This window comes from Streptomyces sp. NPDC090083, assembly GCF_044747445.1.
Taxonomy (GTDB): domain Bacteria; phylum Actinomycetota; class Actinomycetes; order Streptomycetales; family Streptomycetaceae; genus Streptomyces.
On record NZ_JBIVED010000012.1, the window covers coordinates 57672 to 114694 of the forward strand.

Annotated in this window: 51 protein-coding genes and 1 pseudogene (1 of these 52 only partly in view); 30 read left to right on the forward strand and 22 right to left on the reverse strand. The window is 70.4% G+C overall.

What is annotated here, in order from left to right; all coding sequences use genetic code 11:
• Window positions 1–109: 109 nt before the first annotated feature.
• From ACIPTO_RS33765 to ACIPTO_RS33820, 12 genes and pseudogenes are all read right to left on the reverse strand, one after another.
• Complete coding sequence (locus tag ACIPTO_RS33765) at window positions 110–385, reverse strand: hypothetical protein (protein ID WP_401198487.1); 276 nt, start codon at window positions 383–385, stop codon at window positions 110–112.
• A gap of 293 nt (window positions 386–678) precedes the next feature.
• Entirely contained in the window at window positions 679–1845 is a 1167-nt protein-coding gene (locus ACIPTO_RS33770; protein WP_401198489.1) for a pyridoxal phosphate-dependent aminotransferase, read from the reverse strand.
• Between the two features lie 53 nt (window positions 1846–1898).
• Window positions 1899–3176, reverse strand: coding sequence for a hypothetical protein (locus tag ACIPTO_RS33775; protein ID WP_401198491.1), 1278 nt, complete (start codon window positions 3174–3176; stop codon window positions 1899–1901).
• Window positions 3176–4675 carry an N-6 DNA methylase gene (locus ACIPTO_RS33780; RefSeq protein ID WP_401198705.1) on the reverse strand — a complete coding sequence of 500 codons (1500 nt, stop codon included), beginning with the start codon at window positions 4673–4675 and terminating at the stop codon, window positions 3176–3178. The genes ACIPTO_RS33775 and ACIPTO_RS33780 overlap by 1 nt, the downstream gene beginning before the upstream one ends.
• Before the next feature lie 5 nt (window positions 4676–4680).
• On the reverse strand, window positions 4681–4872 hold the full coding sequence (locus ACIPTO_RS33785; protein ID WP_383738798.1) for a hypothetical protein: 192 nt from the start codon (window positions 4870–4872) through the stop codon (window positions 4681–4683).
• Between the two features lie 230 nt (window positions 4873–5102).
• Window positions 5103–5720, reverse strand: a complete 618-nt coding sequence (locus ACIPTO_RS33790) for a hypothetical protein (protein ID WP_401198493.1) — start codon at window positions 5718–5720, stop codon at window positions 5103–5105.
• A gap of 19 nt (window positions 5721–5739) precedes the next feature.
• Window positions 5740–6042, reverse strand: a complete 303-nt coding sequence (locus ACIPTO_RS33795) for a hypothetical protein (protein ID WP_401198495.1) — start codon at window positions 6040–6042, stop codon at window positions 5740–5742.
• A 143-nt stretch (window positions 6043–6185) separates the two neighbouring features.
• Window positions 6186–7211 carry a hypothetical protein gene (locus ACIPTO_RS33800; protein ID WP_401198497.1) on the reverse strand — a complete coding sequence of 342 codons (1026 nt, stop codon included), beginning with the start codon at window positions 7209–7211 and terminating at the stop codon, window positions 6186–6188.
• Between the two features lie 149 nt (window positions 7212–7360).
• Window positions 7361–8392 carry an ImmA/IrrE family metallo-endopeptidase gene (locus tag ACIPTO_RS33805; RefSeq protein WP_401198499.1) on the reverse strand — a complete coding sequence of 344 codons (1032 nt, stop codon included), beginning with the start codon at window positions 8390–8392 and terminating at the stop codon, window positions 7361–7363.
• Complete coding sequence (locus ACIPTO_RS33810) at window positions 8392–9351, reverse strand: hypothetical protein (protein WP_401198501.1); 960 nt, start codon at window positions 9349–9351, stop codon at window positions 8392–8394. Before ACIPTO_RS33810 ends, ACIPTO_RS33805 begins: the two co-directional genes overlap by 1 nt.
• 81 nt (window positions 9352–9432) lie before the next feature.
• Window positions 9433–10329: a hypothetical protein gene (locus tag ACIPTO_RS33815; RefSeq protein WP_401198503.1), complete on the reverse strand. Its 897-nt coding sequence runs from the start codon at window positions 10327–10329 to the stop codon at window positions 9433–9435.
• Between the two features lie 252 nt (window positions 10330–10581).
• Window positions 10582–11352 (reverse strand): annotated as a pseudogene (locus ACIPTO_RS33820) (aminotransferase class I/II-fold pyridoxal phosphate-dependent enzyme); the annotation flags it as partial.
• 129 nt (window positions 11353–11481) lie between these two features.
• Here ACIPTO_RS33820 and ACIPTO_RS33825 point away from each other — a divergent pair.
• The 15 genes from ACIPTO_RS33825 to ACIPTO_RS33895 all read left to right on the forward strand — a co-directional run bounded on the left by ACIPTO_RS33825 (window position 11482) and on the right by ACIPTO_RS33895 (window position 26757).
• Window positions 11482–11793 (forward strand): hypothetical protein, encoded by a 312-nt coding sequence (locus tag ACIPTO_RS33825; protein ID WP_401198505.1) that lies wholly within the window; start codon window positions 11482–11484, stop codon window positions 11791–11793.
• A 376-nt stretch (window positions 11794–12169) separates the two neighbouring features.
• Window positions 12170–12724 (forward strand): DUF2617 family protein, encoded by a 555-nt coding sequence (locus ACIPTO_RS33830; RefSeq protein WP_366322519.1) that lies wholly within the window; start codon window positions 12170–12172, stop codon window positions 12722–12724.
• 95 nt (window positions 12725–12819) lie between these two features.
• Entirely contained in the window at window positions 12820–14415 is a 1596-nt protein-coding gene (locus ACIPTO_RS33835; protein WP_401198507.1) for a polyamine aminopropyltransferase, read from the forward strand.
• Window positions 14416–14502: 87 nt separating this feature from the next.
• Window positions 14503–15420: an SRPBCC family protein gene (locus ACIPTO_RS33840; RefSeq protein ID WP_401198509.1), complete on the forward strand. Its 918-nt coding sequence runs from the start codon at window positions 14503–14505 to the stop codon at window positions 15418–15420.
• 44 nt (window positions 15421–15464) lie between these two features.
• Window positions 15465–16253, forward strand: coding sequence for an aldose 1-epimerase (locus ACIPTO_RS33845; RefSeq protein WP_401198511.1), 789 nt, complete (start codon window positions 15465–15467; stop codon window positions 16251–16253).
• Window positions 16254–16263: 10 nt separating this feature from the next.
• Window positions 16264–16812 (forward strand): orotate phosphoribosyltransferase, encoded by a 549-nt coding sequence (gene pyrE / locus ACIPTO_RS33850; protein WP_352183887.1) that lies wholly within the window; start codon window positions 16264–16266, stop codon window positions 16810–16812.
• A gap of 175 nt (window positions 16813–16987) precedes the next feature.
• The gene (gene fbaA, locus ACIPTO_RS33855) at window positions 16988–18019 is read left to right on the forward strand and encodes a class II fructose-bisphosphate aldolase (protein WP_366322511.1); all 1032 of its coding nucleotides are present in this window, start codon (window positions 16988–16990) and stop codon (window positions 18017–18019) included.
• Window positions 18020–18085: 66 nt separating this feature from the next.
• Window positions 18086–19555: an MFS transporter gene (locus tag ACIPTO_RS33860; RefSeq protein WP_401198513.1), complete on the forward strand. Its 1470-nt coding sequence runs from the start codon at window positions 18086–18088 to the stop codon at window positions 19553–19555.
• A 95-nt stretch (window positions 19556–19650) separates the two neighbouring features.
• A complete protein-coding gene (locus ACIPTO_RS33865) occupies window positions 19651–20064 on the forward strand; it encodes a DUF3151 domain-containing protein (protein ID WP_366322507.1) in 414 nt (137 codons plus the stop codon).
• Window positions 20065–20217: 153 nt separating this feature from the next.
• The gene (locus ACIPTO_RS33870; protein WP_401198516.1) at window positions 20218–21057 is read left to right on the forward strand and encodes a tryptophan 2,3-dioxygenase family protein; all 840 of its coding nucleotides are present in this window, start codon (window positions 20218–20220) and stop codon (window positions 21055–21057) included.
• The gene (kynU, locus tag ACIPTO_RS33875; protein ID WP_401198518.1) at window positions 21050–22240 is read left to right on the forward strand and encodes a kynureninase; all 1191 of its coding nucleotides are present in this window, start codon (window positions 21050–21052) and stop codon (window positions 22238–22240) included. The genes ACIPTO_RS33870 and kynU overlap by 8 nt, the downstream gene beginning before the upstream one ends.
• Window positions 22241–22437: 197 nt before the next feature.
• Window positions 22438–23355, forward strand: coding sequence for an alpha/beta hydrolase (locus ACIPTO_RS33880; RefSeq protein ID WP_401198520.1), 918 nt, complete (start codon window positions 22438–22440; stop codon window positions 23353–23355).
• 100 nt (window positions 23356–23455) lie between these two features.
• Window positions 23456–24814 (forward strand): histidine kinase, encoded by a 1359-nt coding sequence (locus tag ACIPTO_RS33885; protein WP_366322499.1) that lies wholly within the window; start codon window positions 23456–23458, stop codon window positions 24812–24814.
• Entirely contained in the window at window positions 24811–25479 is a 669-nt protein-coding gene (locus ACIPTO_RS33890; protein WP_401198522.1) for a response regulator, read from the forward strand. Before ACIPTO_RS33885 ends, ACIPTO_RS33890 begins: the two co-directional genes overlap by 4 nt.
• Window positions 25480–25533: 54 nt before the next feature.
• On the forward strand, window positions 25534–26757 hold the full coding sequence (locus ACIPTO_RS33895; protein ID WP_401198524.1) for a cytochrome P450: 1224 nt from the start codon (window positions 25534–25536) through the stop codon (window positions 26755–26757).
• Window positions 26758–26759: 2 nt separating this feature from the next.
• On the opposite strand, the gene ACIPTO_RS33900 is transcribed toward ACIPTO_RS33895, so the two are convergent.
• Together ACIPTO_RS33900 and ACIPTO_RS33905 are read right to left on the reverse strand one after the other, a co-directional pair.
• Window positions 26760–28370, reverse strand: a complete 1611-nt coding sequence (locus tag ACIPTO_RS33900) for an ABC transporter permease (protein ID WP_401198526.1) — start codon at window positions 28368–28370, stop codon at window positions 26760–26762.
• Window positions 28367–29263 carry an ATP-binding cassette domain-containing protein gene (locus ACIPTO_RS33905; RefSeq protein ID WP_401198528.1) on the reverse strand — a complete coding sequence of 299 codons (897 nt, stop codon included), beginning with the start codon at window positions 29261–29263 and terminating at the stop codon, window positions 28367–28369. Before ACIPTO_RS33905 ends, ACIPTO_RS33900 begins: the two co-directional genes overlap by 4 nt.
• A 74-nt stretch (window positions 29264–29337) precedes the next feature.
• Here ACIPTO_RS33905 and ACIPTO_RS33910 point away from each other — a divergent pair, with 74 nt between their 5' ends.
• Window positions 29338–29832, forward strand: a complete 495-nt coding sequence (locus tag ACIPTO_RS33910; protein ID WP_401198530.1) for a GbsR/MarR family transcriptional regulator — start codon at window positions 29338–29340, stop codon at window positions 29830–29832.
• A gap of 32 nt (window positions 29833–29864) precedes the next feature.
• Here the strand turns inward: ACIPTO_RS33910 and ACIPTO_RS33915 are convergent, their stop codons facing one another.
• Window positions 29865–31376 carry an APC family permease gene (locus tag ACIPTO_RS33915; RefSeq protein ID WP_401198532.1) on the reverse strand — a complete coding sequence of 504 codons (1512 nt, stop codon included), beginning with the start codon at window positions 31374–31376 and terminating at the stop codon, window positions 29865–29867.
• Window positions 31377–31526: 150 nt separating this feature from the next.
• Here ACIPTO_RS33915 and ACIPTO_RS33920 point away from each other — a divergent pair, with 150 nt between their 5' ends.
• The 3 genes from ACIPTO_RS33920 (at window position 31527) to ACIPTO_RS33930 (ending at window position 34546) form a co-directional block, all read left to right on the forward strand.
• Window positions 31527–32915, forward strand: a complete 1389-nt coding sequence (locus tag ACIPTO_RS33920) for an ethanolamine ammonia-lyase subunit EutB (RefSeq protein WP_401198534.1) — start codon at window positions 31527–31529, stop codon at window positions 32913–32915.
• On the forward strand, window positions 32912–33682 hold the full coding sequence (gene eutC / locus ACIPTO_RS33925; protein WP_401198536.1) for an ethanolamine ammonia-lyase subunit EutC: 771 nt from the start codon (window positions 32912–32914) through the stop codon (window positions 33680–33682). Before ACIPTO_RS33920 ends, eutC begins: the two co-directional genes overlap by 4 nt.
• A 222-nt stretch (window positions 33683–33904) precedes the next feature.
• Window positions 33905–34546: a DUF4232 domain-containing protein gene (locus ACIPTO_RS33930; RefSeq protein WP_401198538.1), complete on the forward strand. Its 642-nt coding sequence runs from the start codon at window positions 33905–33907 to the stop codon at window positions 34544–34546.
• Window positions 34547–34745: 199 nt separating this feature from the next.
• On the opposite strand, the gene ACIPTO_RS33935 is transcribed toward ACIPTO_RS33930, so the two are convergent.
• A complete protein-coding gene (locus ACIPTO_RS33935; protein WP_401198540.1) occupies window positions 34746–35603 on the reverse strand; it encodes a diacylglycerol kinase in 858 nt (285 codons plus the stop codon).
• Between the two features lie 186 nt (window positions 35604–35789).
• Here ACIPTO_RS33935 and ACIPTO_RS33940 point away from each other — a divergent pair, with 186 nt between their 5' ends.
• From ACIPTO_RS33940 to ACIPTO_RS33950, 3 genes are all read left to right on the forward strand, one after another.
• Window positions 35790–37073: an adenylosuccinate synthase gene (locus tag ACIPTO_RS33940; RefSeq protein WP_366322478.1), complete on the forward strand. Its 1284-nt coding sequence runs from the start codon at window positions 35790–35792 to the stop codon at window positions 37071–37073.
• A 190-nt stretch (window positions 37074–37263) separates the two neighbouring features.
• The gene (locus ACIPTO_RS33945) at window positions 37264–39090 is read left to right on the forward strand and encodes a bifunctional metallophosphatase/5'-nucleotidase (protein ID WP_401198542.1); all 1827 of its coding nucleotides are present in this window, start codon (window positions 37264–37266) and stop codon (window positions 39088–39090) included.
• Between the two features lie 199 nt (window positions 39091–39289).
• Window positions 39290–40618 (forward strand): MFS transporter, encoded by a 1329-nt coding sequence (locus tag ACIPTO_RS33950; RefSeq protein WP_366322474.1) that lies wholly within the window; start codon window positions 39290–39292, stop codon window positions 40616–40618.
• 97 nt (window positions 40619–40715) lie between these two features.
• On the opposite strand, the gene ACIPTO_RS33955 is transcribed toward ACIPTO_RS33950, so the two are convergent.
• From ACIPTO_RS33955 to ACIPTO_RS33970, 4 genes are all read right to left on the reverse strand, one after another.
• Complete coding sequence (locus tag ACIPTO_RS33955; protein WP_366322472.1) at window positions 40716–41366, reverse strand: hypothetical protein; 651 nt, start codon at window positions 41364–41366, stop codon at window positions 40716–40718.
• A 57-nt stretch (window positions 41367–41423) separates the two neighbouring features.
• Window positions 41424–43829, reverse strand: coding sequence for a glycosyltransferase (locus ACIPTO_RS33960; protein WP_401198544.1), 2406 nt, complete (start codon window positions 43827–43829; stop codon window positions 41424–41426).
• 41 nt (window positions 43830–43870) lie between these two features.
• The gene (locus ACIPTO_RS33965) at window positions 43871–44572 is read right to left on the reverse strand and encodes a GntR family transcriptional regulator (protein ID WP_366322576.1); all 702 of its coding nucleotides are present in this window, start codon (window positions 44570–44572) and stop codon (window positions 43871–43873) included.
• A 197-nt stretch (window positions 44573–44769) separates the two neighbouring features.
• A complete protein-coding gene (locus ACIPTO_RS33970; RefSeq protein ID WP_401198546.1) occupies window positions 44770–46125 on the reverse strand; it encodes an aspartate aminotransferase family protein in 1356 nt (451 codons plus the stop codon).
• 259 nt (window positions 46126–46384) lie between these two features.
• Here ACIPTO_RS33970 and ACIPTO_RS33975 point away from each other — a divergent pair, with 259 nt between their 5' ends.
• Window positions 46385–48586 carry a protein kinase gene (locus ACIPTO_RS33975; protein ID WP_401198548.1) on the forward strand — a complete coding sequence of 734 codons (2202 nt, stop codon included), beginning with the start codon at window positions 46385–46387 and terminating at the stop codon, window positions 48584–48586.
• A gap of 146 nt (window positions 48587–48732) precedes the next feature.
• A complete protein-coding gene (locus ACIPTO_RS33980; protein ID WP_401198550.1) occupies window positions 48733–50259 on the forward strand; it encodes a substrate-binding domain-containing protein in 1527 nt (508 codons plus the stop codon).
• Window positions 50260–50299: 40 nt separating this feature from the next.
• Here ACIPTO_RS33980 and ACIPTO_RS33985 read toward each other — a convergent pair whose 3' ends face one another.
• On the reverse strand, window positions 50300–51004 hold the full coding sequence (locus ACIPTO_RS33985; protein WP_366322462.1) for an SLATT domain-containing protein: 705 nt from the start codon (window positions 51002–51004) through the stop codon (window positions 50300–50302).
• Between the two features lie 261 nt (window positions 51005–51265).
• Here ACIPTO_RS33985 and ACIPTO_RS33990 point away from each other — a divergent pair, with 261 nt between their 5' ends.
• The 3 genes from ACIPTO_RS33990 to ACIPTO_RS34000 all read left to right on the forward strand — a co-directional run bounded on the left by ACIPTO_RS33990 (window position 51266) and on the right by ACIPTO_RS34000 (window position 52934).
• Entirely contained in the window at window positions 51266–51613 is a 348-nt protein-coding gene (locus ACIPTO_RS33990) for a YbaB/EbfC family nucleoid-associated protein (protein ID WP_266770021.1), read from the forward strand.
• Window positions 51614–51682: 69 nt separating this feature from the next.
• Window positions 51683–52282, forward strand: coding sequence for a recombination mediator RecR (gene recR / locus ACIPTO_RS33995; protein ID WP_328830640.1), 600 nt, complete (start codon window positions 51683–51685; stop codon window positions 52280–52282).
• On the forward strand, window positions 52275–52934 hold the full coding sequence (locus ACIPTO_RS34000; RefSeq protein WP_366322460.1) for a DUF5063 domain-containing protein: 660 nt from the start codon (window positions 52275–52277) through the stop codon (window positions 52932–52934). Before recR ends, ACIPTO_RS34000 begins: the two co-directional genes overlap by 8 nt.
• A gap of 37 nt (window positions 52935–52971) precedes the next feature.
• Here ACIPTO_RS34000 and ACIPTO_RS34005 read toward each other — a convergent pair whose 3' ends face one another.
• Entirely contained in the window at window positions 52972–53691 is a 720-nt protein-coding gene (locus tag ACIPTO_RS34005) for a TSUP family transporter (RefSeq protein ID WP_401198554.1), read from the reverse strand.
• 216 nt (window positions 53692–53907) lie between these two features.
• Here ACIPTO_RS34005 and ACIPTO_RS34010 point away from each other — a divergent pair, with 216 nt between their 5' ends.
• From ACIPTO_RS34010 to ACIPTO_RS34020, 3 genes are all read left to right on the forward strand, one after another.
• Window positions 53908–55179 carry an aspartate kinase gene (locus tag ACIPTO_RS34010; protein ID WP_352183923.1) on the forward strand — a complete coding sequence of 424 codons (1272 nt, stop codon included), beginning with the start codon at window positions 53908–53910 and terminating at the stop codon, window positions 55177–55179.
• On the forward strand, window positions 55179–56246 hold the full coding sequence (locus ACIPTO_RS34015; protein ID WP_401198556.1) for an aspartate-semialdehyde dehydrogenase: 1068 nt from the start codon (window positions 55179–55181) through the stop codon (window positions 56244–56246). The genes ACIPTO_RS34010 and ACIPTO_RS34015 overlap by 1 nt, the downstream gene beginning before the upstream one ends.
• A gap of 445 nt (window positions 56247–56691) precedes the next feature.
• On the forward strand, window positions 56692–57023 hold the 5' portion of the coding sequence (locus ACIPTO_RS34020; protein ID WP_366322454.1) for a SigE family RNA polymerase sigma factor. 319 nt of this gene lie beyond the right edge of the window; 332 of the gene's 651 nt are visible here — the first part of the coding sequence; its start codon is at window positions 56692–56694; the stop codon falls past the right edge of the window.

Consider the following 57023-nt stretch of genomic DNA (forward strand, 5'->3'; position numbering starts at 1 on the left):
GGGAGCCAACTCGCTCCCCGGACCCCTTCGGAACCACCCGAGAGCAAGACAGAGAAACGCCCTGAACAGGGAAAACGCCATCAGGATTGGCAGGATCAGTATTCGAACCTCATCCACTGACGAGAGGTTCAAAGGCCACGATCACGGAGGGGTTGAGACCGCACTCCGCGCAGCGCTCCTTGTCGGTAACCCCTCCGTCCGGCCGTTCGTGCCTGCGCAATCGAGTGACCTCGCAGATGTGCCCGCAGTACAGGCGCACGCGCCAGTGCATGAACTCCTCGGGAGGAGCGGGCGGACACAGCAGCTTCTGCACTTCCTCGAACTGTTCATCAGACCATGGCGGTGCCTTGGCCAGTTGGCGCTGTACCCAGTCCGCGATGGCCACCGCCTCCTCCTGCCGCCGGTGATCTGCACGGGTCAGTCGATAGTCCTCAAGCGGTACGCCCCGGGCTGTATATCCGTACTCCACCGTTGAGACGCTATGGGGGTACTGGCTACCGCCGAGTTCGATCGGCCGGTCTGTACTCGTTCGAGTGCAAACCGGCTGCGAAGTCGCTGCTTCTCTCAGCCTCCCGCCATACCCTGTCCGGACAGCCTGGCCGAAGTTGCCGAAGAATGCGGATGTCCACCACCAGTGACGATCTCTCCGCGGTCATACCGAGACGCGTGGGCGTGAGTTCAGGACGCCAAGCTCCGCAGTCGGTCGACAGCCTCGTGAAGAACGTCGTCCTTCTTGCAGAAGGTGAACCGAACCTGGCTACGACCGGCGTCCGGGTCGTCGTAGAACACGGAGTTGGGGATGGCGACGACTCCGCACCGTTCGGGAAGCATGCGGCAGAAGGCATAGGCGTCCTTCTCCCCGAAGGGCGTGATGTCGGTGGTGATGAAGTACGTGCCCTGGGGCTGGTAGACCTCGAACCCGGCCGCGCGCAGGCCGTCGCCGAGCAGGTCGCGCTTGCGGCGGAGGTCGGCGCGGAAGTCTTCAAAGTATGAGTCCGGCAGGCGCAGCGCCTCGGCGATCGCGTACTGGAACGGGCCCGCGCTGACGTACGTCAGGTACTGCTTGGCTGTCCGCACGGCGGAGACGAGCGCACCGTTCGCCGTGACCCATCCAACCTTCCATCCGGTGAAGGAGAAGGTCTTGCCGGCCGAGCCGATGGTGACTGTGCGCTCGCGCATGCCGGGCAGGGCCGCGATGGGGCGGTGGGTGCCCGCGAAGACGAGGTGCTCGTACACCTCGTCGGTGACGACGAGCAGGTCGTGCTCGATGGCGAGTGCGGCGATGGCGCTCTGCTCGTCGGCGGTGAGAACCATCCCGGTCGGGTTGTGCGGGGTGTTGAGGAGAAGGAGACGGGTGCGCGGGGTGATCTTGGCGCGCAGCTCGTCCAGGTCCGGTCGGAAGGACGGTGCCCGCAGGGTGAGCGGTACGCGCTTCGCGCCGGCCATCGCGATGCAGGCGGCATAGGAATCGTAGAAGGGCTCGAAGGCGATGACCTCGTCGTCCGGCTCGAGCAGCGCCAGCATGGTGGCGGCGATGGCCTCGGTGGCGCCGGCGGTGACCAGGACCTCGGTGTCGGGGTCGAAGGCGAGGTCGTAGAAGCGCTGCTGGTGGTCCGCGATCGCGGCGCGCAGTTCCGGGATGCCCGGGCCGGGCGGGTACTGGTTGCCCTTGCCCTCCCGCAGGGCGCGGACGGCGGCCTCGCGGATCTCCTCGGGGCCGTCGGTGTCCGGGAAGCCCTGGCCCAGGTTGATCGAGCCCGTCGCGGTCGCCAGCGCCGACATCTCCGCGAAGATCGTCGTCCCGAGCCCGTCCAGCCTGCGATTCAGCAGCGGCCTGCCGTTCATGTCTCCACCGTTCTCACGCGGATGCTTGTCGGTTCTTCGGGGACCATCCTGACTCATTGCCGGTCATACCCCCGTGGTGAGGGGGCCCCAGTGGGGCGAGGAGCAGGAGCGCCCAGCTCTTCCGGCTCGGTTGTCGGTTCTCGGAGGACGCCGGCCTTCGCTGAGATGTCCCGCAGTAGTGCGTCCCGCAGAGTGTGCAGCGTCGTGATCTTGGCGACCAGGAGTCGCGCCGCGGCGTGCAGGGGCTCGGCCGTCGCGTGGAAGTCGGTGCGCGTGAACCGGTCCGGCCAGGTGACCTCCAGGCGCTTGAGGGCGCCGGCGGAGATTTCCCGGCCGTTCTGGCCCTGTGCAAGCTGTGCGATGTCGCTGCTCCTGCTCCTGAGTTCGTGGAGCAGCCACCAACCGTCTTCTTCGTCAATAGGTCGTACGGCAACGACGCCTCTGAGAGGTGTTGCTGGTCGGCTCGGCACGGCGATGTGTGCGCCGTCGGAACGGGTGCTCAGCATCAAGGTGCCGGGCGGATGCGCCTCGCCGTCGTTCGCAGGACTGCTCAGGCGGAACCTCTGGACGTGGGGCACGGGGAGGTCGTAGAGATCTTTAGGGGCTACTACATCGGTTACATCGGTGGTGGGTTCTGCGCGCAACGGGGGAAGCGAGCGTTCTGAACCTTTGCCCGTCTTCGGTTTGGCGACCTTCGCAAGCGATCGTGTCTCCCAGGGCGGAATCGTCGACGCCCAGTCGTCATGGAGGGCGTCGGCCAGTTCCACCGCCTTGCGGGCGGTCTCCTGGTAGAGGGTGGTCATCTCCTCGATGAGGCCGAATGTCTGGTGGTATGCATTGATTACGTCTGCCGGAGGAAGCGGAAACGGCATGCGGTGGAGGGTGCCGAGGCTGACGGTGGGCTCGACGTGTGCCGTCACGTCCTCGTCGATGCGAGCCTTCGCCGTGGGTGTCTGTAGCCAGATACGCAGCCATCGCGCTATGTGCGGTTCAGCACGGATGATGCCGATCGACCTGGTCGCTGTACATCCTGCGTGCTCGGCGGTGACCAGTGCGGAATCGCCCACCCGTCGGACGAGTACGACGGCCAGGTCGCCCTCCTTGAGGGTTGCCCGGCTGGGCGGGGAATCACCCGGCCGACACTCGTTGGCCCTGGGCGCGAGGATTCTGCCGTTCTGGACGAACGTCGAGCTGACGACTCCTGCAGTCTGCTCGGCAGCCGCGTCGTCGAGGAATCCGGAGGTGGTGTAGATGCGAGGCCGCTCGATCTTGATGGAGGTCGTCTTCCAAGCCGCCCCATCCGAGGCGCCCTGGTCCGCATTGGCTTCCATCAGATCTCCTCCATGACGTCCAGCAGCCGGAGTTCCAGGACACGCATCTGGTCGAGCTGATCGGCCAGTTCGAGCTTGAGTTGCTCGACCCGGCTTCGCGTGTCCCGTTCGGGGCTGGGGGGCTCCACGGCGTACGAGGTCGGCATCAGGCTGGACTCGTGGTCGGCGATCTCCTTGGTGGAGCAGCTTCGGGACCAGCCGACTGTGTCGTTGTACGGCGAGGCCGTGGCACCGTTCTCGGAGAGGCCACGCCAGGCCGCCAGAGTGGTCAGGATCAATGCCGTGTTCTTGTCGCCCAGCCTTCGCGCTCTCGAATCCGGGACCGGTTCGAAAGCTCGCCGCGCATTGATGAACAGCACCTGCTGGCGACGGTCCTGGGTACCCCAGCCGGGGCGCGCGCTCTTGTCCCTGTTGAGCACCCACAGACAGGCGGGGGCTTTGGACTGACCGAACACGCGAGGCGGCAGAGCGATCACGCACTCGACAAGGTCGTCACGCAGGAGACGTTGGCGGAGCCTTCGGGTGACGGGCTGCCTGCTGTTGGCCATCGTGTCGGCCATCAGGAAGACGGCACGTCCGGAAGGAGCAAGCGCGTGCGCGATGTGCTGAATCCATGCAGGGTTGGCGGACCCTAGGGACGGCGGTTCCTCCGGCCAGCGGGGATCGACAGGGACTGCGAGGCCCGACCGGCGAGTTTGCTCTGCCTCGCCCTCCAGCGCCCAGTTGCGCTGGTTGAAGGGAAGGTTGGCCAGGACGATGTCGTACGGCTCCGGTTCGGGCTCCGCGAGGCTGTCTCCGGGCGGGAAGACATGAGCCGTGATCCCCCGCACCGCGAAGTTCATGCGGGCCACCTGTGAGGTGTGGGCGTGCTGCTCCTTCCCCTGCAAGGACATGGTCGGGTCCAGCCCGACGCGTTCGCGGACGTAGCGGTGACTCTCGACAAGCAGTCCCCCTGAACCGCAGACCGGGTCCAGCACTCTGTGCCCGTCGCGAGGGACGGCCGCACCGACCATGAGGCGGGCCATGTCGTCCGGCGTGAAGTAGTGGCTGCCGTCAGCCTGGGCCTGGTCCGCCGAGAGGTCGCGTAGACAGTGGTCGAGCAGGGGCCTGACCAGCTGGGTGGAGCCGATGGCTTGGATGAGAGCGTGCAGTGATCCTTCGGAACCGGAGGGCGGAACGGGCATCAGGCTCCTCGTGCCCACGTCTGGGTCCTGCTCGTCGGCTGCGGGAAGCCAGTGGCTCAGACACTTGCTCACGGCAGCGCGGATTCCCGAACCGCGCTCTGCCGACTGCCCCAGCAACCACGACCATGTCGGTACGCCGGCGCCGGGATTGGCGTGCGCTTTTCGACTCAGGTACAGCAGTCCGAGGACGAGGCGAGTCGCGTCGTGGGCGTTCATCAGCCGCGAGAGGTGCGTGCGGTGCTGGTGCACTTTCGCGAGCACCTCGTCGAGCGAGGAGGCACTCTCGGCCTGCACGTGTCCTCCAAGGGCAACCATGTCGCTCACGAACCCACCACACCCAGGGCGCCCATGACCACGATGAGGAGCGTCAGGGAGCCGGCGAAGGTCAATGCTCCAGTCTTGAAGGCGGCAGTGGGACGCCCTCCCTCGACGACGGTCACGACGCTGCCGGTCAGAGCGGCGACAAGCGCCGCGAGGACCGCGATGATCACGTACATCAGCCTCAGCTGCACGACGTGGTTCCTTCCTGAGGTCGGGGGATCTCCCAGCGGACGAGTGAGCCGGTGATCCCTGGCTTCAGGAAGGACAGTAGAAGACGTAGGCTGCGCGCCGCTGGGTGCACGCCGTTTGGGATTTCTCTAGGCGCGCGCCCGCAATTCAGGCACTGTTAGCGAGTGCACGTCGTTTGGGATTCGAGACGGTGATCCACCGGATCTCACCACGCGTGGAAGCCTCATGGGCGTCAGGAGCGCAGGCGTTTCCACCACGGCAGGAGTTCGTGCAGGTGGACGCGAACGGCATCGAGGTATGCGGTCTCGTATTGGACGAGTTCGCTGAGGTCGATGACGGTCGGCGGGATGTTCATCTGAGTGTCGCTGGTGATGGCGGGCGCTTCCCATGCCTCGTGCATTGCAGCGCCAGCCGTCCGGCGGAGGTGTTGAACGAGGTTCTTGTAGGCATCGCCGACGGCGGGTGACTCCAGGGCGGTCCAGGCGAGATGGTAAGCGAGTTGGGCTTGGGTCTCCCGGAGGATTTCCGAGAGACGGACGCGTTCTTCTGCGGCTTGATCAGCGTGGCGGCGACGGATTGCGTACGGCATCTCCTTGTAGGTGGTGTAGGCGACGAAGGCTTCTGCGAAGGCCGCGCGGAGGCGTCCGCGCTCTTCTTCACGGGACCTACTCCGGGCCAGCCACAGGTTGATGGTTGCGCCGATGGCGGCTGCGAGGACGGCCCCGGAGACTAGGGCCGACGTCAGTGCCTCGGGTCCAGGCGTCGAGGATGTGGAAGCTGGAGTCGGGGTGGACGGTGTCGTCGCCGTGATCATGCTGGGTGAGGGAAGGGCTGGCGGTGGCGTGGTCATGCTGCCCTCCCTGATTCGGCTAGCTTCGGGCCTCGGGTGTGTGGTGGGGAGCCTCTTGTCCGGGCCATTCGCCGGTGAGGCGCCACCACTCTTCCTTGAGCAGGTGCGCGACGATCAACCCGAGCAGGATCGCCGGTCCGTCACGGCGTGTCCACTGCTGCTCGGCCGGGTCGTACGGGTACCAGATGCACAGGGCCCCCTCGGCGTAGCGGTGCGGTGATTCGCTTGGGCCGTCACTGTAGATGTGTGGTGTATAGGGGGAGCCGTGGCCGAAGACGATAGTGACGGTCTGCTCGGGGATGTCGGGCAGGTCGAAGTGCACGGCCAGCGCGAAGCCGCCCGGGTACCGGCGGGGAGGTCTTACGATCCTTGCCGTCGGGCCGCAGGCTTCGATGCCACGCTGGAAGGCGAAGCGAAGAGCCGGTCTGGTGAACCAGGCCGGCTCTCGCCACGCCACGGGCCGACTCACCGGTTGTCGGCCGGGGCGCCGTACGAGCGGACTGCGGGGATCGCTACGGGTGGACCGCCCAGCCCCAGGAGGGCGCTTGAGACCGGGCCCGATTGCCGCAGCGCCCCGATCTTCTGCGCGAGACCGCGAGAAGACGGGTCGTCGATGTACTTGTAGAAGACCCGAGACAGTGCCGAGAGGACGGCGTCACGATCGTCATCGTGAGCGAGTGCTTCATCCAGCCCAGCGGCCGCCGTATGCAGCCTGCGGGACGCGGTGTCGCGCGGGACGAGCAGCCGCACGTTCGGCGATACCCCGGCCGGGTCAACCGTGGCGTTTCCGGAGTCGACCCGTCGGGCCGCCTTCGTCAGTACGGTGCTCAGCGCGGTCGCCATTCCCATGCCGGGCTCGATGAACTCCCAAGCCCAGACGGTCAGGTTGTGGGAGGAGAAGCCCGGGACGCTGTACTGCTTGTTCCACGCCTTCAACAGGCGTACGACCCGACGCCGGGTGCGCTGCAAGGAAAGACTCCCGGAGGTGAACAACTCGACGTGGCGCTCGGGGTCGGAAGCCTCCCATGTGTCGTTCTTGAGGTTGGGAATCCACAGGCCCGAGGCGTCCTTGCGGGTCAACGCGACGACCAGGTCCACGGTGGGGTCCTGGCCGTCCGTCGGCTGGCCGAACGTCAGTTTCGGGCCGCGCTTGGAGGTCCCGCAACGGGCGTTCGGGTACACCTCGCGAACCGCGGGCCCCAACAACCCGCAGAGTTCTGCCGCGATGTCGGCAGGAGTCTCACCGCCACCGTCGGGTCCGAGCCGAGGGTAGACGCGGCGGTCGAGGACCAGGCCGCCGTCTCCGTCGCCGACCGGGTGAATGAAGGTGTGCTGGGCCAGTGATCCACTCGCGTAGGTTCGCAGGGATCCGGGGAATGCCGTGGCTGCGGAGCGGACCAAGGCCAACCGGTTGCGGGCCTCTGCCAACGGCTCGGCGTGGGCGTCGATCTGGGAGCGGATGTCGTCCAAGACGTCGTGGGTGTATCCCATCTGTTTCTCGATTCCTCTTGTGGGGCGTCAGAGCCCGGCTGTCAGGCCCGCCACAGCGGGCCGAGCAGCCCTGTAGCTGCTCACCACTACCTGACGTCACACCGCAGGAATCGTCCGGCCGAGGGGGCACCGGCATCCCGAGAGAGTGCTCAAGCGCAGTCGCGGCAGATGCGACTGGTGCCGTCGAACCGGCTCGGCGCCAGTACCAGGAAGCACCGGTCGCAGGCTCGATCCCGGCTCATGCGGGCGCTTGTGCAGGCACAATGCCCTTCGGGGCATGTAGCGTCGCCGCACTGCTCACATGGTGGGGCACTGACCTCGAACGCCTCGCCACATGTCTCGCAGACTGACTGGCTGCCGTACCAGGTACCACCGGTCCCCGGTCGTGGTACCGAGTACTTGAGCCAGGGGGCATTGTCCGGGACGAGGACCGCGACCACGTACTGCTCGTCGCACCAAGCTGCCTGCCCGTACACGACATCCCCCGCCCTGCCAGAGCGGTACTCGACGTACGTCTTGTCGTGCTGTGCCATGGCTCCGGTTCGCAGTGCCCTCTCGATCAAGGGGGTTCTGGACTGGTCGGAACCACGCGCCGGCGGGATCAGGCTTCGGGAGGAACTAAAGACTGTGGTGCCAGCACGGTCGAGTAGGACGACCGCGCCGCCTGAAAGGTATTCCGCTGCCCGGACACAGCAGGCTTCGCGCGACGCCTGGGAGCGCTGGAACAGCTCGACCACGTCCGTAGCGGATGGTCCCCGTAGGCGCACGTTCTCGGGAATCTCCCCTTCTGGAAGCAACACCCGGGCGGCGAAAGCGTCGCATGCCGCGTCCTCGAAGGCTTCCGAGTCCTGCGTAGCAAAAAGTGCCTGACCCAGGCCAGGATCCGTCTGCTGCAAGTGATGCCCCAGCTCGTGCAGGCCAGTGAACCCGCGGCGACGGTACGACCGGGAAGCGCCAACCACAAGCGTTGGCGGATCGGTCCTGTCCCTGTAACTTCCGGCGACAGAACACCGTCCTTCCCCGACCTCGGGTTCCGTCACCACCTGAACGTCCGGCCAGCGGCCCAGCTCACCCAGGGGGTCATCGCGGAGCGCAGCGAGACAACCCGGGTGAATCCGTTCGATGACGCCGAGCATGGCCTGCGCCTGCCGAGGCGCTTCCTCCACGAAACGCCGCCGCATCACGCATCCGATCCGGCGAGGTCCTCACCACGCAGAAACTGCCGGAGTCGCCCTTCCCAGTCCGGTTCCGCACCGCCGGTTTCGCGTGCAGCAAGGGCGAGCGTCCCATAACCGCCCGAAAGGCGAGCTTCTCCTTCGCTGACTCCCAACCGCTTCGCTCTACGAATCCACGTCTCTCGCCAACGGGGATGCTCTGCCGCTGTCACCAGAGCAGCGGGAAGGGGGCGCACGGTCTTGGCAACGGCATCAACGGAAAGTCCCGTCGCGCTCGCGACCGCTTCCACCTGTCCCGGCTTCAGAGGAACTGAGCCCCGCAAGATCCTCATCACCTCCGGCTGAGGGACCCCCAACGCTGCTCCCAGCGCCGGCAGATCGGGGAGACCGTTCAACAGTGCTCCCAGCGAGACGACCTTTTCCGTTCCTTTCGCTTCAGGCAGGCCAGGCGCTGCCCGCAGGGCGTCGAGGTCGTCTTCGAGCTCGGCTCGCACCTCTTCGGAAGGGTCGAAAACCGACGCGGGCACGGTGCCCTGTCGAGCCCCTGCTGGTACGGACGGCGCCCCCCCATCCGCCATCTCGGCAGCCCAAGCGACGAGGTCAGGCTCCCAAAGGTCCACCACGCGGTCGAGGACACGCAGAGGGACTGGGCCAGCAAGTCCCGCCCACACAGTCGACTCCACGCCGAAGGCGGTCCGGATGCCGTCCACCACCAGGCTGGCTGCGTCTTCCCCTGGAGGATCGATCGTCACGGGGACAGCGTTCACTTCGCGGTCGGCAATTCCCAGGACCAGTACAAGGAGACTGGTCTCCTCCCATCGTGCACGCCACACCTGGCCAACCGCGAGACGTACCTCTGCCGGGTCGCCGAACCTTGCTCGCAAGCCTTCAGCCGACAGCTCCTTCGGAGCCCGGACCGCAGCAGCCAGATCAAGGAAACGCTGGGGCACCACTGGTTCACTCATGGAGTCCTCCCGGGTGACATGGATGAACGGGTCCATCCATGTCTGACGTCACAACTGCCGTGGCGTCCGACCGCCCACGCGTCACTCCTCCTGCTGAGTTTCGCTGCACAGCCTGATCACCTCCAGCCCTACACCGTGAACGTCGTGATCTCCGATCAGCTGTCTCAGCCGCTCTCGGAGGCGCTTCACCTTCAAGAACGCTTGGCTCCGGCCGCATCCCAACAGCTCACGGACCTTAGCCTGCTGGTCCGCGATAGGCACGATGCTGCGCTCCTCAGGGGAGAGCATCCCCACGATCTCCGCGGCGGTCACGGCTGCATCGAGCTCCTCCTCGGCGGCCACTACGACCTCCTCGGGTGTCAACGCTGTGTCTCGGTAGGTACCGTCGGAACCCTCGTCCCTGCTCACGATCACCGGGTCCAGCACGATCGGGAACCGCGTAACGAAGACCTCGACCAACTGTGCGATCTCCAGGGAGCCACCAGCTGCGCTCAGGACTGCGCTGGCCACGGCAACGATCGACGCCCGGTCCGCAATCGGCGCCCGACGCGTGGTGCTGGACCACTTCGGGATCCGCACAGCCGAGACGGCCTGAGCGGCCTCCACCAGCTTGGCAGTGTCACCGGACCATGGAGCCCAGCCGCTGCCCGGCACCCTCCATCGCTTGGCGCCGGGCTGCCCTTCCGGGATCTGCTCGAACTCTGGCTCGGCGGAGAGCACCTCCTCCAAGCGTCGCCGCAACGCGCCCGGGCCTGTTTCACGTGCTCTGTCGATCAACCAGTTCCGAATCGACCTGCGCAGGATCCGCCCCATGGACGCGTCATCGGTCGCAAGGCTCTGCAGGTTGGAAGTGACAGCCTCGGCCCGTTCCTCGAGGAAATCACCGAACAGATCCTCCCAGTCTGCCAGCTGCCAACCCGCTGCAGGGGCGAGCACGGGGAACCGTCGCGCCTCCTCTTTCAGAAGCTTGTAAACCAAGCTCAGTCCTTCACGCCCCAGGTAGCCCAGGTCATGAAGCTCTTCGAACTCGGAGATGGCTGGCCTCCCTCCACGGCTGACGGAAACCGTACGCCCGAAATGATCCCCCTGTCCGGCTAGTAAGTGATCTGGGGAGGAACGATCTCGCCCGGAACCTCGGATCGAAGGCGACTCTCGGCCGATGAAGATGGGCGACCCGCGCGGGCATCAGCCCGTTTGCCCTCAGCTCGCCAACAAATAGGTAGGCGAAACAGCCTTGACCCAGCCGACCTTCCACCCCGTGAACGAGAACGTCTTGCCCGCCGACCCGATCGACACCGTCCGCTCCCGCATCCCCGGGAACGTGACGAGCGGGATGTGCTCGGCGTCGTCGAAGACCAAGTGCTCGTACACCTCGTCGGTGATCACCAACAGATCGCGTTCTACGGCGAGTTCGGCGATGGCGGCGAGTTCCTCGCGGGTGAGGACGGTGCCGGTGGGGTTGTGCGGGGTGTTGATCAGGAGGAGGCGCGTGCGGTCGGTGACGGCGGCGCGCAGCTCGTCCAGGTCGAGCCGGAAGCGACCCTCGGAGGGCCGCAGGGTGACCGGTACGCGGGTGCCGCCGGCCATGGCGACGCAGGCCGCGTAGGAGTCGTAGTACGGCTCCAGGGCGATGACCTCGTCGCCGGGCTCGACCAGGGCGAGGAGCGCCGCGGCGATGGCCTCCGTCGCGCCCGCCGTGACCAGGACCTCGGTGTCGGGGTCGTAGGAGAGGCCGTAGCGGCGCTGCTGGTGGGCGGTGATCGCGGAGCGGAGTTCGGGGACGCCGGGGCCGGGCGGGTACTGGTTGCCGCGTCCGTCGCGCAGGGCGCGCACCGCCGCCTCGCGGATCTCCTCGGGGCCGTCCGTGTCGGGGAAACCCTGGCCGAGGTTGATCGAGCCGGTCTTCAGGGCGAGGGCGGACATCTCGGCGAAGATCGTGGTCCCGAACTCGGCGAGCCGGCGGTTGAGGAGGGGGCGTGCGGTGGAGGTCATGCCCGTCATCCTGCGCCCAAGCTCTGGAGTTCCTCAACTCTGCTTTGGCAGGTGAGACGGCCGGGCATCTCTGCTTCACGCACCAACCGGGGCGCCCACGGGGGGCCGCTCCGGGGGAATCGGAAGGAGGGTGGGGCCATGTTCTTCGGCATCATCCTGGCGGTCGTCGCAGTGGCTTTCGTGGGCGCGGTCGTCCGCGCCGGGCGCAAGGACAGGATCGGCAAGGGACCGGGCCGGCGGTCGAGGCTCTCCGGCGGCAGCGCGGCCGGGTCGACCAGCTGGTGGGCGGGCGACGGGGGTTCGTCGTCCTCGGACAGCGGCGGGCACCACGGCGGCGGGCACCACGGGGGCGGCCACCACTCCTGCGGCGGCGGTCACTCCTCGTGCGGCGGCGGCCACTCGTGCGGCGGGGGGTCGTCCTGCGGAGGCGGTTGCGGCGGGGGGAACTGAGGGGGCGGGGGTCCCGAAAACATATCGAAAGCTATCGAAAGTGTCGGGGCGAAGGCCCCCGCGCTCGTCGGGGCACCGCTCTCCCCTGGTGCTCCGGCGCGCGCCTGACACGCCTGGGCGTACGCCTTGGTTGAACAGTTGAGCTGTGCAGCCCCCTGAGGGATGGAAACCCCACGAAGTTGGGTAAAAACGCTGTGGTGGCGCCATCGCTCATGATTCCCTCTCATACATCAACGCAGCCCCAACGCAGCCCCTCGAACGCCTGCAGGCACCTTCTCCTGACTGGGCTGACGGGCTGGCCGGGCCCCTCTCCCGGTGTCGAACGGGGTGCGCCGGACCCCACTCCTCCCTTTTTGCGTGCCAGCGGAGCCGATCCATGCTCACGACCCTGAAGACCTCCTACACCGATACGCGTGCGGCCGACCTCGCCTGGGCCCTCGGGCGTGAGCCGCTGCCCGCCCTGGCCACACTCGATCTCGAACTGGCCGGTGCGAAGCTTCAGTTGAGACTGCTCGGCGCATCCCACCAGGTACTCCTGGACGAGGAGCGGGGCAGCTGTTCGGAGACGGTCGCGTGCATCCCGGGTTCCAGTACGCCCCTTCCTCTCGGGGTCGCCAAGCGGGTCGGCGACTGGGAGTACGAGTTCGCGGCCCGGGTCGAGGTGCTGTCCCCGGGACAGTTCGCGGGCCGTGCCCAGGAACTGCTGGCCCTCGTCGCCGACCATCCCAACGGCCTCGCCGGGGTCTTCCCCGGCAGTCCGCACGCCTTCACCGCGCTGCTCGCCCAGCGGCACGAGGGCCAGGTGCACTGGCGCACCTGGCACGCCTACCCGCAGGACGGCCAGCTGGTCGCGACCCGCACACGGGTGGGGGTGCGCGTGCCCGCACCGGTGCCGGTACCGGTGGGGCACGCGATGCCGTCGCCCGTCTGAACCCCGGGGTCACCGACACCACTCCGGGGCGCCGTAAACACATTCCACACGTGTGGGTGACGAAGCGTGCCCACCATGTGACGTAACGTCGCAGCGTGATCGAACCGCACGCCCCGGCCCGTCCGGGCACCCAGCCACCGTGGGAAGGCCCCGCGCGGCTGCCCGTGCGGCCGGGCACGGGCCGGTTCCTGGTGCTCGCGGGCGTCTTCGTCTGCGCGGCCTGCGGACTCGTGTACGAACTCGAACTGGTCGCCCTCGCCTCGTACTTGATCGGCGACTCGGTCACCCAGGCCTCGGTCGTCCTCTCGGTGATGGTCTTCGCGATGGGCATCGGCTCCCTCGCGGCGAAGCGGCTGCGCTGGCACGCGGCGGCCGGTTTCGGCGCGGTCGAGGCGGCCCTCGCGCTGATCGGCGGCTGCAGCGCGATGGCGTTGTACGCGGTCTTCGCCTGGACCGGGAACTGGGGCGGTATATGGGCCCAGGGCCCGCGCTGCCTCCTGGTCGCCTTCTCCCTCGCCATCGGTCTGCTGATCGGCGCCGAGGTCCCGCTCCTCATGGAACTGATCCAGCGCATCCGCCGCCAGGACGCGGGCGGCGCGGTCGCGGACCTGTTCGCGGCGGACTACGTGGGCGCGCTGGTGGGCGGCCTGGCGTTCCCGTTCCTGCTGCTCCCCTTCCTGGGCCAGCTGACCGGCACCCTGCTCACCGGCACGGTCAACGTGGTCGCGGGCGGCTCCCTGGTCCTCGGCCTGTTCCGCCGCGACCTCACCCGCCGGGGCTGCTGGCTCCTGGTCATCACCAACCTCACCGTCCTCGGCCTGCTCGCCTCGGCCGCCGTCCTGGTCGACGACTTCGAACGGGCCGCACGCCACGCGATCTACGGCAAGGACGTCCGCGTCGCGCTCCAGACCGACGTCCAGGAGGTCGTCCTCACCGGCGGCGACCACGGCCGCCCCCTGGACCTCTTCCTCGACGGGCGGCTGCGGGTCAGCGGGAGCGACGAGCGCCGCTACCACGAGGCCCTCGTGGACCCCGCGATGCAGGGCCCCCACGCGCGCGTGCTCGTCCTCGGCGGCGGTGACGGCCTCGCCGCCGCCGAGGCGCTGCGCCACCGGGGCGTGCGCCGCGTCGACATCGTCGAACTCGACGCGGGCGTCGTCCGGCTGGCCCGCCACGACCCCGCCCTCTCCGCCCTCAACGACCACGTCTACGACGACCCGCGCGTCCACGTCACCACGGGCGACGCCTTCGACCGCCTGCGCGCGGTGCCTCCCGGCACGTACGACGTGGTCGTCGCCGACCTCCCCGACCCCGGCATCACGGCCAGCACGAAGCTGTACTCCCAGGAGTTCTACGGCCTCGCCCGCCGCGCCCTCACCGACCGGGGCCGGCTCGTGGTGCACGCGGGCCCGGTCGCCTCCCGCCGCCATGTGTTCTGGACGGTGGTCTCCACGGTCCGCGCGGCCGGTCTCCACGCCCTCCCGTACCGGGTCGGGGGCCGCGCCTCGGGCTACGCGGCGGGCCCCGACCGTACGACCGGCAGGTCCCGGGCGCCGGGCGACTGGGGGTTCGTGCTGGCGGCGCGGGGAGCGGCGCCCGCGGAGCCGGGACTGGAGAGCGAGGTACGGGCGGCGGAGCGGACCCGGGTGCCGGGGCTGGCCGCTTCCACGCTGGTGCATCCGCGGTACTGATCCCACGGGGTGCGCCCGCACCAACACGGCCGCACTTGGGGGCAACGGCAGGTGTACCCCCGGTCAACCTAGGTAGGCTCGGCAAGCATGGAGCATGAGGTGCACGTTCCGGTTCCGCCCGCCCGGCTGCGGGCCGCGCTCGCGGATCCCGCGAGGATCGCCCGCGCGGTTCCCGGCCTCCATCAGGACGCCGGCACCGAACCCGTCGCCGGGCGCCTGAAGGTCCGCGTCGGCAGCCACTCCATCACCTACCGGGGTGCGCTGCGCGTCTCCGCGCGGGACGACGGCTCGTACACGGTGGAGGGCGACGCGACGGAGACCCGCGGCACCGGTTCCGTCAAGCTCGCCCTCACCCTGCGCGTCCACGCGGCGGGCGACGGTTCCACCGTCACCTTCGACGGCACGGCGACGGCGGACGGCCGTATCACCGAACTGGCCCCGGACGCGGTGAGGTCGGCGGCGACGAGGCTGCTGGAGCGGTTCGCGCTGAACCTGGGGGCGGAGCCCGAGGACCAGCCCGAACAGCCCGAACCCACGCATCCCGCCGCCGAGTCCGGGACAGCGGAAGCCGACGGGCCCGCCGACGCCGAAGCGGTCGACGGCATCGACGGCATCGACGGCATCGACGACATCGACGGCATTGAAGACCCCGACGACCCCGACGACCCCGAAGACTCTGACGACCCCGACGACCCCGACGGCATTCCCGAGATCGCCGACACCGTCGCCGGTATCGGTGACATCGGCGGTCTGGACGACCCCCACGTCTCCGAGTCCTTCGACGGCACCCCGGTACCTCCCGCCGAAGCCGCGCACGCGCGCCGCACGATGATCGGCCGCAGCGCGGAGGAGGTCGACCACGCGCCCCCGCGCGGCCGTTACGCCCCCGTCCCCGCCCCGCAGGCCGTCTCGACGAACGCCACGCTCCGCTGGGCCGCCCCCGCCGCCGCGCTGGTCGTGGCGTCGGCGATCGTGGTCAACAGGGTGCTGCGCAAACGCCGTTGACGGGCCGCCGTCCGCCCTCCCGATCCGCCCAGTAGGGTCGTCGCGTGAGTAACGAAGAGATCACGCTGACCGCGGGTGACGCGGAAGTGACGGTGCAGCCGGGCAACGGCGGCCGTATCGGAGGACTGCGCGTCGGCGGTACCGAACTCCTGCGCCAAGGCGAGCGGTTCGGGTGTTTCCCGATGGTCCCCTGGTGCGGGCGGATCCGCGACGGCCGCTTCCTGGACGGCGGGACCGTCCACCAGATGCCCCTCAACTCCCCGCCGCACGCCATCCACGGCACCGTCCGCGACGGCGTCTGGCGCACCGCCCGCCGTTCGGCCGACGAGGCGGTCATCACGTACGACCTGGTCGAGCCGTGGCCCTTCCCCGGCCGCGTCACCCAGGCCGTCGCGCTGACCGGCGACTCCCTGACGGTCACGACGGCGGTGGAGGCGCACGGGGACTCGTTCCCGGCGCAGATCGGCTGGCACCCGTGGTTCCGCCGCAACCTCGGCGGCGAGGACGTGACCGTCGACTTCAGCCCGGCCTGGCAGGAGGAGCGCGGCGACGACCACCTCCCCACCGGCAAGCGCGTCGACCGCGGACCGGGCCCCTGGGACGACTGCTTCGGCATGCCGGGCGGTGTCGACGTCACGCTGACCTGGCCGGGACAGCTGGAGCTGAAGGTGACGAGCCCGGAGGAGTGGGTCGTCGTCTACGACGAGCAGGAGGCCGCCGTGTGCGTGGAACCGCAGACCGGTCCGCCCAACGGCCTCAACACCCTGCCCCGGCTGGTCACCCCGATCGAGCCGCTGGAAGCCACGATGACCTGGACTTGGACCAGGCCCTAGGCTGGCAGGCATGACGGACGTACGCGGCGTGGTGCTGCAGCAGATCAAGGACAAGGCCGTGGTGCACGGCAAGGTGACCCTGTCGTCGGGTCTGGAGGCCGACTACTACATCGACCTCCGCCGCGTGACCCTCGACGGCGAGGCCGCCCCGCTCGTCGGGCAGGTCCTCCTCGACCTGACCGCGGACCTCGACTTCGACGCGGTCGGCGGGCTGACCATGGGCGCCGACCCGGTCGCCACGTCGATGCTGCACGCCGCCGCCGCGCGCGGCCGGACGCTGGACGCCTTCGTCGTGCGCAAGGCCGCGAAGGCGCACGGCATGCAGCGTCAGGTGGAGGGGCCGGAGATCAAGGGCCGCCGGGTCCTGGTCGTCGAGGACACCTCCACCACCGGTGACTCGCCGCTCACCGCCGTCGAGGCCGTGCGCGCGGCCGGTGCTGAGGTCGTCGCCGTCGCGACCATCGTGGACCGGGCGACGGGCGCCGCCGAGAAGATCGAGCAGGGCGCGGGAGTGCCGTACCTCTTCGCCTACTCCAAGGACGAACTGGGCCTGGACTGACGCCCGCCGCCCCCGCGTCCGCCCGCGTCATCCACAGGGCGAGACGGCAGGGGCCACCAGCAGGCCGGGTCTGGAAGGATGGGGCCGACGATGACGTCGCACCCAAGGTCTAGGTCAGGGCCGTAGCACGCAGATCGCGAAGATCGCCAACCCGCAGATACCAAGGAGCGGACAGATGCCCATCGCAACCCCCGAGGTCTACAACGAGATGCTCGACCGGGCGAAGGCAGGCAAGTTCGCCTACCCGGCCATCAATGTGACCTCGACCCAGACCCTGCACGCTGCGCTGCGCGGCTTCGCGGAGGCCGAGAGCGACGGCATCGTCCAGATCTCCACGGGTGGCGCGGAGTTCCTGGGCGGCCAGTACGCGAAGGAGATGGTCACGGGTTCCGTGGCCCTGGCCGAGTTCGCGCACATCGTCGCCGAGAAGTACCCGGTCACGGTCGCGCTGCACACCGACCACTGTCCCAAGGACAAGCTCGACGGTTACGTCCGTCCGCTGCTCGCGGTCTCCGAGGAGCGCGTGAAGGCCGGCGGCAACCCGCTGTTCCAGTCCCACATGTGGGACGGCTCGGCGGAGACCCTCGCCGACAACCTCGCCATCGCGCAGGAGCTGCTGGCCCGCGCCGCCGCCGCGAAGATCATCCTTGAGGTGGAGATCACCCCGACCGGCGGCGAGGAGGACGGTGTCTCGCACGAGATCAACGACTCCCTCTACACCACGGTCGACGACGCGCTCCGTACGGTCGAGGCGCTCGGCCTCGGTGAGAAGGGCCGCTACCTGCTGGCCGCGTCGTTCGGCAACGTGCACGGCGTGTACAAGCCGGGCAACGTGGTGCTCCGCCCCGAGCTGCTCAAGGAGCTGAACGAGGGCGTGGCCGCGAAGTACGGTCAGCCGGCCGGCAGCAAGCCGTTCAACTTCGTCTTCCACGGCGGCTCCGGCTCCACCCCGGAGGAGATCGCCACCGCGCTGGAGAACGGCGTCGTGAAGATGAACCTCGACACCGACACCCAGTACGCGTTCACCCGCCCGATCGCGGACCACATGTTCCGCAACTACGACGGTGTCCTGAAGGTCGACGGCGAGGTCGGCTCCAAGAAGACCTACGACCCGCGGACCTGGGGCAAGCTCGCCGAGGCGTCGATGGCCGCCCGCGTCACCGAGGCGTGCGCGAACCTCCGCTCCACGGGCACGAAGATCAAGTAACCCGCACCGCGTCACGGGCCCGGCGTCGTCTGTCTACGGCGCCGGGCTCGCTGTATACCTAGGGGCATGTCCGACGTCCGGCTCGCCTCGCCCCAGGGCAAGTGGATCCTCCTGACCACGGTGCTCGGTTCCAGCATGGCCATGGTGGACTCCACCGTCGTCAATGTCGCCCTGCCCCGCATCGGCCGGGATCTCGACGCCGATCTGGCCGCCCTCCAGTGGACGGTCAACGCGTACATGCTCACGCTGGCCGGTCTGATCCTCCTGGGCGGTTCCCTCGGCGACCGCTACGGCCGCCGCAGGATCTTCGTCCTGGGCGTGGTGTGGTTCGCGGCGGCCTCGCTGCTGTGCGGACTCGCGCCCGATGTGGGCGTCCTGGTCGCCGCCCGTGCGCTCCAGGGCATCGGCGGCGCGCTCCTCACCCCGGGCTCCCTCGCGCTCATCCAGGCATCCTTCCACCCCGACGACCGGGCCAAGGCGGTCGGCCTGTGGTCCGGGTTCGGCGGCATCGGCGCGGCGGTCGGCCCGTTCCTGGGCGGCTGGCTGGTGGACGGGCCGGGCTGGCGCTGGGTGTTCCTCATCAACGTCCCCATGGCCCTGGTCTGCGCCCCCATCGCCGTACGGCACGTCCCCGAGTCCGCCGACGGCCGCAAGCACGGCCGCTTCGACGTGCTGGGCGCGGCCCTCGGTGCCGTGGCGCTCGCGCTGGTGACGTACGCGCTGATCGAGGCGGGCGACGGTTCGCTCGTCGTCGTGGTGCCGGCCGCCGTGGCGGGCGTGGCGGCGGGCGTCGCCTTCGTCCTCGTCGAGCGGCGCAGCCCCGATCCGATGATGCCGCCGGACATCTTCGGATCCCGTCAGTTCACGGCGGTCAACCTCGTCACCCTCTGCGTGTACGCGGCCTTCGGCGGCTTCTTCTTCCTCACCGCGCTCCAGCTCCAGGTGGTGGCGGGATACTCGGCGCTCGAAGCGGGCACGGCCCTGCTCCCGACGACCGCCCTGATGCTGCTTTTCTCGGCCCGCTCGGGCGAACTGGCCCAGCGGATCGGCCCGCGCATCCCCCTCACGGTCGGGCCGTTGCTGTGCGCGGCGGCGATGCTGATGATGCTCCGGGTCGGCCGGGACGCCTCGTATCTCGCGGACGTGGTGCCGGCGCTGCTGGTGATGGGCACCGGCATGGTCACCCTGGTCGCCCCGCTGACGGCCACCGTCCTCGCCTCCGTCGACACCGCCCGCGCGGGCCTGGCCAGCGGTATCAACAACGCGGCGGCCCGCGCGGCCGGCCTCATCGCGATCGCCGCGCTGCCGCTGCTGGCCGGGATGGGCCCGGACGCGTACCGTTCGGCGCCGGCCTTCGACCACGCCTTCGACCGCGCGATGCTGTGGTGCGCGGGCGTCCTGGTGGCGGGTTCGGTCCTGGCGTACGCGACGGTGCGGCGCCCGGCGCCTGGCTGCCGCCGTCCGGAGTGCCTGACCCATGGGTCGATCACGGCTCCGCCGCTGGAGCCGCGGGCGGGCAAGGGGCCCCTGGAGTAGCGGTTCGCCGCCGTGCGGCACCGGGATGTCCCGGGCCGGGACGTCCGGGGCCCGGGATGCCGGGCAATCGCCGTACCTGGGGGAGACTGGAACCCATGACGATTCACGAGAACCTCCTCGGGGGACCGCCCCCGACCCACCTCCCCGAAGACCCCGGCCCGCGCGACCTCCTCGCGGGCGGTACGGCGCCCGCCGATGTCGCCGCGAAGTACCCGACCTCCTCGCTCGCCTGGGCGCTGCTGGCCGACGACGCCTACGAGCGGGGGAGCGTCGTGGAGTCGTACGCCTACGCGCGTACGGGCTACCACCGCGGCCTGGACTCCCTGCGGCGCAACGGCTGGAAGGGCCACGGCCCGGTGCCCTGGGAGCACGAGCCGAACCGCGGTTTCCTGCGCGCCCTGCACGCCCTCGCGCGTGCCGCGCAGGCGATCGGGGAGCAGGAGGAGTACGCGCGCTGCTCGCAGTTCCTGAAGGACTCCTCGCCCACGGCGGCCCAGACACTCGGCTGATCCGGGGACCGTGGTGCAGGTCCGCCTGGTGTGACCAGGCGGACCTTGCGGTCTCGGGGGACGATTGTGGAGGATGCCCGGTGGGGACCGGGGCCCCCGTGTCGGTAACGGCAGGGGCGGACCGCTACCCGGAGCACGCATCAGGAGACAGCGATGTCCCAACCGGCTCAGGAGATCCAGGAGCCCGAGGCCCCGCATCTCGACTTCCGGGGGACCACCCCCTACGAGGACTACGTCCAGGCGGACGTCCTCACCCACCTCCAGCACACCCGCTCCGACGACCCCGGCGAGATGGTCTTCCTCGTCACCACGCAGGTCATGGAGCTGTGGTTCACCGTCATCGTCCACGAGTGGGAGACCGCCGCGCGGGCCCTGCGCGAGGACCGGGTGACGGTCGCGGTCGACGCGCTGAAGCGGTCCGTACGGGAGCTGGACGCGCTCAACGCGTCCTGGCGGCCCCTCGGGCAGCTCACCCCGGCCCAGTTCAACTCCTACCGTGCCGCCCTCGGCGAGGGATCCGGCTTCCAGTCCGCGATGTACCGCCGGATGGAGTTCCTGCTCGGCGAGAAGTCCGCGTCCATGCTCGTCCCGCACCGGGGCGCGCCGCGGGTGCACGCCGAGCTGGAGAAGGCCCTGCACGAACCGAGCCTCTACGACGAGGTGTTGAGGCTTCTCGACCGGCGCGGTCACGCGGTGCCCGAGGCCGTGCTGACGCGTGACGTGACGCTGCGGTACGAGCCGTCGGAGCAGGTCGAGGAGATCTGGACCGCCCTCTACTCCGGTGCCGCCGACGACGAACTCGCCCGGCTCGGCGAGGCGTTGACGGATGTCGCCGAGCTGGTGTGGCGATGGCGCAACGACCATCTCGTCGCCACCCGGCGCGCGATGGGCGCGAAGACCGGGACGGGCGGCTCCGCCGGGGTGGCCTGGCTGGAGAAGCGCGCGCAGAAGAACGTGTTCCCCGAGCTGTGGACGGCGCGGTCCCATGTCTGAACTCGCCGCAGAAGCAGAGAAGTTGGACGCCGCCGACGAACTGGCGGGCGTACGGGAGCGGTTCGTCCTCGACGACGTGGTCTACCTGGACGGGAACTCGCTCGGCGCGCTGCCGGCCGGTGTCCCCGGCCGGGTCGAGGACGTCGTCCGCCGGCAGTGGGGCGAGCTGCGCATCCGTTCCTGGGACGAGAGCGGCTGGTGGACCGCGCCGGAGCGGATCGGTGACCGGATCGCCCCGCTGGTCGGGGCGGCGGCCGGGCAGATCGTCGTCGGCGACTCCACGAGTGTCAATGTCTTCAAGGCACTGGTGGGGGCCGTGCGGCTCGCGGGGGAGGGCCGGGACGAGATCGTCGTCGATGCCACGACCTTCCCCACCGACGGGTACATCGCCGAGTCGGCGGCCCGGATGACCGGCCGCACGCTGCGGCCGGTGACCCCGGCGGAGGTGCCGGGCGCGCTGGGCGAGCGTACGGCGGCGGTGCTCCTCAACCACGTCGACTACCGCACCGGGCGGCTGCACGACCTGCCCGCGCTGACGGCCGCCGTGCACGCGGCGGGTGCCGTGGCCGTCTGGGACCTGTGCCACAGCGCGGGCGCCCTGCCGGTCGGGCTCGACGAGCACGGGGTCGATCTGGCGGTCGGCTGCACCTACAAGTACCTGAACGGCGGCCCCGGTTCACCGGCGTACCTGTATGTGCGCCGGTCGTTGCAGGACCGCTTCGACTCCCCGCTCCCCGGCTGGAACTCGCACGCCGAGCCCTTCGGCATGCGGCCGGCCTACGAACCGGCGGCGGGCGCGGTGCGCGGCCGGGTCGGCACCCCGGACATCCTGTCCATGCTCGCCCTCGAAGCCGCCCTGGAGGTGTGGGACGGCGAGGGCGTCTCGATCGGGGCGGTGCGCGCCAAGTCCCTTGCCCTGTCGGACTTCTTCCTCCGGTGCGTGGAGTCGTACGTCCCCGCCGGGCGGGTGGAGTCGGTGACTCCGGCGGCCCACGCGGAGCGCGGCAGCCAGGTCGCGCTGCGCTGCCCGGACGCCGGGGACGTGATGAAGCGGCTGATCGAGCGGGGCGTGGTCGGCGACTTCCGGCACCCGGACGTGCTGCGGTTCGGATTCACGCCGCTGTACGTCGGGTTCGCGGACGTGGAGCGGGCGGCGCGGGTGCTGGCGGAGGTGGTGCGCTGAGGGCCGTGTCCGGAGCGGTGCCGGTGGGCGGCGACGGGCGTGACGAAACGGGAGAACCGTTCAATCCTCACCCAGCGTGACATCCGCGTGTCCGCGCACGTCACCGGACTGATAGCGTCCCGCCCACGGCCGCGGTCTTCTCCAGGTCCGTCACATCCGAACCATCCACATCTGGTTCGTCGCTGAGAGGTTGGAGCATGCCGGACGACGCAGCCGTACGTGCCGCCGCAGAAGAGGAGTCGGCCTTCTCCCACCCCGCCGTCGACCCCGACTCCACCGCCGCGTACGGCGACCACCCCGATCAGGTGATCGACTTCTACGTCCCGCGCGGCGAACGCCTGCCGGGCGAGGCCGCACCCCTGGTCGTCGTACTCCACGGCGGCGCGTGGCGCGCCCCGTACGACCGCGGGCATGTGACGCCGTTCGCGGACTTCCTGGCCCGGCGCGGGTTCGCGGTGGCCAACGTGGAGTACCGGCGAGGTCCGGCGAGCCCCGCGGAGGGCGCCTCGATCCCGGCGCAGGCCGGTGCGGGCGGCTCCGCCGGGGGTCCCGTCGCGGGCCGCTGGCCCGAGACCTTCGACGACGTCGCGGCGGCGCTGGACGCGCTCCCCGCGCTCGTACGGGAGGCGCTGCCCCAGGCCGACCCGCGCCGCACGGTGCTCACCGGGCACTCCGCGGGCGGCCACCTCGCCCTGTGGGCGGCGGCCCGGCACGTCCTCCCGAAGGACTCCCCCTGGCACACGGCCGCCCCCGCCCCGCTGCGCGGGGTCGTCGCGCTCGCCCCGATCGCCGACTTCACGGTCGCCGAGAAGCTGGCCGTGTGCGACGGAGCGGCCGGTCAACTCCTGGGCGGCCCGGCCAAGTTCGCCGAACGGCTGCCGTACGCCGACCCCTCCCTCCTCCTCCCGACCGGCATCGCGACCACCCTGGTCCAGGGCCGCGCCGACCTCGACGTCCCGCAGGCGGTCGCCGAGTCCTACGCGGACGCGGCGGCCAGGTCCGGCGAGGTCGTGGGCCTCACGCTGCTGGAGGACGTCGGCCACTTCCCCCTCATCGACCCGGCGGCGGACGCGTGCGCGGTGGTCGCGGAGGAGATCGCCCAGCTGGCGTGGTAACCGCGGTAGGCCTGGGGGCGCGTAGTACCTGAGACGGACGGGCGAAGACCCTTCTCACAGGTGACGACGGCGACGCACGGCCCCGCCTACCGTTTCGAACGTGACCGAGACGACCCACACGCAGACGACGCCGCAGGACAGCGCGTTCGAGTCCTATCAGCCGCGCAGCCCGGAGTTCCGGGCCGCCGCGGACGCCCTGCGCGGGATGCGGCAGGACCTGTTCCACGACGCCTTCGCCTACCGCCCGCTCGCCCGCTCCGGCGCCGGCGGCCCGCTGGTCCGGCATCTGAAGGGGCGGCCCCGGGAGTACGCGGCCTGGGTCCCGCACGTCCTGATCAGCACGGCCGGCCTGATCGCGATGTACGTCGCGACGAACGACGAGGCCCGTCCCGCGGGCAGCAACATCGTCCTCGGCCTGCTCGCCCTGGCGCCGGTGCTGCTGACCATGGTGCGGCCGGTCGGCGCGTTCTGGCTGTCCATGGCCGCGACGCCGGTCGCCACCGCCCTGGCGACCCAGTTCAACGACGAGTGGCCGTGGCGGAACGGCAGTTTCATCTGCCACCTGGCCGTGCTCACGATCGTGGCGATACGCACCCGCCCGCGCACGGCCGCCTGGATGTGGGCGCTGACGGCGCTCTACGGCATCGGCGCCACCACCCTCGCCGGCGGCCACGCCTTCGGCTCGGACACCGCGCAGATGCTGTTCCTCTCCGCCATGGTCCTGCTCGGCGTCACGGTCCGGAACATCCGCCGCGAGGCCCGGCAGGAGGTGACCGCGCAGCAGACGGTGACGGCCCACGAGCGGTCCCGCCGCACCCTTCTGGAGGAGCGCACGACGATCGCCCGCGAGCTGCACGACGTGGTCGCCCACCACATGTCGGTGGTCGCCATCCAGGCGGAGGCCGCGCCCTACCGGGTGGAGAACCCGCCGCCGGAGCTGGAGCGCGCGTTCGTCACCATCCGGGAGAACGCGGTGGCGGCCCTGACCGAACTCCGCCGGGTGCTGGGCGTGGTCCGCGCGGAGGACTACGAGGCGCCGGACGCCCCGCAGCCCACCCTCGCCGACATGGACGCGCTGCTCGCCAACGTGCGGGACGCGGGCCTGAGCGTCGACAAGACGGTGACGGGCGCGGTACGCGAACTCCCGCAGGGCGTCGAGCTGTCGGCGTACCGGATCGTGCAGGAGGCGCTGAGCAACACCCTGCGGCACGCGCCCGGCGCGAGCGCCCGCGTCGAGATCGCCTACGTGCTGGGCGGGTTGGGCCTGCGCATAGTCAACGACCCGACGCCGAGGCCGAGTTCGGTGAAGCCCTCACCGGGCGCGGGCCACGGCATCACCGGGATGCGCGAGCGGGTCTCCATGCTGAACGGCGAGATGACGGCGGCCCCGACGGACGACGGCGGCTATGAGGTGACGGTCTTCCTGCCGGTCCCGAACATGAGCGAGGGGGACGCATGACCATCCGCGTGCTGATCGCCGACGACCAGATGATGGTGCGCGAGGGCTTCTCGGTCCTGCTGAACGCGATGCCGGACATCGAGGTGGTCGGCGAGGCGGTGAACGGCCGCGACGCGGTGGAGCGCGTACGTGAACTGGCCCCGGACGTCGTCCTGATGGACATCCGCATGCCGGAGCTGAACGGCATCGAGGCGACCCGGGAGATCGTCGCGGCGGACGGCACGGCGAAGGTGCTGGTGCTCACCACGTTCGACCTCGACGAGTACGTCTACCAGGCACTCCGCGCGGGCGCCTCGGGCTTCCTCCTCAAGGACGCCTCGGCCCGCCAGCTGGCCGACGGAGTACGGGTGGTGGCGGCCGGCGAGGCCCTCCTCGCCCCCTCCGTCACCCGCCGCCTGATCACGGAGTTCTCGAAGCTCGCCGACTCGCCCCGCGCGATGCCGGCCGCGACGCAGGGCACCTACGGCGAGCTGACCGAGCGGGAGACGGAGGTGCTGGTCCTCATCGCCCAGGGCCTGTCCAACGGCGAGATCGCCGAACGCCTGGTGGTCGCCGAGTCGACGATCAAGACCCACGTCAGCCGCGTCCTGGTGAAGCTGGGCCTCCGGGACCGCACGCAGGCGGCGGTGTTCGCGTACGAGGCGAGGCTGGTGCGACCCGGCTAGGGCCCGCCGAGGTCGCCCCTGGTCAGAAGCTCGTCCAGGGGTTAGCGTCCGTCCATGGCAGCTGCTGACGACCTCGCTTTCGACCCCTGGGACCCGGCGTTCGTGTCCGACCCGTACCCCGCCTACGCCGAACTGCGCGAGCGGGGCCGGGTCACGTACTACGAGCCGACCGACCAGTGGCTCGTCCCCCGCCACGCCGACGTCTCCGCACTGCTGCGCGACCGCCGCCTGGGCCGTACCTACCAGCACCGCTTCACCCACGAGGACTTCGGCCGCACCGCGCCCCCGCCCGAGCACGAGCCCTTCCACACCCTCAACGACCACGGCATGCTCGACCTGGAGCCCCCGGACCACACCCGGATCCGCCGCCTGGTGTCGAAGGCGTTCACCCCGCGCACGGTCGAGCGACTCAGGCCGTACGTCAGCCGGCTGGCGGGCGAACTGGTGGACTCCCTGGTCGCGAAGGGCGGCGGCGACCTGCTGGCGGACGTGGCCGAGCCCCTCCCCGTCGCGGTGATCGCGGAGATGCTGGGCATCCCCGAGGCGGACCGCGCCCCGCTGCGCCCCTGGTCGGCGGACATCTGCGGGATGTACGAGCTGAACCCGTCCGAGGAGACGGCGGCGAAGGCGGTCCGGGCGTCCGACGAATTCTCGGCGTATCTACGCGAGTTGATCGCGGCCCGCCGCAGGAACCCGGGCGACGACCTCATCTCCGGCATGATCGCGGCCCATGACGAGGACGACGTCCGGCTCACCGAGCAGGAGCTGATCTCCACCGCCGTACTCCTGCTGAACGCGGGCCACGAGGCGACGGTGAACTCCACGGTGAACGGCTGGTGGGCCCTGTTCCGCAACCCGGACCAGCTGGCGGCCCTCCGCGCCGACCACTCCCTGATCCCGTCCGCCGTCGAGGAGCTGATGCGCTACGACACCCCGCTCCAGCTCTTCGAGCGCTGGGTGCTGGACGAGATCGAGATCGACGGTACGACGATCCCGCGCGGCGCGGAGATCGCGATGCTCTTCGGCTCCGCGAACCACGACCCGGCCGTCTTCACCGACCCCGGCCGCCTCGACCTCACCCGCACCGACAACCCGCACATCAGCTTCAGCGCGGGCATCCACTACTGCATCGGCGCACCCCTGGCCCGTATCGAACTGGCCGCGTCCATGGGGGCGTTGCTGGAGAAGGCCCCGACGCTCCGCCTCGCGGCCGACCCGGACCGCACACCGAACTTCGTGATCCGGGGGCTGGAGGGACTGAGCGTCGAGGTCGGGTGAGGTCAGGCCGTGAGGTCGCGTCGCCGCAGCGCCGTCAGGCCTGCGGCGACCAGGGCCGCGGCGATCGTCGTGAGGACGGTCACCGGGCCCCACGCCATGTCTCCGCCCGGGAGCTTCGGGAGATGGCCGAAGGGGGAGAGGCCGAGGACCGCCCGGGGGAGGTTCAGGGCGGGGCCGATCCAGCCGAGCGCGAGGGCCAGTCCCGCCGCCGCCCAGGAGGCCGGGGCGAGGTGGGGGGAGAGGCCGTGGAGGAGGACCGCGAGGGCGCCCAGGGTCCAGACCGCGGGGACCTGGACCAGGCAGGCCGCGAGGATCGGGCCCAGGTCCGCGCCGTGGCCGAGGGCCAGGCCGAGGCCGCTCAGCAGCATGATCAGGATCGCGCCGCCGAAGGCGATCGTGAGGTGGCCCGCGGCCCAGCGCAGGCGGCCCACCGCGTTCGCCAGGACCGGTTCGGCGCGGCCTGACGTCTCCTCGCCGTGCAGGCGCAGGACCGACCCGACCGCGTACAGCGCGGCCAGCATGCCGAACAGGCCGGCCATCGTGGCCAGGAACGCGTTCTGGATGCCGGACTGGCCGCCCATCCGCTTGATGATCTCGCGGGTCCTGGCGTTGTCCCCGACCAGGTCCGCCGCGCCGTCGGTGATCCCGCCGAAGGCGACCCCGGCCGCGAGGAAGCCCAGGCTCCAGCCCAGGACGCCGCCCCGCTGGAGCCGCCACGCCAGCGCCGCCGCCGTGCCGAGACGGCCGTGCGCCGGGCCGGGGCGGGCCGGGAGGAAGCTCATTCCCACGTCCCGGCGGCCCGCCAGCTCGTAGGCCACCAGTCCCTGTGCGAGTGCCGCCGCCGCGAACAGGGCCAGCACCCACCAGCGTTCGGCCGCGAACGGGCGCAGGTTCTCCAGCCAGCCGATCGGGGAGACCCAGGTCGCGGGCGACGAGCCGTCGGCGCCGGTCGAGTCGCCCACCGCGCGGAGGGCGAAGGCCGCGCCGACCAGTCCGCCGGTCAGGCCCTTCGCCAGGCGGCCGCTGTCCGTGAACTGCGCGACGATCGCCGCCAGCGTCGCGAACACCATGCCCACTCCGCCGATGCCGAGCCCCAGCGCGAGGGCCCCGGCCGCCCCCTGCCCGGCCAGGCCGCCCCAGATCAGCAGCGCCAGCGCGGAGTTGGCGACCAGTGCCGTCAGCAGGGCCGCCGTCAGCGGTGCGCTGCGGCCCACCATCGCGGAGGAGACGAGTTCCTGCCGGCCGCTCTCCTCCTCGTCACGGGTGTGCCGTACGACGACGGTCAGGCTCATGATCGCGGCGAGGACCGCGGCGTAGCCGCCGACGCGCCACGCGGTGAGACCGCCGAGCGAGTCGCTGAACACCGGGCCGTAGGTGGCGCGCAGCGAGCTGTTGGTGAGCATCTGACGGGCGAGGTCGGCGCGTTGGGCGGGCGTCGAGTACACGCTCTTGAGGGAGCCGGGCAGGGAGAGGACGAGGAGGCCGGTCACGGCCACCCAGGCCGGGATCAGCACGCGGTCGCGCCGCAGGGCGAAGCGCAGCAGGGCGCCGGTGCCGGTGAGCCGGCGCGAGCCGCCGGAGCCGGTGCGTGCGGGGAGCGCCGCGGCCGTCATTCTGCCTCCTGGTAGTGGCGGAGGAACAGCTCCTCCAGCGTCGGCGGCCTGGAGGTGAGCGACCGTACGCCCGTCTCGCTCAACGAGCGCAGTACGGCGGTGAGTTGGTCGCTCTCCACCTGGAGCCGTACCCGCCTGCCCTGGATGTCGAGGTCGTGGACGCCGGGCAGGGTCGCCAACCTCCTTGGGGTGTCTGCCAGTTCGGCCGTCACGCTGGTGCGGGTGAGGTGGCGCAGGTCGGACAGGGAACCGGTCTCCACCGTGCGGCCCCTGCGGATGATGCTCACCCGGTCGCACAACTCCTCGACCTCGCCGAGGATGTGGGAGGAGAGCAGGACCGTGCGGCCCCGGTCGCGCTCCTCCTCCACGCAGCGCCGGAAGACCTCCTCCATCAGCGGGTCGAGGCCCGACGTCGGTTCGTCCAGGATCAGCAGGTCGACGTCCGAGGCGAACGCGGCGACGAGGGCGACCTTCTGCCGGTTGCCCTTGGAGTACGTGCGGCCCTGTTTGCCGGGGTCGAGTTCGAAGCGGTCGATCAGTTCGGCGCGCCGGGAGGTGTCCAGTCCGCCGCGCAACCTGCCGTAGAGGTCGATGACTTCGCCTCCGGAGAGGTTGCGCCACAGTGTCACGTCGCCGGGGACGTAGGCGACCCGGCGGTGCAGTTCGACGGCGTCGGTCCAGGGGTCGCGGCCCAGCAGCCGGGCGGTGCCGGAGTCCGCGCGGAGGAGGCCGAGCAGGACACGGATCGTCGTGGACTTGCCGGAGCCGTTGGGGCCCAGGAAGCCGTGCACCTCGCCGGTGTCCACGGTGAGGTCGAGGCCGTCGAGGGCGTGTGTCCTGCCGAACGACTTGTGCAGGCCGGATACCTCGATGGCCGGGATCGCCTTCGTCATGGAGCCGAACGTACGCTTCTTTCAGAAATTTGTGAAGTTAAGGAAATGTGTGAAGCGCGGGTAGGGTGGTGGCCATGACGGATGAGGCGGCGCGGGACCAGGAGGCGGTCTCGAAGTTCGTGGAGAGCTTCGCGGCCCAGCTCGTCGAGGCCGGGATGCAGCGGATGCCGGCCCGGGTCTTCGCCGCGCTCCTGTCCTCCGACGACGGCGCGCTGACATCGGCCGACCTGGGCGAGCAGCTGCGGATCAGCCCGGCGGCGGTCTCCGGGGCGGTGCGCTACCTGGCGCAGACCCACATGGTCTCGCGCGAGCGGGAGCCGGGGTCGCGGCGCGAGCGGTACCGGGTGCGGGGCAACCAGTGGTACGAGGCGCTCACCAATCGCGAGGCCGTCCTCAAGCGATGGGAAGTCGCCCTGCGCGAAGGGGTCGTGAGCCTGGGGGCGGAGACTCCCGCGGGGCTGCGGCTGGCGGAGACGCTCGCGTTCTTCGAGTTCGTCGACGGGGAGATCGCGGCCATGATGGAGCGCTGGCGGACCTACCGCGAAGCACGCTTCGGCGAAACCCGCTGAGGGGCGCGGTTCCCCGCGCCCCCGAAGGAACCTCAGCGCTCCTTCGTCTCCTCCAGGACCGTGCGGCCCAGCAGGGCGAAGCGTTCGGGAGAGCGGCGCTTCAGGTACTGGGCGTAGCCGATGCCCGTCGCCGCGACCAGGAGCACCAGCCACGGCGTGGCCTTCAGCACCGGCGAGCCGGACTCCGAGCCCGCCGCCACGCTCATGTTGGAGACCAGCAGCACGACGACCGCCAGCATCGCGACACCCCCGACGAGCGGAGCGGTGAACGTGCGGAACCAGTGCCGGCTCTCGGGATGGTTCTCGCGGAAGTACGCCAGCACCGCGAACGAGCACACCGCCTGCACCACGAGGATCGCCATCGTGCCGAGGATGGCGAGCAGGACGTAGAGCGCGTTGGCCGGGTCCTTGGTGGTGGCCCAGAACGCGATGATCAGGACGGCGCTCACCACGGTCTGCACGAAGCCCGCGATGTGCGGGGAGCCGTGCCGGGCGTGGGTGCGGCCGACCGTGTTCCGCAGGGCGGGGAGGACGCCCTCGCGGCCCAGCGCGTACAGGTAGCGGCTGGCGCAGTTGTGGAAGGCCATCCCGCAGGCGAGCGAGCCGGTGATCATCAGCCACTGCATGAGGTCGACCGCCCAGTGCCCGACGTAGTGCTCGGTGGGGTTGAAGAAGAGGGCGAGCGGGTTCGCCGACGAGGCGACCTGCACGGCCTCGCCCTCGCCGTTGCCGATGATGGCCATCCAGGAGACGAAGACGTAGAAGACGCCGACGCCCAGGACGCTGATCATCGTCGCCTTGGGGATGATCTTCTTCGGGTCGCGGGACTCCTCGCCGTACATCGCCGTCGACTCGAAGCCGACCCACGACCAGAAGGCGAAGAAGAGGCCGAGGCCCGCGCTGGTGCCCTTGAACGCGTTGAGCGGGTCGACCGGGCCCAAGGTGAAGCCGTGCGGGCCGCCGCCGTGCAGGGCGACCGAGACCGCCATCGCGGCGAGGACGGTCACCTCGGTGCCGAGGAGGACGACGAGCAGCTTCTCGGCGACCGAGACGCCGAACCACGTGCCCGTCGCGTTGACGGCCAGCATGACGATCGCGAAGACCCACCACGGGACGTCAAGTCCCGTCTGGTCCTTGAAGGTTCCGGTGGCGAAGGTGGAGAAGATCCCGATGAGCGCCGGCTCGAACACCATGTAGGCGAAGGTCGCGAGCATCCCGGACGCGAGTCCGACGGTGCGTCCGAGGCCGTAGGAGATGAAGCCGTAGAAGGCGCCCGTCGAAGTGATGTGCTTCGCCATCGACGTGAAGCCGACGGAAAAGATTGCCAGGACGACCATTGCGACGAGATAGCTCGCCGGGGCGCCGATGCCGTTCCCCGACGAGACCATGAAGGGCACGTTGCCGGTCATCGCGGTGATCGGGGCGGCCGTCGCGACGGCCATGAAGACCACGCCCAGCAGCCCGATGGCGTTGGGCTTGAGCCGGTGAACGGCGTCTTCCTCGCTGACGCCCGACGCGGGGGCGACTCCTTCGTCCACTGCCATCGGGATGGCTCCTCTCCTGCTGCTCGACTGGTGTGCCGAACCGGAACTCTGTAGGCCGAATGAGTCGGGCAAGGGCTGCGAGACGTTAAATGTTTGTCACTCAGACCATTAGAAATCTGGCCGCAACACACCCCTCGTACGGTCACCGGCATGAGTACGTACACCGCCGCGCTCGGCGGCCACCGCTACCGTTTCGGCTCCCTCGCGCGCCTGCTCGCCGCCGCGAGCCCGGAGCGGTCCGGGGACCGGCTGGCGGGGCTGGCCGCCGAGTCCGCGCGGGAGAGGGTGGCCGCCCGCTGGGCGCTGGCGGACGTACCGCTGACCGCGTTCCTCGCCGAACCGGTGATCCCGTACGAGACCGACGACGTGACCCGGCTGATCCTCGACACGCACGACACGGGCGCGTTCGCGGCGGTGGCCGGACTGTCCGTCGGCGGTCTCCGGGAGTGGCTGCTCGCCGCGGACAGCACTCAACTGGCCTCCGTGGCACCCGGGTTGACGCCGGAGATGGTGGCCGCCGTGTCCAAGCTGATGGGCAACGCCGACCTCGTCGCCGTCGCACGGAAGGTGCGGGTCGTCACCGCCTTCCGCTCCACGATCGGCCTGCCGGGGCGGCTCGCCACCCGCCTCCAGCCCAACCACCCCACCGACGACCCGGCCGGAGTCGCCGCGGCCCTGCTCGACGGGCTGCTGCTCGGCTCCGGCGACGCGGTGATCGGCATCAACCCCGCGACGGACAGCCCGAAAGCGGTACGTGACCTGCTGGAACTGCTCGACGGAGTCATCCGGCGCTACGCCGTCCCCACCCAGTCCTGCGTCCTGTCCCATGTCACGACGAGCGTCGACCTGATGGCGTCCGGCGCCCCGGTGGATCTCGTCTTCCAGTCCATCGCGGGCACCCAGGCGGCGAACGCGTCCTTCGGCGTCACGCTCGGCCTGCTCGACGAGGCGCACGAGGCGGCGCGTGCGCTCGGCCGGGGCACCGTCGGCTCCCACGTCATGTACTTCGAGACGGGCCAGGGCAGCGCCCTCTCCGCCGACGCGCACCACGGGGTGGACCAGCAGACGGTCGAGGCACGCGCGTACGCGGTGGCCCGGCGCTACGACCCGTTCCTGGTGAACACGGTGGTGGGCTTCATCGGTCCCGAGTACCTCTACGACGGCCGCCAGATCCTCCGCGCCGCCCTGGAGGACCACTTCTGCGGCAAGGTGCTCGGCCTGCCCATGGGCCTGGACATCTGCTACACCAACCACGCCGACGCGGACGACGACGACATCGCCACGATGCTCACCATGCTCGGGGTGGCCGGCGCGTCCTTCGTGATCTGCACCCCGGGCGGCGACGACATCATGCTCAACTACCAATCCGCCTCGTACCACGACGCGTTGTACCTCCGCGAGGTCCTCGGGCTGCGCCCGGCACCGGAGTTCGAGGCATGGCTCGACTCGATCGGCCTGCTGGGCGAGGACGGCGCGATCAGGGACGTGTCCGGTACGGCCCACCCGTTGACCGCGATCGGAAGGGAACTGGCGGCATGACGAACGGTCACATTGCTGCTGCGGAGCGGGACTTGTGGCCCGCCCTGCGCCGGCACACCCAGGCGAGGATCGGGCTCGGGCGGGCCGGTTCGGGGCTGCCCACCCGGCACCGGCTGGAGTTGCAGGCCGCGCACGCGGCGGCCCGGGACGCCGTGCACTCGCCGTTCCGGCCGGACCTGGTGGCGGAGGCGCTGCGGGGTGAGCCGACCGTACGGGTGCGCAGCGCGGCGCCCGACCGGCCGACCTATCTCCAACGCCCCGATCTGGGGCGCCGGTTGGACGCCACCGACCGGGCGTACCTGCCGGTGGGGGAGTGGGACGTGGTGTTCGTCGTGGCGGACGGGCTGTCCAGCCGGGCGGTGCACGAGCACGGGGCGGCGATGGTACGGGCCACCACGGCGCTGCTGCCGACGGTGTGGCGGGTGGCGCCGGTGGTGCTCGCGGAGCAGGCGCGGGTCGCCCTCGGCGACGACGTGGCGTCCGCGATGGGCGCGGAGATGGTCGTCGTGTTCGTCGGTGAGCGGCCCGGGATGTCGGCGGCGGACTCGTTGGGGGCGTATCTGACGTACCGGCCCGAGCCGGGGGTGACGACGGACGCGTCCCGCAACTGCCTCTCCAACATCCGGCCGCCGTCGGGGATGGCGTACGAGGTGGCGGCGGGGAAGCTGGCGGGGCTCATGGGGCGGGCGCGGGAGCTGGGGGCCACGGGTGTGGGGCTGAAGGACGAGGCGGATGCCCCGGGCCCGCGGCCGGTTGCGGCGGGCTGAGTCACGGGTCTGTCCCAACGGGCCTTCGGTGCGGGCAGGTTGGTGACAGGGGCCGGAACGCCTGTCCCGGCCGGGCCGCGGGCGCCGAGCGGGGTCTTCGGGTCGGTAGGTGCGTGTAACAGGCATGTCCTGGGAGGGGGCCGGGCGGAACGTCGGGAGGGGCCCGGCCGCTCCTCCTGGTCGGAAACGCCCACTGCCGACCGACATCGAGGAAACAAGACGATGCGCGTTCACAAGCTCACCTTCGCCGCCCTGGCCGTCGCCGCGGGCCTCTCGCTCACCGCCTGCCAGAGCGGGAACGACAACACGGGCAAGGCCCAGAGCGACCCGGCACCGAAGTCCTCCGCGTCGACCGGCTCCCCTTCCAAGAACGCCTCGGACGAGACCGACACCTCGTCCGACACCTCGTCCGGCTCCGGCTCGGGTACCGATGCGAGCGCCAAGACCGGAAAGTGCCGTACCGCCGACCTGAGGATCACCGCGCAGGACGGCACCGTCGGCGGTGACACGGACGGCACGGTCGTCGTCACGCTGACCAACCGCAGCGGCCACGGCTGCACCGTCGCCGGGTACGCGGGCGTCGACCTGAAGACCAGCGCGGGGTCGCTGTCCGCGAAGCGCACCGGCCAGGAGACCGTGTCGGCCGTCCTCAAGAACGGCGAGTCGACGTACTTCCCGGTCAGCTACCCGCTCAACACGTCGGGCGGCTCCGGCGTCCGGATCACCGGGCTGATCGTGACCCCGCCGGACGAGACCCACCCGGTCACCCTCACCTGGCCCGGCGCCCCCACCCTCCCCGTCACGGACGGCTCCGGCTCCCCGGTCAAGGTGGGCCCGACAGGCAGCGCAGGCCAGGGCAACTGACCCCACCAAAGGACCCGTTCCCGGTACCCCGCACACAACCCGCCCCTAAGGGGCGCGGGGAACTGCGCGCCCAGCCCCCACCGGCCGGCACTCCGCACACAACCGATCCCCCACCCCCATCCCGGCTCTTAAGGGGGCGCGAGGAACTGCGCAACCAGCCCCACCGGCCGCCACTCCGCACACAACCGAACCCCCACCCTCACCCCGGCAACGTAAGCCCCCACGCCCCCTCCCGAACCACCCACGTCCGCGTCCGCACCGGCCCCCCCACCACCGCATCCGCCCGATACCGAAAATCCGCCCCCGACACCGTCACCCGCCGCCCCCGCGCACACAGCGCCGACGCCTCCGCGCCGACCGAGGCGGGTCGTACCTCCACCTCCGCGAGGCCGGAGACACCGGGGGTCACGGACACCCCGTCCACCGGCTGGTCCAGGTCCACCAGCGTCACCCCGTCCACCTCGACCCGCAGCCGCGCGGGCCCGAGCCGGGTGACCCCCGCGAGGGGTTCGCGGGACGGCCGGGCCGGCACCAGGGTCCGTACCAGCGACTGGCAGGTCCGCAGCCACGACGCGTGCCCGGTACCGGCGGGCGAGGACACCGAGGGCGAGGGGAACGAGGGGATCCGCAGCGCACCCAGCACCACCCCGTCGCTCTCGTCGACCAGCAGATCCTTCCGCCGTTCGACCCCGTCGAGCACCGCTCGCGCCGCCGCGACCGCCCCCGTGGGCACCCCCAGCGCCCCCGCGAGGGACAGCGCCGCTCCCACCGGCACCATCGACAGCGCACATCCGGCCAGTTCCCGCTGCCGGTACAGCAGGGACACCGCGCGGAGCAGGGCACGGTCGTCGCCGATCACCACCGGCCGGCGGGAGCCCCGCCGGGCGAGCACCCGGGCGAATTCCTCGGGCCCGTCCGGCAGGCACACCTTCGTCGCCGCACCCGCGCTGAGCACGTCTTTCGCGATGCGGACGGACTCCCCGTCGGCGCGCCGGGCGACCGGATCGATGACGACCAGCAGCTGATCTGAAGTCGCGAAAGTCGCCACCTCGGCCATGCCTCGCTTCCTCGGGTAGCATCTTTGTGCAAGAGCCCCTTGCGCTATTGCGCCAGGGGCTTCGTCTATTCCGGGGCATCCGGTCCGACGGGTTGCGGCCGACGAGGGTCGCGGGCGTACCAGGCACACCTGTGCCGCGTACGCCTCTGACCTTGGACATGCCCCGCCCGGAAGGGGTGTACGCGCGTGCCCGCACTTGTGCTGCTCGGTGCTCAGTGGGGTGACGAAGGCAAGGGAAAGGCGACGGACCTGCTAGGTGGGTCGGTCGACTATGTGGTGCGCTACCAGGGCGGCAACAACGCCGGCCACACGGTAGTCGTGGGCGATCAGAAGTACGCCCTTCACCTGCTCCCTTCCGGGATCCTCACTCCGGAGTGCACGCCGGTCATCGGCAACGGTGTCGTCGTCGACCCGTCGGTCCTGTTCTCCGAGCTGGACGGGCTGAACGAGCGCGGCGTCGACACGTCCAAGCTCCTGATCAGCGGTAACGCTCACATCATCACGCCGTACAACGTGACGGTGGACAAGGTGACCGAGCGCTTCCTCGGCAAGCGGAAGATCGGGACGACGGGCCGCGGTATCGGGCCCACCTACGCGGACAAGATCAACCGCGTCGGCATCCGGGTCCAGGACCTCTACGACGAGTCGATCCTGACGCAGAAGGTCGAGGCGGCCCTCGACGTCAAGAACCAGATGCTCACCAAGCTCTACAACCGCCGCGCCATCGCCATCGAGCAGGTCGTCGAGGAGCTGCTGGGCTACGCGGACCGGCTCAAGCCGTATGTCGCGGACACGGTCCTCGTCCTCAACCAGGCGCTGGACCAGGACAAGGTCGTCCTCTTCGAGGGCGGGCAGGGCACGCTCCTGGACATCGACCACGGGACCTATCCCTTCGTGACGTCGTCCAACCCCACCGCGGGCGGCGCGTGCACCGGCGCCGGTGTGGGCCCGACGAAGATCAGCCGGGTCATCGGCATCCTGAAGGCGTACACGACCCGCGTCGGTTCGGGCCCGTTCCCGACCGAGCTGTTCGACGCGGACGGCGAGGCGCTGCGCCGCATCGGTGGCGAGCGGGGTGTCACCACCGGCCGTGACCGTCGGTGCGGCTGGTTCGACGCGGTCATCGCCCGCTACGCGACCCGGGTGAACGGCCTGACCGACTTCTTCCTCACCAAGCTGGACGTCCTGACCGGCTGGGAGGAGATCCCGGTCTGCGTGGCGTACGAGATCGACGGCAAGCGTGTCGAGGAACTCCCGTACTCGCAGACCGACTTCCACCACGCGAAGCCGATCTACGAGAACCTGCCCGGCTGGAGCGAGGACATCACGAAGGCCAAGACCTTCGCCGACCTCCCGAAGAACGCGCAGGCGTACGTGAAGGCGCTGGAGGAGATGTCCGGCGCACCGATCTCCGCGATCGGCGTCGGGCCGGGTCGTACGGAGACGATCGAGATCAACTCGTTCATCTAGCAGGGCGGTTGACCGCCGCGGTGGAGCGGCGCGGTCGACGGCTGTTCTTGGGCCGGTCTTGGGAATCCTTGACCGGCCCTTGGGCTGTCCGTGGTTACGCCGGTAACGGGTGAGGGCCAGCATCTACGCGGGTAGCCCGCCGCGCCCCGCACGTCACACCCGATTCTCCGCGTCATTCCAGGAGCCCTGAATGCCCGTCAATCCCATGAACCGCCGTGAGTTCGTGCAGAAGTCCGCCGTCACCGGCGCCGTGGTGGCCGTAGCGGGGACGGCGGCGGCGACACCGGCCGAGGCCGCCGACCGGCACCACAAGCCCGTGCCGAAGCCGAAGAAGACCTGGAGCTTCTCCATCCTCGGCACGACCGACCTGCACAGCCACGTCTTCAACTGGGACTACTACAGCAACGCGGCCCCGGTGGACGCCAAGGGCAACACCTACGGGATCGCCCGGATCGCCACCCTGGTGAAGAACATCCGCGAGGAGAAGGGCGCGCACCGCGTCCTGCTGGTCGACGCCGGCGACATCATCCAGGGCACGTCCCTCGCCTCGTACTACGCGAGCGTCGACCCCATCACGGGCAAGAACGGCAAGCGCGGCCCCAAGCACCCGATGGCCATCGCCATGAACGAGATGCGCTACGACGCCGCCGCCCTCGGCAACCACGAGTTCAACTACGGCATCGAGGTCGTCCGCACCTTCGAGAAGCAGTGTCACTTCCCGCTGCTCGGCGCCAACGCGCTGGACGCGAAGACCCTGAAGCCGGCCTTCGAGCCGTACACCGTCAAGTACATCAAGGTGCCGGGCGCCCCGGACATCAAGGTCGGCATCCTCGGCCTCACCAACCCGGGCATCGCCCTGTGGGACAAGGACAACGTCTCCGGGAAGATGGCCTTCACGGGGCTGGTCGAGCAGGCGAAGAAGTACGTGCCCCGGCTGCGTGCGCTGGGCTGCGACGTCGTCTTCCTCACCGACCACTCGGGCCTCGACGGCTCCACGTCCTGGGGCGACGAACTCCCGTACGTGGAGAACGCGTCGAACCTGGTGGCCGAGCAGGTGCCCGGCATCGACGCGATCCTCGTCGGCCACACGCACGTGGACGTCCCGACGTACACGGTGAAGAACGACACGACCGGCGAGGACGTCCTGCTGTCCGAGCCGTACTGCTACGGCTACCGCCTCTCGGTCTTCGACTTCGAGCTGGAACTGGAGCGCGGCTGCTGGAAGATCACCTCCAAGACCGCCACCACCCTGAACAGCAACACGGTCGAGGAGGACCCGCGGATCACCGAACTCCTCACCGCCGACCACGACTTGGTGGTCAAGTACGTCAACACGGCCATCGGTACGTGCACTTCGGCGATGTCGACCGCGGAGGCGTGCTGGAAGGACGTCCCCGCCATCGACTTCATCCAGCAGGTCCAGATGGACGCGGTGAAGGCGGGCCTGTCGGCGGCGGACGCCGCGCTCCCGCTGATCTCGGTGGCCGCGTGCTTCAGCCGTACGGCCACCATCCCGGCCGGTGACGTGACGATCCGCGACGTCGCGGGTCTCTACGTCTACGAGAACACCCTCTACGGCAAGAAGCTGACCGGCGCCCAGGTCAAGGACTACCTGGAGTTCGCGGCGAAGTACTACCACCAGGTCCCGGTGGGCACGGCGGTGGACACCGCCACCCTCACCAACGCCAACAGCTTCTGGGACTACATGTACGACATGGCGACCGGCGTCGACTACGAGATCGACATCGCGGCGGCCGAGGGCTCCCGCATCAAGAACCTGACGTACAACGGCACCGCGGTCGCCGACGACCAGGTCTTCGTCGTCGCCGTCAACAACTACCGCGCCAACGGCGGTTCGGGGTACCCGCACATCGCCGCCGCGGAGATCGCCTACAGCTCCACCAACCAGGTCCGCGACCTGATGGTCGCCTACGCCACGGCGAAGGGCACGATCGACCCGACGACGTTCGCGGCGACCAACTGGAAGCTGACGCAGGGCGGGACGCCCGTCTTCTAGCCCGCCCCTCCGACGCCCGTCCCTCCGACGCCCGTCCCTCCGACGCCCGGCCCGCCGTACCACGGTGGGCCGGGCGTTGTCGTTCAGACTTATGAATGTCAGTCCAACCCGTTGACCCGGAGTGATCGACTCCGTATGGTCTCCACGCATGTGATAGCAAGTCACGTACGTGAACAGGGGTACGACAACGATGTCTGCGATGTCCGTGGTGTCCGAAATCGAGCAGAGGGCCGTCGGCAAGTTCCTGCGCCGCATGATGCCTCTCCTCGTCCTCATGCTGCTGGTCAACAACCTGGACCGGACGAACGTCGGGTTCATCCAGGACGAGCTGAAGGCCGACATCGGCGTCAGCGCCACCGCCTACGGCCTGGGAGCGGGCCTCTTCTTCATCGGGTACGCCCTGTTCGAGGTGCCGAGCAACATGCTGCTCGAACGCTTCGGCGCCCGCGTCTGGCTCACCCGGATCATGATCACCTGGGGCCTGGTGATCGTGGCGATGAGCTTCATCCACAGCGTGACGCTCTTCTACGTCATGCGCTTCCTGCTCGGGGTCGCCGAGGCCGGCTTCTTCCCGGGCGCGATGCTCTACATCACCCAGTGGCTGCCCGACGCCAGCCGCGGCCGGGCCACCGCGATCTTCCTCGGCGGTTCGGCGGCGGCCGGCATCGTCACCGGTCCGATCACCGGCGCCCTGCTGGAACTGCACGGCCTCGGCGGATTCGCGGGCTGGCGCTGGATGTTCGTGCTGGAGGGCACCTTCTCCATCGCCGTCGGGATCGCCGCCGGCTTCTTCCTGGTCTCCCGCATCGAGGACGCGCGCTGGCTCTCGGCGGAGGAGAAGCAGGTGCTGCGCTCGTCGGTCACCGAGGACGAGCAGGTGCGGAGCCGGGCGCCGAAGGTGTCCCGGCTGCGGCTGATGGTCCATCCCCAAGTCGCCCTGCTCACCGGTGCGTTCTTCGCGATGACCCTCACCGGGTACGCGATCACGTTCTGGCTGCCGAGCCTGATCGAGGAGATCGGCGGACTGTCGTCCTTCCAGGTCGGCCTGCTCTCCGCGATACCGGCCGTCTGCTCGATGATCGCGATGTACTCGATGAGCCACTTCACCGACCGGGCCGAGGACCGCCGCCCCTATCTGGCGATCACGCTGGTCCTCTCCGCGCTCGGCACGTATCTCGCGACCCTCGGCAGCCCCTGGTTCGGGCTGGTCGCCATCACCCTGGCGGGCGTCGGCTCCAAGTGCGCGGCCACCCTGTTCTGGCCGATGGCCCAGGCGGGCCTGGACCTGCGGATCGCCGCGCCGGGTCTCGCCCTGGTCAACTCCATCGGCAACCTCGGCGGTTTCGTCTCGCCGTTCCTCTTCGGCTACCTCAAGGACACGACCGGCTCCACCAACGGCGGGCTCTACACCCTCACCGCGGCTTCCCTCCTCGCGGTGGTCGCCGCGAGGTACATCCGCAGGGCCCGCGCCGAGGGTCCGTCCCCGGACGTCCTGCCGGAGGTCTCACGCGTCCCGGGCGGCGCCTGAGACGAGGCCGTCCGCGACGGGAAGCGCACCGCGTACCCGTTCTTCGACCCGGAGGACCCCTCCGACATCACGTCACGAAGGGTCTCGCCAGGATCCGCTAGCTGAAGATGATCATCGAGCCCTGGGCCAGGCTGCGGGTGGCCGCCGCGTGCAGGCCCAGCCAGACGTGCCGCTCGCGCGCGAACGGGCTCGGGTCGTACGGCGCGGGGACCGCAGGCTCCTCCAACTCCGTGGGTGCGGAGGGGGGTTCGGGCGGTGCCGGGGGGTTCGCCGGGTCGATGCCGATCGTCGGGGCGACGAACTCCAGCTCGCGCAGCAGGGTCTGGGACGAGCCCAGCGGGCCGCCGCCCTCCAGGAGTTCGTCGTTGGCCAGCGGGTGCGGGAAGTCGACCGGGACGTAGGCGCCCGCGTGGTCGTAGTGCCAGACCAGGTGGGACTGCTGGGCCGTGGTCTCGAACATCTCCAGGAGCTGTTCGTAGTCGCCGCCCAGCTCGTCCACCGGTGTCACCGGGAGGCCGCAGACCTGGAGCAGGTAGGCCCGGCGCAGGAAGTGCAGGGCGTCGTAGTCGAAACCCGCCACCGGGGCGACCTCGCCGGACAGGCCCGGCATGTACTGGTACACCGGCACCGGGGGGAGCCCGGCCTCGGCCAACAGGGAGTTGTAGAGCGCGAGTTCGTCGGCGAACGGGTTGTCCGGGGTGTGGCACAACACGTCGACGAGCGGGACCAGCCACAGGTCGCAGGCCAAAGAGAGCTCCTAGTGGTCAAGTAAGAGTAGAGGGAAGAGTAGTCGGTGCGGCCCGGGTCAGCTCCCCTCGTGCAGGTCCCATACCCACACACCGTCCACCCATTTGCCGGGGCGCCCCACCAGCTTCTCCACCGCCGAGCGGAGCTTGTCGTCGTTGGGCTGCGGCGCGACCACCAGCGCGCCCGCGTGCCAGTACGCGAAGTCGACCTTGGCCTGCGCCTGCCAGTTCTTGCCGATGGTCGGGATGACGCCGTTGTAGCGGACGTCCCGCAGCATGGAGGAGGTGTAGCGGGGCGGGGCGCCGTAGATGCCGATGCGGTCGTCGCCGAAGGGGCCGTTGAAGTAGCCGCCCGGCATCTTGAAGCCGAGGCCGGCGGCGGTCTGCCAGTGCAGGGGCTCCGCCGCGCCGGGGTCGGCGAGCGGGAGCGGGACGATCGACTCGCCAGCGCGGACGTACGACTTGTAGGTGCCGTCGGTGAAGAAGGCGGGCACCGCAGCCCGGTCCACGGCCTTCAGGGGCGCGGGGATGATCGGGATCAGGGCCATGGACACGGCGAGCAGGCCCACGTACTGCGTGCCGGGCTGCCGGGTCGCGGCCAGCTTGTCGACCGCGATGGCCAGCAGCATGCCCAGCGCGGGGGCGCAGATCATCGCGACCCGGCCCTCGATCACCGACTCGAAGAGCGGTTTGTGGGCGAGCAGGGCCCAGGGGCCGGAGTAGACCGTGTCCGTGAGCGGGATGCGGATCTTGGGGCCCATGGAGAGGATCGCCGCCGCGACCGCCGTGAACGCGAGCGCCTTGACGAGGGCGTTCTCCCACAGCCGTACGACGATGGCGAAGGCGAGGGCGACCAGCGGCCAGCCGTAGAAGGCGTTCTGCTCGGTGGGGTTGAGGGAGAGGGAGTTCGCGCGGACCTCGTTGCCCGCGATCAGGGAGCGTTCGGCGAAGGAGAGCAGGGCCAGGGGGCTGTTGCCCGCGTTGTCGCCGTGCAGGACGCTCTTGTAGCTCTGCGGGCCCGCGAACTGGTAGTAGATCGGGATCAGGATGATCGGGGCGCAGACCGCCGCCGCGATGCCGAGGCCCTTGAGGAGCGGGCGCCAGGACGTCTTCACCACGTCCCGGTGGAGGGCTCCGTAGGCGGCGGCGAACAGGATCATGCCCATCGTGGCGAGGAGGAGGGGTTCCTCGCCGAGGAAGATCTGGTAGGCCGCCATCAGGCCGAGCACGATCGCGTCCCGGACGACCCGGGTGCCCGCGCACAGGCGCAGGGCGCGGTCGATGATCAGCGGGATCATGAAGAGGATGACGAAGTTCGGGTGCGCGTTGGCGTGGCTGACCATCGGCGGGGCGAAGGCCGCGAGCGAGGCGCCGACGAAGGCCGCGGCCCGTTGCCGTACGACGCGCTTCACGATCAGCCAGTACCAGGCGGCGGCCGTGACCGCGAGGCCCAGCGCCATGCAGACGCTGAGGGAGACCGCGGGGCCTGCCAGCAGGGTGAGGGGCGCGAAGGGGACCGACAGACCGAGCATGACCGTGTTGGCCATGAGGTTCACGCCGTCGGGGAAGCCCTGGAGGTCCGTGAAGAGCGGGTTGCGGAAGTGGGCGACGTTGTCGGCCGTGACCGCGAAGAACCACTCCCACTGGTTCTGGTCCTGGAGCGAGTCGACCAGGTAGCGGTGGTTCGGGTCGAAGAGGCGGCCCGAGTAGAGGCCGACCGACATCAGCAGGAAGAGGACGACGACCAGCAGGTCGGCGGGGCGCAGGGAGCGGGCGCGGAGCCGGCCCAGTTCCGTGAGGACCTTGGCGTAGTCGAGGGGCCGTACCTTCGAGCCGGACTGGTGGGCCCAGCGCACCGGCACCTCGGCGACCTGCCAGTCGGCCCGGCGGAAGTGCTGGAGGACCTCCACGTCGATGCCCCAGCCGTTGATGCGGGAGGCGGCGAACGCCTCGCGGGCGCGGTCGCCCTCGAACAGCTTGAAGCCGCACTGGGTGTCCCGTATGCCGGGCACCGCGGCCTGGCGTATGAGGAAGTTGCCGGCGCGGCCCAGGAGTTCGCGCAGGGGGTGCTGGTGGCTCTCGATCGTCGCGCCCGGCGCGGCGCGGGAGCCGATCGCGGCCGCGTGGCCCTCGCCCAGCTCCTTGTCGAGCTTCTCCAACTCCTCGATGGGCGCGGCCAGATCGGCGTCCGTGACCAGCACCCGCCGGCCGCGCGAGGCGGCGACGCCGAGGCGCAGGGCGTGGCCCTTGCCGCGGTTGCGGGGGCTGGTGACCAGCTGCACCCGGGGGTCGGCGAGGGAGGTGACGACCTCGCGGGTGCCGTCGTCGGAGCCGTCGTCGGCGACGACGATCTCCCAGTCGCCGAAGCGGCCCTCGTTCTCGGCGAGATACCTGGTGATCGCGTCGAGCGTCGGTCCGAGCCGCTGTTCCTCGTTGTAGGCGGGCACGACGACACTGAGGTCCACGGAGGCACTGTCCACGGCCGGAGCGGCCCTTTCCGGTCCGGTCACCGGGCGGCCAGCCGCTCGATGAGGTCGAGGGAGTGCGTGTTGTAGGCGAGGACGATCGAGCGGGCGGCCGGGGTGTCACGGCGCGCCAGGGCGTCGACCAGTTCGGTGTGCTCGGACCACAGCCGGCCGCGCAGATCGCTCAGCCGCCGCAAATGCTGCACCGTGCACACCCAGGACTGGACGCGCAGCCGGTGCAGGAAGTCGCCGAGGTAGGGGTTGCCGAACATGGCACTCAGCTCGCGCCAGTAGCGCAGGTCGTAGCCGATCAGCACGGAGAGGTCGCCGGCGTCGGCGGCGCGCTGTGCCTCCTCGCCGCGGCGGCGGACCCCGGCGAGCGCGGCGACCGTGCGCGGGTCGTCGGTGCGGTCGAAGACGGAGTGGCCGTCGGCCAGCGCCAGGAACATGCCCTCGGTGACCAGGGCGCGGGCCTCGATCATCCCGCGGTGGTCGGCCACCGAGTACTCGTGGACGCGGAAGCCGCGGTGCTGGTCGGCTTCCAGGAGCCCCTGCGCGGAGAGATCGACGAGAGCTTCCCTGACCGGGGTGGCGGAGACGCCGTACTGCTCGGCGATCTCCTTCACCGTGAACTCCTGGCCGGGCTGGAGCCGGCCGGCCAGGACCTCGTCGCGAAGCGCGTCGGCGATCTGCTGCCGCAGGGTGCTGCGGGTCACGGCGCCGTTGCCGCTGCTTCCGGGCATCGTCGGGGCGTCTCCCTCGTCGCGTTCGATGGCGTACTCGTATATGTCTACGAGCACGCCACCTTACGCGTTCGGGTTCCCGCCCTGCCCGGATGCGGGCACCCACCCGGTGGAAGGGGGGATTCCGGTCCCGGTCCGGGTATGTGCGGGCCGTTCGGCCGGCTGTTCCGGGGGCCGGTCCGTGGGCTGTTCCGGGGTTATTCCGTGAACTCGTCCGCCACGGAGAGTGCCGTGTCCAGGACGGCGAGCCCCTCCTTCAGCTCGGCCTCGCTCACGTTGCAGGGCGGGACGACGTGGGTGCGGTTCATGTTCACGAACGGCCACAGCCCGTGCTGCTTGGCGGCGCCCGCGAAGGCGGCCATCGCCGTGTTCGCCTCGCCGACCGCGTTGTACGGCACCAGCGGCTCGCGCGTCTCGCGGTTCCTCACCAGCTCCAGCGCCCAGAACATGCCGACCCCGCGCACCTCGCCGACGCTCGGGTGCCGCTCGGCCAGCGCCCGCAGCGCGGGTTCGAGGACGGTCGTACCAAGGTTTGCGGCGTTCTCCACGACCCCTTCCTCGGCCATGACGTTGATCGTGGCGACGGCCGCGGCGCACGCCAGCGGGTGCCCGGAGTACGTCAGTCCGCCCGGGTAGGGCCGGGTGCCGAAGGTGTCCGCGATGGCGCCGGAGATGGCGACCCCGCCGAGCGGCACATAGCCGGAGTTCACCCCCTTGGCGAAGGTCATCAGGTCCGGTACGACGTCGAACAGGTCGGCCGCGAACCACTCACCGGTCCGCCCGAACCCGGCCATCACCTCGTCGAGGATGAAGACGATCCCGTACTTGTCGCAGATCTCACGGACCCCGGCGAGGTAACCGGGCGGCGGCACCATGATCCCGGCGGTGCCCGGGATGGTCTCCAGCACGATCGCGGCGACGGTCGCCGGGCCCTCGAAGGCGATCGTCGTCTCCAGGTGTTCGAGCGCGCGCTCGCACTCCTGCGCCTCGGTCTCGGCGTAGAAACGGGACCGGTACAGGAAGGGCGCCCAGAAGTGGACGACCCCGGCCGAGCCGCTGTCGCTGGCCCAACGCCGGGGATCCCCGGTGAGGTTGATCGCCTGCTGGGTACCGCCGTGGTACGAGCGGTAGGCGGAGAGCACCTTCGGGCGACCGGTGTGCAGCCGGGCCATGCGTGTCGCGTGCTCGATGGCGTCGGCGCCGCCGTTGGTGAAGAAGATCTTGTCCAGGTCGCCGGGTGTGCGCTCGGCGATCAGCCGGGCCGCCTCGGAGCGGGCCTCGATCGCGAAGGCGGGCGCGAAGGTGGTGAGGGTCGCGGCCTGCTCCTGGATCGCGGCGACGACCTTCGGGTGCTGGTACCCGATGTTCGTGTAGACGAGCCCGCTGGTGAAGTCCAGGTAGCGCTTCCCGTCGTAGTCCCAGAAAGAGGACCCCTCCGCGCCGGCCACGGCGAGCGGGTCGATGAGCTCCTGAGCGGACCAGGAGTGGAACACATGCGCGCGGTCCGCGGCCTTCACGGCGGCGCCGGCCTGGGGATGGGGCTGAGGGGTCATGCGGGTGAGCGTAAATGTCCGCGATGCGGAAGCGGTATCGGCGTCCTGTCTGCGGTCGGCGGCTTTCCGCGACAGGTTGTCCAGGGGGGTCTCCGGAAGCCCGGGGTACGACCCCTCCTGGCGCGCCGGGGCGGCCCGGGGTCTCCTGTTACGGAACCGTAGACACCGCCCCGGTCATCGGGCCCTGTCCCCGCACTATTGTCGGTCTCGCGCAGGGCACAGGGGTGTGAGCGGGGATTTCGGGGGAGGCGGCGCGGCCATGGAGAAACTGGGGGCGGCCGATCCGCAGCGGATCGGGGCGTACCGGCTGGTGGCCCGGCTGGGGGCCGGCGGCATGGGGTACGTGTACCTGGCCCGCTCGGACCGCGGACGCACGGTCGCGGTGAAGCTGGTGCGCGAGGACCTGGCCGCGCAGGAGGAGTTCCGGGCCCGGTTCCGGCAGGAGGTGCGGGCCGCGCGGCGGGTCGGCGGCTACTGGACGGCACCCGTGCTGGACGCGGACACCGAGGCCGAGGTGCCGTGGGTGGCCACCGGGTATGTCGCGGGACCCACCCTGCAACAGGTCGTCGGACGCGACCACGGAGCACTGCCCGAGCGTTCGGTACGGATCCTCGCGGCCGGTCTCGCGCACGCGCTCAAGGACATCCACGCGGCCGGGATCGTCCACCGCGACCTCAAGCCGTCCAATGTGCTGGTGACCATCGACGGTCCCCGCGTCATCGACTTCGGCATAGCGCGGGCGCTGGAGACGCTCGCCGGGGACGGACTCACCCGTACCGGTTCGCTGGTCGGCTCGCCCGGTTTCATGGCGCCGGAACAGGTGCGGGGCGACCGCATCACCCCGGCCTGCGACGTCTTCTGCCTCGGCTCCGTCCTCGCCTACGCGGCGACCGGCACCCTGCCCTTCGGCACGACCGGCAGCGGTGTCCACGCCCTGATGTTCCGCATCGCCCAGGAGGAGCCCAACCTGTCGGGCGTGCCCGAGGGCATCGCCGACCTGGTCCGCGACTGCCTCCGCAAGGACCCGGCGACCCGTCCGACCCTCCACCAGATCCTCGACCGCACGGGCGCCGACGACACGGTCTCCGACGGCCGCTCCCGCGACCCCTGGCTCCCCAACACCCTCGTCGCCCAACTGGGCCGCCAGGCAGTCAAGTTGCTGGACACGGAGGACCCGGAGACGGCGGAACGCGACCGGTTGGCCCCGGCCGCGGCCCCGGCCGGTCCGGGCCAGGTGAGCGCCGGGAAGGAGGGGGCGGGGGAGAAGAGGGCGCAGGCGGTCGCGGTGGACGCGGTCGCGGAGACCGGGCCCGCCGCCGCTTCCCCGTCCGGGCCCCCTGCCACCGCCGTCGACCTGAGGAAGCCGGACACTTCCGTCGGCCCGGAGAAGGCGGAGAAACCAGAGAAGGGGGAGAAGCCGGTCACCGTCGTCGATCTGGAGAAGCCGACCGCCGCCGTCGTCCCGGAGGAACCCGCCGCCCCCTCCCGCGAAACCCCTGCACCTGTCCCCGCCTCCCCGGAACACGCCCCCGCCCCCTCGGAGGCCTCTCCCGAACACGCCGCCGCCTCCGACGACTCCTCCCCGACGCCCACCGCACCGGACAACCACCTCCCCACCGCGGTCGCCGACCAGACGGGAACGCCCGGCACCCCGAGCCCGCCCGCCCCGCACCCGGCCCACGGCCACCCGCAGCAGCACCCCCAGCCCACCGCCTACGACCCGCCGCCCCCGCCCACCGCGTACGGCTACCCGGAACAGCAGCCCCCCGCCCGCCAACTCGTCGGCTGGGGCGGGCAGGTGCCCTACAACCCCTACCCGCACAACCACGAGGTCGGCCTCGCCCCCACCCCGGCCTACGGCCCGGTCCCGGGCGGCCGGCCCCAGGCGCCGCCCCGCAACGGAAGGTCGACCGCACTGCTCGTCGTGGTCGCGCTGATCGTCGCGCTGGGCGCCGGCGGTTCGGTGTACGCGCTGATGAAGGACGGCGGCAACAGCAGCCGTACGAAGAACGGTTCGGGCGGCGGCGGGGCCACCAGCGGCGCGCCCACGACCCCGGGGCCGAGCACGGAAGGGCCGAGCACCTCGCCCTCCCCGTCCGCCACACCGGCCGGCGACGGCGCCGTACCGACCGGCTACCTCGGCACCTGGAACGCGTCCATCGACAACGACACCGGCCACAACACCCGCCAACTCACCATCCGGCAGGGGAAGGTGGGCGACCCGGTGCTGACGCTGGTCGCGGACGGACCGGGCTACCACTGCGAGTTCAGCGCCGACCTGGCCCAAGAGCCCGGCGGCGAGAGCCCGTTGGCGATCGGCGCCTCCACCGTCACCTCGGGCCGGCCGCTCTCGTCCTGCAACCCGGGCTCCGCCACCGAGATCACCCTGCTGTCGGACGGCACGCTCCAGCGTGTGAACACCAGCACCGGGGAGAAGCTGACGTACACCAGGTCGGGCTGAGCGCTCCCGGCATCTCCCTTCCCGGCAACTCCCTTCACGGTGGCTCCAGTTGAACGTCACCCGAACTTCGGCCAAGCCCCCCTGCGGGTTTCCCGGTCCCGCTCGTACCGTGACCCCACGATCCGACTGGGGAGCGGGGGCCCGCAGTGGAGTGGCTGAGCGCGGAGAACGTGGTCGCCGTCGGCACGGCGCTGCTCGGCATCGTCGCGTCCGGCGTGATGGTCTGGTACGAACGCCGGGTGCCGCGCCGCAAACGGATCGGCTACCGCGTCCAGATGGACAACCCCATCGGCGACGACGTCCGTTCGGGGCGGGCGAACCGGCGCCTCGGCCTCTTCGACGAGGCACCCGGCATGTCCGACGCCACCCTCGTCCTGCTGCGCATCGAGAACGACGGCTCCCAGAGCATCGCCGACAACGACTACACCGGACGCGAACTCCACGGCCTCACCGCGGTGTTCACCGACCGCACGATCCGCGGCGTCTCGGTCACCCAGCCGGTCGGCACCGACCACCTGATGGACCACTTCACCCCGGCGGCCGGCCTCGGCTACGACGGCAACACCCTGCGCATCCCGCGCGTGCCGCTCAACCCCCGCGACCACTTCAAACTGCTGGTGCTGCTCTCCGGCGGTGACGTCGGCTGCCCCATCCGGCTCATCGGCGGCATCCGCGACGGCGAGGTGCACCCCAACCGCAGCGCGACCCCGGACGACAAGGCGCCCCTGTTCAGCCGCGCCTCCCGGCTGATCACCATCATGCTCACGGTGTGCGTGGTGACCCTCGCGGCGATCGTCGTGCTCCGCGACGACTCCCCGCCCCCGATCGGCTGCGCGCGCGGCACCCTCACCGTCACCGGTTCCACCGCGTTCGCGCCGGTGGCGGAGGAGGTCGCGACGAAGTACGAGCGGGACTGCGAGGGCGCGCACGTCACCGTCGACCCGCACGGATCGACCGCGGGCGTAAGGGAGTTGGAGGCCACCGGGCTCGCCGCGAAGAAGGGCTCGCCGGCGGTCGTGGCCCTGTCGGACGGACCCAAGCCGAGCGACATGCCGCAACTGCGGGAGAACCGGATCGCGATGTCGGTGTTCGCGATCGTCGTCAACAACGGCATCCCCCTGAAGAACCTGTCCACCGTCGACGTACGGCGGCTGTACCGGGGCGAGATCAGGAACTGGAAGCAGCTCGGGGGACCCGACCTCGCGGTGCACCTGGTCAGCCGGGACGCCAACTCCGGGACACGGCAGGTGTTCCAGCGCCGGGTGCTGAAACGCGGCGAGATCGCCAACTCCTCCGTCGACTGCGTCCACAAGGACGACCCGGCCGCGCCGGTCATCCGCTGCGAACTCGACTCCACGGACCAGGTGCTGACGCAGATCGCCGAACTCCCCGGCGCGATCGGCTACAGCGAACTCACCCTCGCCTCCGGCGCCAGGGGCCTGCACACCCTCGACCTCGACGGCCACCCGCCGTCCGTGGACGCCATCGAACACGGCACGAGCGACTACCCGTACCGCGAGATCGAGTACGCCTACACCTACGGCCAGCCCCCGGCCGACTCCCTCGCGTCGAGCTTCCTGACCTATCTGTCCCGGGGCAACGGCCAGGACGTGATCCGCACCCACGGCCACATCCCGTGCTGGACCCCGGAGGGACTCAAGCTCTGCGCCTAAGGCCTGTCCGGCGGAGCCTGTCGCCGACGTGCGGCCCGGCTCACCGGGGCTCCGGCGGCCGTTGCCTCGGCATGTTCGGCCGTGTCCCGCCGCCCGGCGGCATCGGGAACCTGCCCTGCACCACGGTCCCCTCCTGCCGCCCGCCCGGCACCACCGCGGACTGGATGCCCAGCGGTCCCGCCCCGGTCCGGAACTCCACCATCCAGTCGGCGGTCTCCACCCGGACCAGTTCCGTCACGTCCTCCGAGAACCGCCGCAGCACCGCCAGACACCGGTCCGCGGCCTCGCTCGCCGTGCCCTCCGCGGGCCCCAGGAACTCCCGGACGCCCTCCGACGCCCAGTCGAACTGGAGCACCTGAAGCCGCCGCTGCACCGCCTGCGCCGTGGCCACGTCCCGCATCCACCCGGACGTCATCCCGAAGAACCGGTCCCCGGCCACGCAGGCGGCCCCCAGCAGCAGCGCCAGATAGCCCCACGCGGCCACCCCGTCCACCGCCCCGGTCAGGTCCAGCAGCGGCAGCGCGGCCCCCGCCACCGCGCCCAGCGCCGCGCCCGCGCGCAGCACCCGCGCCCCGCGCCGCTTCCACACCCGGCCGGCGAGATAGCCGGACGCCGTCTCCAGCGCCCCGCGCTCGACCCACCGGTACAGCTCGTCCAGCCGGGCCGTCGGCTCACCCCAGTCCCCGAGCGGAAACGTCCGCCCCGCCAGATCGCCACCTTCGGGCTGAATCTCGGGCTGACCCACCCGGCACTCCCTTACGTCGTGTGACACCTGATGCTGATGTGCCGGACCCTTCCTACCGCCCAATGGGTGGCGAAGGATCTGGTTTCACCGCTTTTCTGACCGGAAGTGGGTCTTGATCAGGTATAGGACACGGGGAGGACTCACTCGAAAGAGTGCTGAAGCGATGACTGCCCGGACCACGTAGGCTCGTGCCGAGCGGGAAAAGCCTCGCCCATACAGCGGTATCCATGTCTGACAGCCGTACGAAACCAGGAGCTGATCGTGATTCCCGGTGGTGGCCAGCCCAATATGCAGCAGCTGCTGCAGCAGGCCCAGAAGATGCAGCAGGACCTGGCGAACGCGCAGGAGGAGCTGGCGCGGACCGAGGTCGAAGGACAGGCGGGCGGCGGGCTGGTCAAGGCCACCGTCACCGGCTCCGGCGAGCTGCGCGCGCTGAAGATCGACCCGAAGGCCGTCGACCCGGACGACACGGAGACGCTCGCGGACCTGGTCGTCGCGGCCGTCCAGGCGGCCAACGAGAACGCCCAGACCCTCCAGCAGCAGAAGCTCGGCCCGCTGGCCCAGGGCCTCGGCGGTGGCGGCAGCGGTATCCCCGGTCTGCCTTTCTAAGACGGCCCGCGGCCAACTACGGTACGTACGGCACGTACCCGCACGACTCCAGGAAGGGCAGGCAGTCCGTTGTACGAAGGCGTGGTCCAGGACCTCATCGACGAATTGGGGCGACTCCCCGGCGTCGGTCCCAAGAGCGCGCAGCGGATCGCCTTCCACATCCTCCAGGCGGAGCCGACGGACGTCCGCCGGCTCGCGCAGTGCCTGATGGAGGTCAAGGCGAAGGTCCGCTTCTGCGCGACCTGCGGCAACGTGGCGCAGGAGGAGCTGTGCAACATCTGCCGCGACCCGCGCCGGGACCTCACGGTGATCTGTGTCGTGGAGGAACCGAAGGACGTGGTCGCGATCGAGCGGACGCGTGAGTTCCGGGGCAAGTACCACGTCCTGGGCGGCGCGATCAGCCCGATCGAGGGGGTCGGACCCGACGATCTGCGGATACGAGAACTTCTCGCGCGGTTGGCCGACGGTTCCGTCACGGAACTGATCCTTGCCACGGACCCGAATCTGGAGGGCGAGGCCACGGCCACGTACCTCGCCCGCATGATCAAGCCCATGGGCCTCAAGGTCACCCGCCTGGCCAGCGGCCTCCCGGTGGGCGGCGACCTGGAATACGCGGACGAGGTGACTCTCGGCCGCGCCTTCGAGGGGAGACGACTCCTAGATGTCTGACGCCACGCTGCACGACACCGCACAGGACCCGGACGACTTCGCGGTCCAGATCGCGGACCAGGTCGAGAGCTTCCTGGTGGCCCTGGCCGAGGTGGCGAAGGGCGAGGACCCCGACTCGGCGGTCCCCTTCCTGCTCCTTGAGGTGTCCCAACTCCTCCTGGCGGGCGGCCGGTTGGGCGCGCACGAGGACATCGTCCCGGACGAGCGCTACGAGCCCGACCTGGGCCCGGAGCCGGACGTGGACGAGATCCGCGAGCGCCTCGCGGCCATGCTGGAGCCGATCGACGTGTACTCGGAGGTCTTCGACCCCTACGAGCCGCGCAAGGCCCCGGTCCCGGCCCGTATCTCCGACGACCTCGCCGACGTCATCACCGACCTCCGCCACGGCATGGCGCACTACCGCGCCGGCCGTACCACGGAGGCCCTGTGGTGGTGGCAGTTCTCCTACTTCTCCAACTGGGGCTCCACCGCCTCGGCCGCCCTCCGCGCCCTGCAGTCCCTGGTCGCCCACGTCCGCCTCAACCAGCCCCTCCCGGCGCTGGACGGCCTGGACACGGACGTCAGCATGGGCGACGAGACCCTTGAGTTCGAGGCGGGCGCGGTCATGGCGGAGGAGATCGCGGGACCGCTGGGGATCCGGCCGGTGAAGTAACCGGCCCGCTGCCGGGTGAAAAGGGGCCCGGCGGGTGTCACACCCCCCAGGCCCCTTTTCCCACCGCCGTCAGCCCGCCCGCCAGGGCCAGCGTCAACACCAGTGCGCGCGCCCGGTGTTCGGGGATCCGCCCGGCGAGTCCGCGCCCGATCATCCCGCCCACGAGCAGCGCGGCGACGACCGCCGTCCAGCGCGGCGCGCTCAGCGAGGGCACCCCGTTCGCGGCGACCGAGAACACGTTGACGACGACGCCGTAGAACTGCGCGTTGGGGACGAACTCCCGTACCGTCCAGCCCGCGTTGACCGCGTACAGGGAGACCGGCGGTCCGCCCACGCCCGCCGCCGCGTTCATGAAACCGCCCGCCGCACCGGCCGCGACCGCGCCCTTCGTGCCGCGCAGGGCCGGGACCCGGGCGCCGCGCATCACCAGCAGGACGGCGACCGTCACCAGGCCGCCCATCGTCAACAGCAGTACGGGCGGCGGGAGTTGACGGGTCGTCCAGGCGCCCGCCGGAACCGTGCAGACCGCCGCGACACACAGCGGCACCATCGCCCGCGACCGCACCTGCCGCCAGCCGCCCGCGAGTCCTACGACGCTGATCGCGCCGGCGGCGCAGTTCGCGAGAACGACACCCTGGGCCGGACCGAGCAGCAGGACGAGAGCCGGTACGGCGACCAGGGCGAAGCCCATGCCCGTCAGCCACTGGACGGAAGCGCCGAGCAGGACGATTCCGCCCAGGAGTATGTCGGTGGTCATGCGGCGACATCATCCAGGGACGATCCCCGCCCCGCTACAGCGCGTGAGGGTGACCGGCCCTCGGCGACCATCTGTGACGCTCGGCACTTTTCCCGAAGTGCGTAAGTGGGCATGCGCTGACCTGGGCGTCCGAATCTCACGATGCGATACCGCGGAAGCGAATTTCGGGTGCTCGTTAAACTGAGCCGACACACCAGGACTGAGCGAGGAGCGCACGTGGGCCTTGTCGTGCAGAAGTACGGAGGCTCCTCCGTAGCCGATGCCGAGGGCATCAAGCGCGTCGCCAAGCGAATCGTCGAAGCGAAGAAGAACGGCCACCAAGTGGTCGTCGTCGTTTCCGCGATGGGCGACACGACGGACGAGCTGATCGATCTCGCCGAGCAGGTATCTCCGATGCCCGCCGGGCGTGAGTTCGACATGCTGCTGACCGCCGGAGAGCGGATCTCCATGGCACTGCTGGCCATGGCGATCAAGAACCTGGGCCACGAGGCCCAGTCGTTCACGGGCAGCCAGGCAGGCGTCATCACCGACTCGGTCCACAACAAAGCGCGGATCATCGACGTCACGCCCGGTCGGATCCGCACCGCGTTGGACGAGGGCAACATCGCCATCGTCGCCGGGTTCCAGGGTGTGAGCCAGGACAAGAAGGACATCACCACGCTGGGCCGGGGCGGCTCGGACACGACCGCCGTCGCGCTCGCCGCCGCCCTCGACGCCGAGGTGTGCGAGATCTACACCGACGTCGACGGCGTGTTCACCGCCGACCCGCGGGTGGTGCCGAAGGCGAAGAAGATCGACTGGATCGCCTTCGAGGACATGCTGGAGCTCGCCGCCTCCGGCTCCAAGGTGCTGCTCCACCGCTGTGTGGAGTACGCCCGCCGATACAACATCCCGATCCATGTGCGGTCCAGCTTCAGCGGACTTCAGGGCACCTGGGTCAGCAGTGAGCCGATTGGGGACCAGAAGGTGGAGCAGGCCATCATCTCAGGTGTCGCGCACGACACCTCCGAGGCCAAGATCACGGTCGTCGGCGTGCCCGACAAGCCGGGCGAGGCCGCGGTGATCTTCCGGACGATCTCCGACGCGCAGGTCAACATCGACATGATCGTGCAGAACGTGTCGGCGGCCTCGACCGGTCTCACGGACATCTCGTTCACCCTCCCCAAGGCGGAGGGCCGCAAGGCCATCGACGCCCTGGAGAAGAACCGGGGCGGCATCGGCTTCGAGTCGCTGCGCTACGACGACCAGATCGGCAAGATCTCCCTGGTCGGCGCGGGCATGAAGACGAACCCGGGCGTCACCGCCGACTTCTTCACCGCCCTGTCCGACGCCGGCGTCAACATCGAGCTGATCTCGACCTCCGAGATCCGCATCTCGGTGGTCACCCGCGCCGACGACGTCAACGAGGCCGTCCGCGCCGTGCACACGGCGTTCGGCCTGGACTCCGACAGCGACGAGGCCGTTGTCTACGGAGGCACCGGCCGCTGATGCCCAGCACCGGAGCTACCCGGCGTCCGACGCTCGCCGTGGTCGGCGCGACCGGGGCCGTCGGCACGGTCATGCTCCAGATCCTGTCCCAGCATGCGGACATCTGGGGCGAGATCCGCCTGATCGCCTCCCCGCGCTCGGCCGGCCGCAAGCTGGCCGTGCGCGGGGAGCAGGTCGAGGTGGTGGCCCTGACGGAGGAGGCCTTCGACGGGGTCGACGTCGCCCTGTTCGACGTCCCCGACGAGGTCTCCGCCCAGTGGGCGCCGATCGCCGCCGCCAAGGGCGTGGTCGTCGTCGACAACTCGGGCGCCTTCCGGATGGACCCGGAGGTGCCCCTGGTGGTCCCCGAGGTCAACCCGCACAAGGTGCGGCACCGGCCGCGCGGGATCATCGCGAACCCGAACTGCACGACCCTGTCGATGATCGTCGCCGTGGGCGCGCTGCACGCCGAGTTCGGGCTGCGCGAGCTGGTGGTGTCCTCGTACCAGGCGGTGAGCGGGGCCGGGCGGGCCGGGGTCGACACCCTGCGCCAGCAGCTCGCCCTCGTCGCGGGCACCGAGCTGGGCACCAAGCCCGGTGACGTGCGGCGGGCCGTGGGCGACAACACCGGGCCGTTCCCGGAGCCGGTCGCGCTCAACGTCGTACCGTGGGCCGGGTCGCTGCGCGAGGACGGCTGGTCCTCGGAGGAGATGAAGGTGCGGGACGAGTCCCGCAAGATCCTCGGCATGCCCGGGCTGCCGGTCGCCGTCACCTGTGTGCGCGTGCCGGTGGTCACCACGCACTCGCTCACCGTCCACGCCCGTTTCCAGGGCGAGGTCACCGTCGACGGGGCGCGCGAGATCCTCGCCACCGCGCCGGGGGTCGTCCTGTTCGACAATCCGGCCGCCGGGGAGTTCCCCACGCCCGCCGACGTGGTGGGCACCGACCCGACCTGGGTGGGGCGGCTGCGGCGGGCGCTGGACGATCCGACCGCGCTCGAACTCTTCGTCTGCGGCGACAACCTGCGCAAGGGAGCCGCCCTCAATACCGCGCAGATCGCCGAGCTGGTGGCGCGCGAACTGGCCTGAGCGCGGGCCCAACTCACCCTGCCCGACCGTAAATCCGCTGGCCAAAGGCGCACGGGTTTGTAGGATCGGCGTGCGCGATGTGGTCGGATTAATGGTTGGGAACCCTTGAATCCGACCGTCTTCGCATCCGAAGATTTCACTCCCCGCTTTCCGCAACCGCGCGGCGAGCGGGGAGCGTCGTTGCGAACGTCCTTCAGGTGGACGCGCGGTGATGCGGCGAGGGGCGTGGGGACGCTCCGGACTTTCGTGACACAGGGGAAGAGCGGGTAGGCATGAGGGTGTTCGACGCACTGCCGGTTGTGCTGCCTGACACCAGACGGGTGGGTGATGTCGCCGGACGGGTGGGCGGGGACGCCGGGCGGCCGGGTGGACGGTGTGTGCCGTCCGACGTAAATGTGACGGCCGACGCATACAACCCCCGAGGGGGGAAGCGTGTCCAACTGGCGTGGCTCAGGTACTCGACTTCTCTGCGGCGCGCGGCACGGCCCTCCGGCCCCCGCGTGGATCCCGTGCGCCCGGCGGCATGCCGGTGATCGCGCCGATGCCCGCAGCGCGGCCCGCCCGCATCCCGAACCAGCGCGACGTCGACGACGCCGTCGCGGCCGGCACGACGGTCGACCATCTCACCGAGACCTACCGGGCGCACTACCGCTCGCTGCTGGGCCTGGCCGCACTCCTCCTCGACGACACCGCGTCCTGCGAGGACGTCGTCCAGGAGGCGTTCATCCGGGTGCACTCGGCGCGCAAACGCGTCCGTGACCCCGAGAAGACCCTGGC

Excerpts from the sequence above, each read along its gene's own strand:
- ACIPTO_RS33770 (WP_401198489.1), bottom strand. The coding sequence starts at position 1,845 with ATGAACGGCAGGCCGCTGCTGAATCGCAGGCTGGACGGGCTCGGGACG.
- ACIPTO_RS33775 (WP_401198491.1), bottom strand. The coding sequence starts at position 3,176 with ATGGAAGCCAATGCGGACCAGGGCGCCTCGGATGGGGCGGCTTGGAAG.
- ACIPTO_RS33780 (WP_401198705.1), bottom strand. The coding sequence starts at position 4,675 with ATGGTTGCCCTTGGAGGACACGTGCAGGCCGAGAGTGCCTCCTCGCTC.
- ACIPTO_RS33790 (WP_401198493.1), bottom strand. The coding sequence starts at position 5,720 with ATGACCACGCCACCGCCAGCCCTTCCCTCACCCAGCATGATCACGGCG.
- ACIPTO_RS33800 (WP_401198497.1), bottom strand. The coding sequence starts at position 7,211 with ATGGGATACACCCACGACGTCTTGGACGACATCCGCTCCCAGATCGAC.
- ACIPTO_RS33805 (WP_401198499.1), bottom strand. The coding sequence starts at position 8,392 with ATGCGGCGGCGTTTCGTGGAGGAAGCGCCTCGGCAGGCGCAGGCCATG.
- ACIPTO_RS33810 (WP_401198501.1), bottom strand. The coding sequence starts at position 9,351 with ATGAGTGAACCAGTGGTGCCCCAGCGTTTCCTTGATCTGGCTGCTGCG.
- ACIPTO_RS33825 (WP_401198505.1), top strand. The coding sequence starts at position 11,482 with ATGTTCTTCGGCATCATCCTGGCGGTCGTCGCAGTGGCTTTCGTGGGC.
- ACIPTO_RS33830 (WP_366322519.1), top strand. The coding sequence starts at position 12,170 with ATGCTCACGACCCTGAAGACCTCCTACACCGATACGCGTGCGGCCGAC.
- ACIPTO_RS33840 (WP_401198509.1), top strand. The coding sequence starts at position 14,503 with ATGGAGCATGAGGTGCACGTTCCGGTTCCGCCCGCCCGGCTGCGGGCC.
- pyrE (WP_352183887.1), top strand. The coding sequence starts at position 16,264 with ATGACGGACGTACGCGGCGTGGTGCTGCAGCAGATCAAGGACAAGGCC.
- fbaA (WP_366322511.1), top strand. The coding sequence starts at position 16,988 with ATGCCCATCGCAACCCCCGAGGTCTACAACGAGATGCTCGACCGGGCG.
- ACIPTO_RS33860 (WP_401198513.1), top strand. The coding sequence starts at position 18,086 with ATGTCCGACGTCCGGCTCGCCTCGCCCCAGGGCAAGTGGATCCTCCTG.
- ACIPTO_RS33865 (WP_366322507.1), top strand. The coding sequence starts at position 19,651 with ATGACGATTCACGAGAACCTCCTCGGGGGACCGCCCCCGACCCACCTC.
- ACIPTO_RS33870 (WP_401198516.1), top strand. The coding sequence starts at position 20,218 with ATGTCCCAACCGGCTCAGGAGATCCAGGAGCCCGAGGCCCCGCATCTC.
- kynU (WP_401198518.1), top strand. The coding sequence starts at position 21,050 with ATGTCTGAACTCGCCGCAGAAGCAGAGAAGTTGGACGCCGCCGACGAA.
- ACIPTO_RS33880 (WP_401198520.1), top strand. The coding sequence starts at position 22,438 with ATGCCGGACGACGCAGCCGTACGTGCCGCCGCAGAAGAGGAGTCGGCC.
- ACIPTO_RS33890 (WP_401198522.1), top strand. The coding sequence starts at position 24,811 with ATGACCATCCGCGTGCTGATCGCCGACGACCAGATGATGGTGCGCGAG.
- ACIPTO_RS33895 (WP_401198524.1), top strand. The coding sequence starts at position 25,534 with ATGGCAGCTGCTGACGACCTCGCTTTCGACCCCTGGGACCCGGCGTTC.
- ACIPTO_RS33900 (WP_401198526.1), bottom strand. The coding sequence starts at position 28,370 with ATGACGGCCGCGGCGCTCCCCGCACGCACCGGCTCCGGCGGCTCGCGC.
- ACIPTO_RS33905 (WP_401198528.1), bottom strand. The coding sequence starts at position 29,263 with ATGACGAAGGCGATCCCGGCCATCGAGGTATCCGGCCTGCACAAGTCG.
- ACIPTO_RS33910 (WP_401198530.1), top strand. The coding sequence starts at position 29,338 with ATGACGGATGAGGCGGCGCGGGACCAGGAGGCGGTCTCGAAGTTCGTG.
- ACIPTO_RS33915 (WP_401198532.1), bottom strand. The coding sequence starts at position 31,376 with ATGGCAGTGGACGAAGGAGTCGCCCCCGCGTCGGGCGTCAGCGAGGAA.
- ACIPTO_RS33920 (WP_401198534.1), top strand. The coding sequence starts at position 31,527 with ATGAGTACGTACACCGCCGCGCTCGGCGGCCACCGCTACCGTTTCGGC.
- eutC (WP_401198536.1), top strand. The coding sequence starts at position 32,912 with ATGACGAACGGTCACATTGCTGCTGCGGAGCGGGACTTGTGGCCCGCC.
- ACIPTO_RS33930 (WP_401198538.1), top strand. The coding sequence starts at position 33,905 with ATGCGCGTTCACAAGCTCACCTTCGCCGCCCTGGCCGTCGCCGCGGGC.
- ACIPTO_RS33935 (WP_401198540.1), bottom strand. The coding sequence starts at position 35,603 with ATGGCCGAGGTGGCGACTTTCGCGACTTCAGATCAGCTGCTGGTCGTC.
- ACIPTO_RS33945 (WP_401198542.1), top strand. The coding sequence starts at position 37,264 with ATGCCCGTCAATCCCATGAACCGCCGTGAGTTCGTGCAGAAGTCCGCC.
- ACIPTO_RS33950 (WP_366322474.1), top strand. The coding sequence starts at position 39,290 with ATGTCCGTGGTGTCCGAAATCGAGCAGAGGGCCGTCGGCAAGTTCCTG.
- ACIPTO_RS33965 (WP_366322576.1), bottom strand. The coding sequence starts at position 44,572 with ATGCCCGGAAGCAGCGGCAACGGCGCCGTGACCCGCAGCACCCTGCGG.
- ACIPTO_RS33970 (WP_401198546.1), bottom strand. The coding sequence starts at position 46,125 with ATGACCCCTCAGCCCCATCCCCAGGCCGGCGCCGCCGTGAAGGCCGCG.
- ACIPTO_RS33975 (WP_401198548.1), top strand. The coding sequence starts at position 46,385 with ATGGAGAAACTGGGGGCGGCCGATCCGCAGCGGATCGGGGCGTACCGG.
- ACIPTO_RS34000 (WP_366322460.1), top strand. The coding sequence starts at position 52,275 with ATGTCTGACGCCACGCTGCACGACACCGCACAGGACCCGGACGACTTC.
- ACIPTO_RS34005 (WP_401198554.1), bottom strand. The coding sequence starts at position 53,691 with ATGACCACCGACATACTCCTGGGCGGAATCGTCCTGCTCGGCGCTTCC.
- ACIPTO_RS34015 (WP_401198556.1), top strand. The coding sequence starts at position 55,179 with ATGCCCAGCACCGGAGCTACCCGGCGTCCGACGCTCGCCGTGGTCGGC.